Source organism: Bradyrhizobium sp. 18BD (assembly GCF_054185225.1).
Window position 1 is genome coordinate 338,834 of sequence record NZ_JAVAYL010000005.1, and the last position, 57,671, is coordinate 396,504.

Annotated in this window: 52 protein-coding genes (2 of these 52 running past the window's edge); 36 read left to right on the forward strand and 16 right to left on the reverse strand. The window is 65.6% G+C overall.

Going from position 1 to position 57,671, the window contains the following annotated elements; translation table 11 throughout:
- Positions 1-154, reverse strand: the start of a protein-coding gene (locus RAD16_RS12225) for a substrate-binding domain-containing protein (protein WP_458158113.1). 656 nt of this gene lie to the left of the window's left edge; 154 of the gene's 810 nt are visible here — the first part of the coding sequence; it begins with the start codon at positions 152-154; its stop codon lies beyond the left edge, outside the window.
- Positions 155-293: 139 nt separating this feature from the next.
- Complete coding sequence (locus tag RAD16_RS12230) at positions 294-953, reverse strand: hypothetical protein (protein WP_458158114.1); 660 nt, start codon at positions 951-953, stop codon at positions 294-296.
- Positions 954-1,234: 281 nt separating this feature from the next.
- On the opposite strand from RAD16_RS12230, the gene RAD16_RS12235 reads away from it, so the two are divergent.
- The 3 genes from RAD16_RS12235 (at position 1,235) to RAD16_RS12245 (ending at position 3,508) form a co-directional block, all read left to right on the forward strand.
- The gene (locus RAD16_RS12235) at positions 1,235-1,462 is read left to right on the forward strand and encodes a hypothetical protein (RefSeq protein ID WP_458158115.1); all 228 of its coding nucleotides are present in this window, start codon (positions 1,235-1,237) and stop codon (positions 1,460-1,462) included.
- 204 nt (positions 1,463-1,666) lie between these two features.
- The gene (locus RAD16_RS12240) at positions 1,667-3,163 is read left to right on the forward strand and encodes a hypothetical protein (protein WP_458158116.1); all 1,497 of its coding nucleotides are present in this window, start codon (positions 1,667-1,669) and stop codon (positions 3,161-3,163) included.
- 63 nt (positions 3,164-3,226) lie between these two features.
- Positions 3,227-3,508, forward strand: coding sequence for a TonB-dependent receptor plug domain-containing protein (locus tag RAD16_RS12245; protein ID WP_458158117.1), 282 nt, complete (start codon positions 3,227-3,229; stop codon positions 3,506-3,508).
- Between the two features lie 3 nt (positions 3,509-3,511).
- Here the strand turns inward: RAD16_RS12245 and RAD16_RS12250 are convergent, their stop codons facing one another.
- Entirely contained in the window at positions 3,512-4,828 is a 1,317-nt protein-coding gene (locus RAD16_RS12250; protein ID WP_458158118.1) for an alpha/beta hydrolase, read from the reverse strand.
- Positions 4,829-5,093: 265 nt separating this feature from the next.
- Between RAD16_RS12250 and blaBJP the strand changes: the two genes are divergently transcribed.
- The 24 genes from blaBJP (at position 5,094) to RAD16_RS12370 (ending at position 34,208) form a co-directional block, all read left to right on the forward strand.
- Entirely contained in the window at positions 5,094-5,978 is an 885-nt protein-coding gene (gene blaBJP / locus RAD16_RS12255) for a BJP family subclass B3 metallo-beta-lactamase (protein WP_458158119.1), read from the forward strand.
- 285 nt (positions 5,979-6,263) lie between these two features.
- Positions 6,264-8,273, forward strand: coding sequence for a putative bifunctional diguanylate cyclase/phosphodiesterase (locus RAD16_RS12260; RefSeq protein ID WP_458158120.1), 2,010 nt, complete (start codon positions 6,264-6,266; stop codon positions 8,271-8,273).
- A 243-nt stretch (positions 8,274-8,516) separates the two neighbouring features.
- Positions 8,517-9,293 (forward strand): LuxR C-terminal-related transcriptional regulator, encoded by a 777-nt coding sequence (locus tag RAD16_RS12265; RefSeq protein WP_458158121.1) that lies wholly within the window; start codon positions 8,517-8,519, stop codon positions 9,291-9,293.
- A 244-nt stretch (positions 9,294-9,537) separates the two neighbouring features.
- Positions 9,538-9,906, forward strand: coding sequence for a hypothetical protein (locus RAD16_RS12270; RefSeq protein ID WP_458158122.1), 369 nt, complete (start codon positions 9,538-9,540; stop codon positions 9,904-9,906).
- Between the two features lie 36 nt (positions 9,907-9,942).
- On the forward strand, positions 9,943-11,463 hold the full coding sequence (locus RAD16_RS12275; protein WP_458158123.1) for a phage tail sheath family protein: 1,521 nt from the start codon (positions 9,943-9,945) through the stop codon (positions 11,461-11,463).
- Between the two features lie 9 nt (positions 11,464-11,472).
- Positions 11,473-11,997 carry a phage tail protein gene (locus tag RAD16_RS12280; RefSeq protein WP_458158124.1) on the forward strand — a complete coding sequence of 175 codons (525 nt, stop codon included), beginning with the start codon at positions 11,473-11,475 and terminating at the stop codon, positions 11,995-11,997.
- Between the two features lie 8 nt (positions 11,998-12,005).
- Positions 12,006-12,713, forward strand: a complete 708-nt coding sequence (locus tag RAD16_RS12285; RefSeq protein WP_458158125.1) for a hypothetical protein — start codon at positions 12,006-12,008, stop codon at positions 12,711-12,713.
- Positions 12,710-13,351 (forward strand): hypothetical protein, encoded by a 642-nt coding sequence (locus tag RAD16_RS12290; RefSeq protein ID WP_458158126.1) that lies wholly within the window; start codon positions 12,710-12,712, stop codon positions 13,349-13,351. Before RAD16_RS12285 ends, RAD16_RS12290 begins: the two co-directional genes overlap by 4 nt.
- Positions 13,348-14,697, forward strand: coding sequence for a DUF4255 domain-containing protein (locus tag RAD16_RS12295; RefSeq protein WP_458158127.1), 1,350 nt, complete (start codon positions 13,348-13,350; stop codon positions 14,695-14,697). The genes RAD16_RS12290 and RAD16_RS12295 overlap by 4 nt, the downstream gene beginning before the upstream one ends.
- Positions 14,694-16,667: an ATP-binding protein gene (locus tag RAD16_RS12300; RefSeq protein WP_458158128.1), complete on the forward strand. Its 1,974-nt coding sequence runs from the start codon at positions 14,694-14,696 to the stop codon at positions 16,665-16,667. The genes RAD16_RS12295 and RAD16_RS12300 overlap by 4 nt, the downstream gene beginning before the upstream one ends.
- Complete coding sequence (locus RAD16_RS12305; RefSeq protein WP_458158129.1) at positions 16,664-16,897, forward strand: hypothetical protein; 234 nt, start codon at positions 16,664-16,666, stop codon at positions 16,895-16,897. Before RAD16_RS12300 ends, RAD16_RS12305 begins: the two co-directional genes overlap by 4 nt.
- The gene (locus tag RAD16_RS12310) at positions 16,894-19,248 is read left to right on the forward strand and encodes an eCIS core domain-containing protein (protein ID WP_458158130.1); all 2,355 of its coding nucleotides are present in this window, start codon (positions 16,894-16,896) and stop codon (positions 19,246-19,248) included. Before RAD16_RS12305 ends, RAD16_RS12310 begins: the two co-directional genes overlap by 4 nt.
- A 3-nt stretch (positions 19,249-19,251) precedes the next feature.
- Positions 19,252-19,776, forward strand: coding sequence for a hypothetical protein (locus RAD16_RS12315; protein ID WP_458158131.1), 525 nt, complete (start codon positions 19,252-19,254; stop codon positions 19,774-19,776).
- Positions 19,773-20,438, forward strand: a complete 666-nt coding sequence (locus RAD16_RS12320; protein WP_458158132.1) for a hypothetical protein — start codon at positions 19,773-19,775, stop codon at positions 20,436-20,438. Before RAD16_RS12315 ends, RAD16_RS12320 begins: the two co-directional genes overlap by 4 nt.
- Before the next feature lie 11 nt (positions 20,439-20,449).
- Positions 20,450-20,800 carry a Base plate wedge protein 53 gene (locus RAD16_RS12325; RefSeq protein ID WP_458158133.1) on the forward strand — a complete coding sequence of 117 codons (351 nt, stop codon included), beginning with the start codon at positions 20,450-20,452 and terminating at the stop codon, positions 20,798-20,800.
- A 14-nt stretch (positions 20,801-20,814) separates the two neighbouring features.
- Positions 20,815-21,945 (forward strand): hypothetical protein, encoded by a 1,131-nt coding sequence (locus RAD16_RS12330; RefSeq protein WP_458158134.1) that lies wholly within the window; start codon positions 20,815-20,817, stop codon positions 21,943-21,945.
- On the forward strand, positions 21,942-22,454 hold the full coding sequence (locus RAD16_RS12335; RefSeq protein WP_458158135.1) for a phage baseplate assembly protein V: 513 nt from the start codon (positions 21,942-21,944) through the stop codon (positions 22,452-22,454). The genes RAD16_RS12330 and RAD16_RS12335 overlap by 4 nt, the downstream gene beginning before the upstream one ends.
- A gap of 9 nt (positions 22,455-22,463) precedes the next feature.
- Positions 22,464-22,778 (forward strand): hypothetical protein, encoded by a 315-nt coding sequence (locus RAD16_RS12340; protein ID WP_458158136.1) that lies wholly within the window; start codon positions 22,464-22,466, stop codon positions 22,776-22,778.
- 12 nt (positions 22,779-22,790) lie between these two features.
- Positions 22,791-23,162 carry a GPW/gp25 family protein gene (locus tag RAD16_RS12345; protein WP_458158137.1) on the forward strand — a complete coding sequence of 124 codons (372 nt, stop codon included), beginning with the start codon at positions 22,791-22,793 and terminating at the stop codon, positions 23,160-23,162.
- Positions 23,159-25,705, forward strand: a complete 2,547-nt coding sequence (locus RAD16_RS12350) for a putative baseplate assembly protein (protein WP_458158139.1) — start codon at positions 23,159-23,161, stop codon at positions 25,703-25,705. Before RAD16_RS12345 ends, RAD16_RS12350 begins: the two co-directional genes overlap by 4 nt.
- On the forward strand, positions 25,702-28,338 hold the full coding sequence (locus tag RAD16_RS12355; protein WP_458158140.1) for a putative baseplate assembly protein: 2,637 nt from the start codon (positions 25,702-25,704) through the stop codon (positions 28,336-28,338). Before RAD16_RS12350 ends, RAD16_RS12355 begins: the two co-directional genes overlap by 4 nt.
- Complete coding sequence (locus RAD16_RS12360; protein WP_458158141.1) at positions 28,335-30,464, forward strand: hypothetical protein; 2,130 nt, start codon at positions 28,335-28,337, stop codon at positions 30,462-30,464. The genes RAD16_RS12355 and RAD16_RS12360 overlap by 4 nt, the downstream gene beginning before the upstream one ends.
- Before the next feature lie 21 nt (positions 30,465-30,485).
- The gene (locus RAD16_RS12365) at positions 30,486-33,668 is read left to right on the forward strand and encodes a DUF6519 domain-containing protein (protein WP_458158142.1); all 3,183 of its coding nucleotides are present in this window, start codon (positions 30,486-30,488) and stop codon (positions 33,666-33,668) included.
- An 18-nt stretch (positions 33,669-33,686) separates the two neighbouring features.
- Entirely contained in the window at positions 33,687-34,208 is a 522-nt protein-coding gene (locus RAD16_RS12370; RefSeq protein WP_458158143.1) for a hypothetical protein, read from the forward strand.
- A gap of 32 nt (positions 34,209-34,240) precedes the next feature.
- Here RAD16_RS12370 and RAD16_RS12375 read toward each other — a convergent pair whose 3' ends face one another.
- The 8 genes from RAD16_RS12375 to RAD16_RS12410 are packed head-to-tail and all read right to left on the reverse strand — an operon-like array spanning position 34,241 to position 42,604.
- Positions 34,241-34,960, reverse strand: a complete 720-nt coding sequence (locus RAD16_RS12375; protein ID WP_458158144.1) for an ABC transporter ATP-binding protein — start codon at positions 34,958-34,960, stop codon at positions 34,241-34,243.
- On the reverse strand, positions 34,953-35,708 hold the full coding sequence (locus RAD16_RS12380; protein WP_458158145.1) for an ABC transporter ATP-binding protein: 756 nt from the start codon (positions 35,706-35,708) through the stop codon (positions 34,953-34,955). The genes RAD16_RS12375 and RAD16_RS12380 overlap by 8 nt, the downstream gene beginning before the upstream one ends.
- Complete coding sequence (locus RAD16_RS12385) at positions 35,705-36,703, reverse strand: branched-chain amino acid ABC transporter permease (RefSeq protein WP_458158146.1); 999 nt, start codon at positions 36,701-36,703, stop codon at positions 35,705-35,707. Before RAD16_RS12385 ends, RAD16_RS12380 begins: the two co-directional genes overlap by 4 nt.
- On the reverse strand, positions 36,700-37,575 hold the full coding sequence (locus tag RAD16_RS12390) for a branched-chain amino acid ABC transporter permease (RefSeq protein WP_458158147.1): 876 nt from the start codon (positions 37,573-37,575) through the stop codon (positions 36,700-36,702). The genes RAD16_RS12385 and RAD16_RS12390 overlap by 4 nt, the downstream gene beginning before the upstream one ends.
- Positions 37,576-37,586: 11 nt before the next feature.
- Positions 37,587-38,828 (reverse strand): ABC transporter substrate-binding protein, encoded by a 1,242-nt coding sequence (locus tag RAD16_RS12395; RefSeq protein ID WP_458158148.1) that lies wholly within the window; start codon positions 38,826-38,828, stop codon positions 37,587-37,589.
- 22 nt (positions 38,829-38,850) lie between these two features.
- Positions 38,851-41,226, reverse strand: coding sequence for a xanthine dehydrogenase family protein molybdopterin-binding subunit (locus RAD16_RS12400; RefSeq protein ID WP_458158149.1), 2,376 nt, complete (start codon positions 41,224-41,226; stop codon positions 38,851-38,853).
- The gene (locus RAD16_RS12405) at positions 41,223-41,747 is read right to left on the reverse strand and encodes a (2Fe-2S)-binding protein (RefSeq protein ID WP_458158150.1); all 525 of its coding nucleotides are present in this window, start codon (positions 41,745-41,747) and stop codon (positions 41,223-41,225) included. The genes RAD16_RS12400 and RAD16_RS12405 overlap by 4 nt, the downstream gene beginning before the upstream one ends.
- Positions 41,744-42,604, reverse strand: a complete 861-nt coding sequence (locus tag RAD16_RS12410; RefSeq protein ID WP_458158151.1) for an FAD binding domain-containing protein — start codon at positions 42,602-42,604, stop codon at positions 41,744-41,746. The genes RAD16_RS12405 and RAD16_RS12410 overlap by 4 nt, the downstream gene beginning before the upstream one ends.
- A gap of 229 nt (positions 42,605-42,833) precedes the next feature.
- Between RAD16_RS12410 and RAD16_RS12415 the strand changes: the two genes are divergently transcribed.
- Entirely contained in the window at positions 42,834-43,454 is a 621-nt protein-coding gene (locus RAD16_RS12415) for a TetR/AcrR family transcriptional regulator (protein WP_458158196.1), read from the forward strand.
- Here RAD16_RS12415 and hutU read toward each other — a convergent pair whose 3' ends face one another.
- Genes hutU through hutI form a run of 3 tightly spaced genes read right to left on the reverse strand, consistent with a single transcriptional unit; the run spans position 43,455 to position 47,906 of the window.
- Entirely contained in the window at positions 43,455-45,125 is a 1,671-nt protein-coding gene (hutU, locus tag RAD16_RS12420; protein ID WP_458158152.1) for a urocanate hydratase, read from the reverse strand. It abuts the gene before it with no gap.
- A 10-nt stretch (positions 45,126-45,135) separates the two neighbouring features.
- Complete coding sequence (hutH, locus tag RAD16_RS12425; protein ID WP_458158153.1) at positions 45,136-46,695, reverse strand: histidine ammonia-lyase; 1,560 nt, start codon at positions 46,693-46,695, stop codon at positions 45,136-45,138.
- Positions 46,692-47,906 carry an imidazolonepropionase gene (gene hutI / locus RAD16_RS12430; RefSeq protein WP_458158154.1) on the reverse strand — a complete coding sequence of 405 codons (1,215 nt, stop codon included), beginning with the start codon at positions 47,904-47,906 and terminating at the stop codon, positions 46,692-46,694. Before hutI ends, hutH begins: the two co-directional genes overlap by 4 nt.
- A gap of 98 nt (positions 47,907-48,004) precedes the next feature.
- Between hutI and RAD16_RS12435 the strand changes: the two genes are divergently transcribed.
- From RAD16_RS12435 to RAD16_RS12470, 8 genes are all read left to right on the forward strand, one after another.
- A complete protein-coding gene (locus RAD16_RS12435) occupies positions 48,005-49,363 on the forward strand; it encodes a formimidoylglutamate deiminase (RefSeq protein WP_458158155.1) in 1,359 nt (452 codons plus the stop codon).
- The gene (hutC, locus tag RAD16_RS12440) at positions 49,360-50,088 is read left to right on the forward strand and encodes a histidine utilization repressor (RefSeq protein ID WP_458158156.1); all 729 of its coding nucleotides are present in this window, start codon (positions 49,360-49,362) and stop codon (positions 50,086-50,088) included. Before RAD16_RS12435 ends, hutC begins: the two co-directional genes overlap by 4 nt.
- 106 nt (positions 50,089-50,194) lie before the next feature.
- Entirely contained in the window at positions 50,195-51,139 is a 945-nt protein-coding gene (locus RAD16_RS12445; RefSeq protein WP_458158157.1) for an ABC transporter substrate-binding protein, read from the forward strand.
- Between the two features lie 70 nt (positions 51,140-51,209).
- A complete protein-coding gene (locus RAD16_RS12450) occupies positions 51,210-51,983 on the forward strand; it encodes an ABC transporter permease (RefSeq protein WP_458158197.1) in 774 nt (257 codons plus the stop codon).
- The gene (locus tag RAD16_RS12455) at positions 51,980-52,765 is read left to right on the forward strand and encodes an ABC transporter ATP-binding protein (RefSeq protein WP_458158158.1); all 786 of its coding nucleotides are present in this window, start codon (positions 51,980-51,982) and stop codon (positions 52,763-52,765) included. Before RAD16_RS12450 ends, RAD16_RS12455 begins: the two co-directional genes overlap by 4 nt.
- Positions 52,758-53,990 (forward strand): hydantoinase/carbamoylase family amidase, encoded by a 1,233-nt coding sequence (locus tag RAD16_RS12460; RefSeq protein ID WP_458158159.1) that lies wholly within the window; start codon positions 52,758-52,760, stop codon positions 53,988-53,990. The genes RAD16_RS12455 and RAD16_RS12460 overlap by 8 nt, the downstream gene beginning before the upstream one ends.
- An 18-nt stretch (positions 53,991-54,008) precedes the next feature.
- The gene (locus RAD16_RS12465) at positions 54,009-54,722 is read left to right on the forward strand and encodes a phosphoribosyltransferase (RefSeq protein WP_458158160.1); all 714 of its coding nucleotides are present in this window, start codon (positions 54,009-54,011) and stop codon (positions 54,720-54,722) included.
- Between the two features lie 115 nt (positions 54,723-54,837).
- Positions 54,838-55,764 carry a catalase family peroxidase gene (locus RAD16_RS12470; RefSeq protein ID WP_458158161.1) on the forward strand — a complete coding sequence of 309 codons (927 nt, stop codon included), beginning with the start codon at positions 54,838-54,840 and terminating at the stop codon, positions 55,762-55,764.
- Between the two features lie 10 nt (positions 55,765-55,774).
- Here the strand turns inward: RAD16_RS12470 and RAD16_RS12475 are convergent, their stop codons facing one another.
- Complete coding sequence (locus RAD16_RS12475) at positions 55,775-56,707, reverse strand: helix-turn-helix domain-containing protein (protein WP_458158162.1); 933 nt, start codon at positions 56,705-56,707, stop codon at positions 55,775-55,777.
- Positions 56,708-56,876: 169 nt separating this feature from the next.
- A protein-coding gene (bamA, locus tag RAD16_RS12480; protein WP_458158163.1) for an outer membrane protein assembly factor BamA crosses the window boundary here: on the reverse strand, positions 56,877-57,671 show its final stretch. 1,719 nt of this gene lie beyond the right edge of the window; the window shows 795 of its 2,514 coding nt (coding positions 1,720-2,514); its start codon lies off the right edge, out of view; its stop codon occupies positions 56,877-56,879.

Genomic DNA, 57,671 nt, shown 5'->3' on the forward strand with positions numbered 1-57,671 from the left:
CGATACCCTCGGCCTTCGAGAACAGCGGCAGCAGATAGCCAAACAGGCCCGACTGTTCCGTCGACGTCGTCGAGGCCACAGTGATGGCGCGATCCTGCGCGAATGCGCATGTCGACCAGACCAGAACCGCTGCAATGGCGGCAAGCTTCCTCATATGCGTCGTCTCCACACCGGATATCGGCCGGCTCTTCACTACCCTCGGGAGCAAGCACAGGGAACCCCAACGTTCGACCCAGCGCTCCCTTGATGCGATGCGACACTGGCCGGCCGCCGCCGAGGAACGTCGTTTGCCCCTACAGGTTGTCCAACGACAAACCCAGGGAGATTCTGATGAAGAAGATCATCTTGGCATCGGCCTGCATCCTGGCATTGACGACCGGTGGCGCCTTCGCACAGTCACAGCCTGCTCCGGGCGCCTCTGGCCAGGGCGATGTCGGCCCCTCATCGCGAGGCCCCGCGACCAAGGGAATGACGACCGGCCGCTCGTCAAACATGCAGAACGAGGCCGCCGACAGCAAGGGCACGCAGCCACCTTCGGCCGGTGGCAGCAACACCAACAACATGGGCAGCCAGGCCGGCGGTGGCGCGGGCTCCGGAAAATAGTTGGAAGATCGAAAATCCGGGAAGGGACGACTGTCCCTTCCCGTCCGCGCCAGGCGCATCAACGGCCGGCAGTACCGCATCACGGCGCGGATCGCCTGAGGCTCCGGCTCGCCGATGACATAGGCAAACGTCACGGTATCAAAGCCTCTGGGATTGCGAACCGTGACCTCGCCGCAGGCCACCTCGATCGGCCGACCCTGCGGGTCGGACGCGGAGCTGGTCCAGGAGATCTGAATCTCCGCATTCGGCGGAACGAGGTGAGCGGCGATCTTCGGTGTGAGATCGTCGGCCAACGCAGGTGCACAGACGAATGCGGCCAGCGTCGCTGCCAGATATGTCTTGCCGATCACGTTCTTTCTCCTTCGCTTTTCGAAGGAAGCCTATCCGGGCTTGGCAGGGCAACTCTGTGGGCGCCGTCACGTTGACGGGTAGACGCTCCGCAGGTTCACGACGACCGCAGCTTCTCGATGATGACGGTCACCTCGTCCAGCTCGGCCCTGGCCTTGGCCAGAAGATCGAGCGCCCTACACGCCCGTCTCACGCCTTTTGAACCCCTCGTGATGTCGCACGCTGTCCGGAAATATCCGGCGTACCGGGGCAATCCTGTCACTGGATTGCACTGGAGCCTCCCATGACAAAGACAACGATCTTCACGGCTTTGCGGCTCGCCCTCTCACTCGCCATGGCGGGCCCGGCACACGCCGGCGGCACCGTCCTCGCGCCGCCGAACGCAATAGTCCTCGTTCACAGGGCGCATCCGCATCTCCGCGCCAACGAGCACGCCACCATCCAGCGTCCTCCGGCGACGCGCTTGCCCGATCGCGAGGAGGACCCGCTCGCAATAATGCATTTCGAATGAGGGATGCAGGACCGCTCGTGTCGCTATCATTGAGCGGTCCAACGCCGAGACGGCGATAATCCCGCATTTCCCGTGCGTAGTCGATGTCGATGTTCTGCAATTGGTCCCGCCTACATTGACATCGATGTGACGGCCGGGGCAGTTTTTCACATTGCTGACGAATCAGCGATTGCCTCACGCCGAGTACCTCTTGGACAACTCCCAGTGCTTTCGAGACTGATATCGTTGCTGCGCCGCATCCCCGCGGTGAGATGGGCGTTCAACCGGCTCCGTCCCGTGCCGCAGAGCGGCAGCATCGAGGTCACACCGATCGCGGCGGATGAGCCACAGGCTCCCGTTGCAGACATCACCGAGACTTCTCCAGTCGCAAAGATCGCGGCTGCCTCGCTGCACGAGGACGCGGCTGTCGCAGCAGCGGTTCCCGTCGCGGTCGATGACACCATTGTTCCCGACGTTGAGAACGGTCCTTCCGCCGCGCCGTCCAATATCAGCACCACTGAGGATTTGTCGCGCGAGGCTCCTGCCGACATCGATCCGGTCGCCGCTGCGGAGCCTGCCGTCCTTTCCGCGGAGGTGGAGAGCGAACTGGTTGACGTCGCCGATCACGTCGTCAGTGAGGATGTTTGCGCAGGCGAAACCGCGGAGGTTGAGCCTGACGTCGCAGAGGACGTCTCCGCTTCGCTTGCTGACGCCTTGATGCCTGTGGCGGACTCTTCCGATCTAACCATCAGCGAGCCAGTCACTGAAGTTCTCGCAGACGCCGAACCCGCCGACGCAGAGGTCGCTTTCGAGCCGCTCGTCGAAGCCGAAAGTCCAGCGGCTGAGATTGCAGACCTCGTTTCCTGCGAGCAGCCCGCTGAAATTGCGGCGGACGCTGAGCCCACCTGCGCAGAGGCCGCTTCCCTACCGCTCGTCGAAGCCGAAAGTCCGGTGGCTGAGATTCCAGAGCTCGTTGCCCGCGAGCAGCTGGCTGAGATTGTGGCGGATGCCGAGCTCGTCAACACGGAAGCCGCGACCACCCCTCTCCCTGAAGTCGAAAGCCTCCTAGTCGACATCCCCGATCTCGTTGTCGCCAGCGAACCAACTTCGGTTGTTGCTGACGCCGAGATCGCCGAGCCTGACGACATGCCCGTAGCACTCGTCGAAGCTGAAAGCGCCGTGGCTGATGTTCCCGACCTCGCCATTGCCAGCGATCCATCTCCCGGCGTCGCCGCGGATGTCGCGCCTGTCGCGGCCGAGGTTCCTTCGCCTGCGATGCCCGTTGCTGCGGACGAAGTTCCTGCAACCGCTTCAGACTCAGATACGAGCAGCGCGCCCGCTTTGGTCGCACTATCGCCTCCGTCAAAGCGCAGCCGCGCGCCGCGAACGCCGACGCGAGCGGCTGATCCCACCGATCGCGCCATATTGATCCGGCAGCGCTGGACGGAAACCGGGGTCAAGATGTGGAATCCGCGGATTCACGGCACCGGCGACTCCGCGTTGAACATCCAGGGCCGAAGCGAGCTGCTGCCGCCAGCGCCCGGCGAGACGATGCCGCGGTACGACAGGCTCGAATTCAAATTGCTGAGCGGGCAGATCGTCTGCGAAGGCGTCATCGTCGAGGCGCCCGCGCACGCGGGCCAGCGCAGCTTCACCCGGCTCGCCGAGCCCGCGAACGCCACCCGCGAGCCGATGCGGGAACGCCGGGCCGCCCTCGCCTGATCCTTTTCCCTGTGGCGGCCCCTCCCCATATGCTAGGCTGATACCCTGGATGTGGGAGATCGCATGCCCGCAAAATCATTGTCATTGATCGTGATCGCCGCCCTCTGCGTCTCGCAAGGCGCGCTTGCCGCGTCCAGCAAGCGGCCGCGCCACACGGTCGGGGCGCCTACCGCCGATCCTGCCGCGCCCTACAAGGCCGACCGGCTCTCGTCCTCGCGCGGCGAGACGATCCTCAACACGCCCGGCCAGACCACGGTCCTGACGCGACAGGTTCTCGACGACAAGAACGCGACGAGCCTTCGGGACGCCATGCGCTCGACCGCGGGCGTGACGATCGGGCGCTAACACTCAGGGGATCGGATAGCCCTTCCAGATCCACTCCAGCGCCGACGGGAGCGTCTGCGCGATCGTCGGCCGGTCGACGTGCTTGGCGTTGCGAACGAACAGAAACTGATAGTGATATCCTTTCTCGGCCAGCACCTTCGCCATCAGCGCGTTGGACAGGGTCCAGTCGTGCATGCCGTCGGGAATGGTGGGGTTCGGATAGAACAGATCCTGGTCGCCGCCGAAGAACCAGAAGCGGATCGGCTTCGCCGGCGCGGCGACAATCAGCGGCACGCCCGGCGGATCGGCGGGCGTGAGCACGCCGGCCCTCGAGATGAGGTTGGGACCGGCCGGCCCCGTCCACGCGCTGTGATATTCCCACGCGCCGCCGCGCAGCGATGGATCATGCGGCCATTGCTGGTTGACCATCGTCGGCGAGAAGGCCAGCACACGGTGATAGAGGTCGGGATAGAACCAGGCCATGGTGAAGGCGGCAGCCCCGCTCGAGCTCAGCCCCATCGTCGCGCGCCCATCGGGATTTTTGGTGAGCTTGACGTCGGCGTTCTTTTCCACCAGCGGCAGCACCTCGCGCTCGACGAACTGCGCGTACGCACCTGACACCGCGTCGTATTCGCGGCCGCGTTGGCTGCCTTGCGCGTCCTGCCCGCCATTGCCGATCTGGATCGCGATCATCGGCGGCACGCGACGCTGCGCGATCAGATTGTCCAGCGTCGTGGCAAGATCCTTGTAGGCGTTCGAGCCGCCGTCGCCGACCACGATGAAGGGGGCCTCGGTGCCGCGCACATATTGCGCCGGCACGTAGACGTCGATGGTGCGTGACCAGATGCCGGGATGGCTGGTGGTGACGATCATGTGCGACTTGTCGTCCGGCGCGGTCACGGTCGTCATGATCGAGGAGTTGGTGCAGCCGGCGACATCGTCGCGGATCAGGCCGGGATTATAGATCGTGCTCTCCTTCGACGTCAGCGTGAAGGATTTCGTCGCACCGCGCGGCACGCCCTCTTTCGCGATGGTCTCCGGTGCAGGGTTGTGGGTGGGGCCGATGATGAAATTCCCCTCGGCGCCAGGCGGCGGAAGCGTTCCATCGGGCAGCTCGGTCGCGCGTGGATAGTTGGCGCTCGAGGGATCGCGCGTCGGCGGCGCGGTCTTGAAGTCGAGACCCGTCGTGTCGATGAAGAACGGCGCGGTCTTGTCGGTGGTGTTCGCACCTGGCGGCACGGCCATGTTCTGGGTCACGCAGACCGGCTGCGACAGCGCCATTGAAGTCAAGGAGACGATGGAAATCAGCGCCCCCGCAAGGACGGACAATGAATTGGTCATTTCAGCTCCCGTTGCTGACGAGTCTTGCCGGCTCGTCTTGCGACGAAGTATGCCGACCGGCCTGCGCGTGGTCAAACGCCAACCGCGTTGCAGCAATGGCCGCCATGCCCAAACCGGATGGGGTTCATTATTCCACGCATGCCACGGGATATTTGAGGACGTGAGGCGGTTGCTGCCGCACCTGGCACGACGTAACTTGCACGCCGGTCGAACGTGCGAAAGTCGCGTCCGGTCAAAACGACAAGAGCAATTCGGGAGGAAGACGATGAGAAAGCTCGCGGCCGCGCTATGCGCGTTGACACTGTTCACGACGGCAGCGCAGGCGCAGACCATCAAGGATTTCCTGGCGACGGTCATGCAGAAATGGACCGCGCCGTTCGAGCCGTTCCAGCTCATCGGCAACATCTATTATGTCGGCACCGACGGCATTGCCGTCTATGTCATCAAGACATCGCAGGGCCTGATCCTGATGGACACGGCGATGCCCCAGTCGACCGGCATGATCAAGGACAACATCGCCAAGCTCGGCCTCAAGGTCGCCGACATCAAGCTCATTCTCAACTCGCACGCCCATCTCGACCACACCGGCGGTTTTGCCGAGATCAAGAAAGAGACCGGTGCGCAGCTCATTGCCGGCGAGCGCGACAAGCCGCTGCTCGAGGGCGGCTACTATCCGGGTGACGAGAAGAACGAGGACCTCAGCTTCCCCGCGGTGAAGGTCGATCGCACCGTCAAGGAAGGCGACAAGGTCACGCTCGGCGACACCACGCTGACGGCGCATGCGACGCCCGGCCATTCGCCGGGCTGCACGAGCTGGGAGATGACAGTCAAGGACGGCAACGACGACCGCGAGGTGCTGTTCTTCTGCAGCGGCACGGTGGCGCTGAACCGGCTGGTCGGACAGCCGACCTATCCCGGCATCATCGACGACTATCGTACGACCTACACCAAGGTGAAGGCGATGAAGATCGACGTGCTGCTCGGACCGCATCCGGAAGTCTATGGCATGCAGGCCAAGCGCGCGGAGATGAAGGACGGCGCACCGAACCCGTTCGTCAAGCCGGGCGAGCTCGTCACTTACGCAACCAGTCTCTCCGAGGATTTCGACAAGCAGCTTGCCAAGCAAACCGCGGCGCTGGAGAAGAAGTAGCGGCGAGCAGGCATTGTCGCGCGTCGACCCGCGCTGTCGACGAGCGACAATGCAGCGACCAGCATGGTTAGCAGAACCTGACCACCAAAAGCCCGACATGAGCCGAAGCGCCCTTCGCGGGCGGTTCATAGGCTTAACGGGGTCTCACCAGTGCACGCGGCCGGAAAATCCTGCGGCAGCGTGCAACCTGCGCTGGCCTTTCCACATGGAACCCGTCTAACGCGCTCTTTACCCCCGGCATGCAAGATCGTCCTCGTTTTGAAGGGATCCGGGGCGCGTATTGCAATGCCTGTCGCCAATTTGAAGTCTCAGCTCGCCGCCGTGATGCAGCTGTTTCGCGTGCCGGATGACCCGGACCTGACGCGCGCGCAGTTCGACGCCTTCTCCAAGCAGATCCCGCTGCTCTACTTCATCCTGATGAGCAACACGATCGCCGTCGCCTACACCTATGTGAACGTGGCGCCAGACTGGCTGACGATGGTCGTGCCTGGTGTGCTCACCGTGCTCGCGGCCCTTCGCACCTTCTGGTGGCTGCGCCAGCGTCATCTCGTGCGCAGCGACGCCGACATCCTGCGCAATCTGCGCGCCACCAACTGGATGACACTGCCGATCGGCGCAGGCTTCGCCGCCTGGTCCTTCGCCCTCTATCCTTACGGCGATCCCTTCGCCAAGAGCCAGGTCGCCTTCTACATGGCCGTGACCGTGATCGGCTGCATCTTCTCGCTGATGCATCTGCGCTCCGCGGCGCTAATCGTGACGCTGGTCGTCGACGTGCCCTATGTGTTGTTCTTCTGGGCCACGGGCGAGCCGACGCTGAAGGCGATCGCCGTCAACAATTTGCTGGTCTCCGGCGCGATGGTGACGGTGCTGTTCATCTACTATCGCGACTTCGCCGATCTCGTCGCCAGCCGCAAGTCGCTGCTGGCGCAGCAGGCGGCGACCCAGGCACTTTCGGACGAGAACTTCCGCCTCGCCAACCTGGATTCCCTCACCGAGCTGCCGAACCGCCGCCGCTTCTTCGCCGAACTGTCGAGCGCCTTCGCCGACGCCGAGCGCCGGAGCGTTCGCGTTGCGGTCGGGATCATCGACCTCGACGGCTTCAAGCCGATCAACGACAATTACGGGCACACGGTCGGCGACCGCGTCCTGATCGAGGCGGGCCGACGCATCCGCGAGATCTGCGAGGGCTTTGGTCCGCAACGAGTGGAATTCGCCCGACTCGGCGGCGACGAGTTCGGCCTCGTGGTCTGCGGCGATCCCGACGATGCCGATCTGCTGCGGCTGGGAGAACGCATCGGCGACCAGGTCAAGCTTCCCTACCAGATCGACACCGCCCATACCGGGCTGTCCTGCTCGATCGGCTTCGCATCGTTTCCGCAATCGGCAACGACGGCGGAAGCGCTCTATGAATGCGCGGACTATTCGCTCTACCACGCCAAGCGCCATCTGCGCGGCCGCACCGTGATCTTCTCGAGCGAGCTCGAGGCCGAGATCCGCAGCCGCGGCGTCATCGAGAATCTGCTCCGCACCGCCGATTTCAGCACCGAGATGAACCTGGTGTTTCAGCCGATCGTCGATGCCATGAGCGAGCACACCGCCGGCTTCGAGGTTCTGGCACGCTGGCGCAGCTCCCGCCTCGGCGTGGTTTCGCCGGCCGACTTCATTCCGGCCGCAGAGCGCATCGGCCTGATCCGGCCGCTGACGCAGGCGTTGCTGGTTCGCGCGCTCGCGACGGCGAAGACCTGGCCCGACCACATCCGCCTGTCGTTCAACCTCTCCGCCCACGACGTCTGCTCGGCCGAGGGCATCCTGCCGCTGATCAGCATCGTCGAAAAGAGCGGGGTGCAGCCGCACCGGATCGATTTCGAGATCACCGAGACCGCCGTCACTTTCGACTTCGTGCGCGCGCAGCAGTCGATCGCGGCATTGAAGGCGATGGGCTGCGGCATTTCGCTGGACGATTTCGGCACCGGCTATTCCTCGCTGAGCCACGTGCACCGGCTGCCGCTCGACAAGATCAAGGTCGACCGCAGCTTCGTCGCCGACATCAATGACAATCCGGTCAGCCACAAGATCATCAAGTCGCTCACGGGCCTCTGCGACGACATGGAGATCGCCTGCGTCGTCGAGGGCGTCGAGACCCGCGCCCAGCTCGACACCCTGCGCCGCCTGGGATGCGACTACATCCAGGGCTATTATTTCGCCAAGCCGATGCCGGGCGATGCGATTGACGACTATCTCGCAACAGAGCAGCAGCGTCTCGACAGCGCCGCGACGGCCAAGGTCGTAGCCTAAGGCGAGCCGCCTCGGGCCATGCCGAGAGAGCTGACCCAGCTGTCAACTCGACCACTTCACATGCGTCGAAATGCCCCCGGCGACTCCGCCTGTGATGTGGATGCTTGTCAGCATCGCCGAAAAGCGCGATACTCAATTTCAAGGGGAAAGCTACTAAAGATACAATTCATTTTACTGATCTTGGTGACTTTCAATTGGGCGCGGCGGCAAACACGGTTGTGAGTCGGCAATCGGGAGGCAGGCATGTCGTCCAATGCGTCATTCCCGGCTGGGCGCCACGCCCGGCTGCAATCTCAATTCGCCATTTCGCATCCATCACAGCCGCCGGCCGCGCCAGATGGCGTCCTCCCCATCCGCCTCTTCATCCTGAGTGACGTGCGCCTGCTCTGCGAGGGTCTCAGCTCGTGCCTGGCACGGCAGGAATGCTTACGCATCACCGGGCACGGCGATCTCGCGACCCCGCCTGAAAAGATCATCGACAGCGGTGCACAACTGTTGCTGGTCGACATCGCGACGCCGCCAGGCCTGGCGCAATCGGCAGCCTGTCGCGCGCTGTCACCTGGCCTCAAGGTCGTCGCCATTGCCGTCGCGGAGGTCGAGCAGGACATCCTCGCCTGTGCGGAAGCAGGTGTCTCCGGCTTCGTGTTGCGCGACGGCTCGATCGGCGACGTCGTTGCCGCCGTCAATAATGCGATGCGCGATGAGCTCGTCTGCTCACCCAAGGTCGCCGCGGCCCTGTTCGGCCGGCTCGCGACGCTCTCGTCCCGGGCGGCGGTACGAGAGCCCGCGGCCGGCGTCGAGACGTTGACGCCGCGTGAACACGAGATCATCCGCTTCGTCGGCGAGGGCCTGTCGAACAAGGAGATCGCGCGCGCCTTGCAAATCCGCAATTCGACCGTCAAGAACCACATGCACAACGTGCTCAGCAAGCTGCAGATTCGCCGCCGTGGCGAGATCAGCAAGCATCTGCACGCAAACGGCGGACTGGCGTCCGCAACCTTGCGGGTCCAGACCCGCTAGACTTTTCGGCCTAGATCCTTTGATCCGGCATTGGCCCGCATGGCGGGTCTGAGCGGCACGCTGCGACGCGTCGCGCAGCCGTGCGCGGCATCGACAGCGTCGCGCCGCGCGCATGGTCTGGACCATCAGCTGCATCCTCGCTGAACCCTTTGGCTCAATCGCGCCGCCGCGCCTTGTGCAAGGCTCGCCGCAAAGGTGGCCATTGCGACAGAGACGCATCCTCATTGCAGGGTTTCCGAGGCTGATGACCGGTATTCTGGAGCATGTCGTCGCGAACGATCCGGCCCTGTCCGTGGTCGGCACCAGCTACGACGCCAATCTGGCGACGGAAGCTCGCCGCACCCGTGCCGATGTCATCGTGGTCGCGCAGAAGGCCCCGGACGAGCGCGACAGTCTTGCAAGCCTGCTGCACAGCCGGCCGCGACTGAAGGTCGTGACCATCGTCGCAAGCGGCGAGAGCGGCGCGCTCTACGAGCTGCGCCCGCACCGCACCGTCATCGGCGAGATCACGCCGCAGTCCCTGTCCGAAGCCATTCGCGATCCGCCCGGCCCGAGGCGCAAGCCGCGCCCAGGGCGCACGCGCAGGCCAGGAAAGACCATCGCTGCGATCTGACCGAGCGAGACAGACCGCCAAATCACAGGAGCCGACATGCCCTCAGCCCTTCTGCAACCCGGCGTCTATATCGAGGAAATCCCCAGCGGCGTGCGTTCGATCTCGGGCGTGGCGACGTCGATCGCGCTGTTCATCGGCTGGGCGCCGCGCGGCCCCGTCGACCATGCGGTGCGCATCTCGAGCTTTGCCGATTACGAGCGGGCCTTTGGCGGGCTCGACCGCCGCGCCTATCTCGGCTACGCCGTGCGCCAGTTCTTCGACAATGGCGGCAGCGACGCCTATATCGTGCGGATCGCGCTGTTCAATTCGGGAACGCCGGCCAACGACGCAAAGACCGCGGCCTGCGCATTCAACGATCTCGGCATCCAGGCGAGCTCGCCGGGCCAGTGGGCCAATTCCTACAGCGTCACGCTGACGCTGCGCGCCGACGACAACACCCGCTTCCGGCTCGACGTCATCGGCCCGTCGCCGAGCACCAACATCGTTGAGACGTTCCAGGATCTGTCGATGAACAAGGCCGATCCACGTTACGCGCCCAGCGTCGTCAACGGCCGCTCCGCGTTCATGGACAAGCTGACCACGGCATCGGCGACTGTGCCGACCGCGACCACGAAGCCATTTACGGGCGGCGCCGACGGCACGGTCCTGCTCGCCAATGACGGCTCGTTCGTGAGCGCGATCGATCCGCTGTTCGCGACCGGCGGGATCGTCGACCGCATCGACCTGTTCAACCTGGTCTGCGTTCCCGGCCTCACCAACACCAATGCGGCGACCCAGGCCGCCCTCGCCAAGCTGCAACAGCGTTGCCACGCCCGGCGCGCCTTCCTGATCGTGGACAGTCTCCAGAACGAGACGGTCGCAAACATGAGCGGCGCTACCGGCGAGGCCGGCCTGACCGGCAGCGACGGTAATTTCTCCGCGCTGTATTATCCCTGGGTGATGCAGGCCGATCCGCTGCAGTCCGGCGTCGTGCGGGACTTCCCGCCCTGCGGCTTCGCGGCCGGCGTCTATGCCCGGACGGACGCCACGCGCGGGGTCTGGAAGGCGCCGGCGGGCACCGACGCCAGCGTCAACGGCGGCGTCGGCTTCGCGCTGACCTTGAGCGATGCCGAGAACGGCCAGCTCAATCCCATCGGCGTCAATTGCCTGCGCACACTGCCGGTCTACGGCAATGTGGTCTGGGGCGCGCGCACGCTGCACGGCCAGAACGATCGCGGCTCGGAATGGAAATACGTGCCGGTGCGGCGCATGGCGCTGTTCCTGGAGGAGAGCCTCTACCGCGGCACGCAATGGGTGGTGTTCGAACCCAATGACGAGCCGCTGTGGGCGCAGATCAGGCTTAACATCGGCGCCTTCATGCAGGGACTGTTCCGCCAGGGCGCGTTCCAGGGCCGCACGCCGCGCGAGGCCTATTTCGTCAAATGCGACCGCGAGACCACGACGCAGGCCGACATCAATCTCGGCATCGTCAACATCATCGTCGGCTTCGCGCCGCTGAAGCCCGCCGAGTTCGTCGTCATCAAGATCCAGCAGATCGCCGGCGACATCCCAACCTGAGGCAAGCAAATGGCACAATTCTCGGTCAATCCGCAGCGCTTCGATCCCTACAAGAACTTCAAGTTCCGCGTGAAATGGGACGGGCGTTACGTCGCCGGCATCAGCAAGGTCTCGGCGTTGAAGCGCACCACCGAAGTGGTCGAGCACCGCGAAGGCGGCGATCCCTCCACCGGGCGCAAGTCGCCCGGCCGCAGCAAGTTCGAAGCGATCACACTTGATCGCGGCGTCACCCACGACACCGAGTTCGAGAAATGGGCCAACAAGGTCTGGCATTTCGGGGCGGGCCTCGGCGCCGAGGTCTCGCTGAAGGATTTCCGCAAGGACATCCTCCTCGAGGTCTACAACGAAGCCGGGCAGCTCGCGCTCGCCTACAAGATCTTCCGCTGCTGGGTCTCGGAATACCAGTCGCTGCCCGATCTCGACGCCAACGCCAATGCGGTCGCGATCCAGCACATCAAGCTGGAGAACGAGGGCTGGGAGCGCGACCAGGCCGTCGCCGAACCGTCCGAATCAACTTTCTCTGATCCGGCCTGAGGCAACTCATGCGCTCCGCCGCTGCACGACGCGAGCAGGACATTCTGGCGCTGTGGGACCAGGCCGCCGGTCGCGCGCGGCGCCAGCGCGACGATGCCCTGTTCGCCGCGGCCGGCGCCGTGCCGACAGATACGATCGGCGCCGGCAATGCGGCATTGCTGGCGTTGCGCACAAAACTGTTCGGCGCGCCTTGGCGTTTGCGCGCCGCCTGCCCTGCTTGTCTCAGCGACTGCGAATTCACGGCCGACAGTGGAGCGCTTGCGGACGGGCTCGCAGCACAGGCTGACGCCGCACCGCCGCGCATCACGATCGGCGGCCATGAGCTGACGCTGCGCCTGCCGGCGCTTTCCGATCTCGCCCGTCTCGCCGCGGCGCCCGACTCGCCGGCCGCGGCTCAGTCATTGCTCGCACGCTGCCTCGGCGACGCGCCACTGGCGCTCGATCAGGACACGCGCGACAGGATCGAGGCCGAGCTCGAACGTTGCGATCCCGGCGCCGTCATTGCCTTTGCCCTCGACTGCCCCGATTGCGGCCGCGGCTGGCAGGCCGTGATCGATATCGCGCCCGCGCTCTGGGCCGAGATCCAGGCCGCGGCGGAGCGTAGCCTGCTCGAGGTCGATGCGCTCGCGCGCGAATATGGCTGGAGCGAAGCCGAGGTGCTGGCGCTGCCGCATGCCCGCCGCGCCGCCTATCTGCAACTGGTGGGCGCCTCATGACGAGCCTCCTGCAAAATCTCGTGCGCCTCGGACGCGGCGAACCGATCGCAGGCGCAGCACGCATCGCGCTGCCGCCGCGCTTCGCCGCTCCGGTCCGGACCGACAATGCACCGATGTTCGAAACGGGGCAGGCCGAAGGAAAATCGCCGCCGCATCAGACGGAGACAAGCCGCGCCGCCGAGGGTCATCCGCGCATGGCAGCGCAGGTACCGCAGCCCCTGGAGGTGGAGCTCGACAACACGGAAGCTCCTCTGCGCCCGGTGGCCAAGGCCGCAGCAATGATCCAGCCCGTTCAATCAAACACAGTACCGCCAGGACCGCTCGCCGACCGCACTCCTCCCGTTGCGCCGCGCGACCCGCCCGCCATGACGCCGGCGCACGAGCCGGCCATACGCGAAACGCTCTGGACTCGAAGGGAGACAGCAACACTGCCAGCGCCGCCGCTCGGCGAGGCCGTGCTCGCCGGCCAGGCGCAGCGCCGGCGCGAGACGCCGCCCGTGATCAAGGTGACGATCGATCGCATCGACATCCGCTCGCCGGAGCCGCCGCGCGCGGCACGCGGCGTCAAGCCCGCATCAAAGCCGTCGGTGTCACTGTCCGACTATCTGCGTCGCCCGGGACCCGGAGGCCGCGCATGAGCTCACCGCTCGCAATCGGCGCGGTCAGCGCGGTGCTGCGCAACCTGCTCGACAACGGGTTGATCGAGGCCGGCCCCGCGGTCGGCGGCACGGTCAATGTCAGCGCCGTTGCGCCCGACACGATCGACCTCACCAGTCCCGAGGAGCAGCCGCGGCTCAATCTGTTCCTGCATCAGGTGACGCCGAATCCGGGTTGGCGCAACCAGGCCCTGCCGTCGCGCTCCTCGAGCAGCGGCGAGCGCCTGACCAATGCACCGCTCGCGCTCGACCTTCACTATCTGCTCACGGCCTATGCCCGGGTCGATTGTCAGGCCGAGATCCTGCTCGGCTACGGCATGCATCTGCTGCATGAGCGTCCGATGCTCGACCGCGCCGCCGTGCAGCGGGCGCTCAATCCCAACCCGATCAACCTCCCGATGCTGCCCCCGGCGTTCCAGGCGCTTGCCGCCGCCGACCTCGCCGACCAGGCCGAGCTGATCAAGATCACGCCGGCCGTGATGGGACCGGAGGAGATGTCGCGACTCTGGGCCGCGATCCAGTCGCATTACCGGCCGACTGCCGCCTATGTCGTGTCGGTGGTGCTGATCGAGGCGACCAAGCCCGCGGTCTCGCCGCTACCGGTGCTGTCGCGCGGGATCGTCGATCCCGTGACCAAGCGCGACCGTGGGGTCGTCGTCAATCCCGACATGCTGCCGCCGTTGCCGACCCTGTTTGCCGCGACACCACAGTTGAAGCAGGCCGGCGCGCGGCTCGGCGAGCCCGTGGTTCTCACCGGCATCCGCCTGAGCGGCAGCAATTATCGTGTCCGGCTGGCGCATCCGCTGTTTCCCGTTCCCGTCGAGCTGATCCCGGGCGCGCCCAATACCGAGGGCACCGAGATTACAGTGACGCTGCCGAACGATGCCGCCGCGCAAGCCGCGCTGGCGCCGGGGCAATGGAGCCTGACGCTTCGCTTCCTGCCGGCAGGTGAAGCCAATCAGCGCGAGACCAACGCGATCGCGCTGATCATCGCGCCTGCCCTGGTGATTGCGGCCTATGCGCCACTGTCGCTGCCCGCGGCGACCGTGCTGCGCAAGACCGCGCCGCTGCGTGTCACCGCCACCCTGTTCTCCCGCCCGCAGGTGCAGCCGCGCCAGCGTGCGAGCCTCGTGCTTGGCACGGTGGAGGCCATCGCCAATCCGCGCAGCGCGGCCACCGATCCGCTGGTGTTCGACTTCGCGCCAACGCTTCCTGCCGGCGCCTATCCGGCACGGCTGCGGGTCGACGGCGTCGACAGCCTTCTGCTCGATCTCAGCGGCGATGCGCCCGCTTACGACGCCTCGCAAACTCTGACTGTGCCGCCATGAACATGCACGACAGACCACAAGCGCAGTCCGGGCACGATTGGGCCAGCCGCAACCAGCAATGGCTGACGGCTCAGCTCGCGGGGTTACGCTTGCGCCTCGCGCCGCAATTGGGCGGTACATCGGCGAATGACGAGCCAACGTCTCCCAAATGCGACGATGATTTCGAGCCGGCGCTCGATGCGCTGACAAAGCTGTTCGGCCTGTCGCCGTTCGAGCGCGACGTCGTGTTGCTGGCGGCTGGTGTCGAGCTCGACAGCGCGCTGCGCCGCCTCGTCGGCGAGGCGATGGCCGAGCAGTCCAACGCAACATCGAGCCCTCAGCTAAACCTCAATTTCGCCATGCAGGTGCTGGCCGAGCCGCATTGGGATGCGCTTTCGCCGCTGCGGCCGTTGCGGCGCTGGCGCCTGATCGCCTGCGACGGTCGCGAGGCGCCACCGCGCCGGCCGATCCAGATCAACGAGCGCGTGCTGCATTATCTGACCGGCGTCGCCGCGATGGACGTCCGGCTGATCACCCTCGCCCGCTGTGAGCCGGCCGGACCGGACGAGCCCGATACGCCACTCGCAGGCACGATCGCACAGGCTCTCGGCACCGGTGCGGCCGCGCTGGTCGCGCTGGGTCATGCCCGTGGCGAGATCGAGCCTCAGCGCGATCTTGCGCGCGGAGCCCTCGCCGGGCTCGGCGCGAGCGGCCTCTGGCTGCATGCCCGCGACCTGCCGCATGACCCGCGCGATATCGCCGAGATGGCTTGCCTGCTCGACCGCGAGGCAGCGCTCTCGGATGCCATCATCGTGCTCGAGCACGACCGCGCGATGGACGCCACCGATGCCGACGCGCGCGCAGTAGCACTGCTCGCTCATCTGGTCGGACCTGCGATCGTGCTGAACGCGCCGGAACCCGCTCGTCTGTCGCGGCTGCGGCAGCGGCGCATGCTGCGTCTCGCGGTGCCCGATGCGCCCCTCGCCGCACAGCAAGCCGCAGCCCTGCAGGGCCTGCCCCGCGAACAGGCCACCGCACTCGCAGCCGCACTGCGACCGGCACTGCGGCAATTCAATGTACCTGCGGCCGAGCTGCGCCTCGTGGTCACCGAAGCCCTGGCCGAGACGCGAGGTCAGCCGGCCCTGCTCGGCCCCGCCGTATGGCGGCTCTGCCGCGCCGCGGTACGCGGCGGGCTCGATGTGCTGGCGCAGCGGATCGACAGCCGCGTCGGCTTCGACGATCTGGTCGCGCCGCCGGTCGTGATTGCGCAGCTCCGGGCCATCGCCGGCGAATTGCAGCACCGGCCGCGCGTCCATGGCGACTGGGGCTTTGCCGCACATAACGGCCGGGGCCTCGGTGCCGCCGCACTGTTCGCTGGCGAATCCGGCACCGGCAAGACCTACGCCGCCGAAGCAATCGCCAATGCCGCGGGACTCGATCTCTATCGCATCGACCTCGCCAGCGTCGTCAGCAAATATATCGGCGAGACCGAGAAGAATTTGAGCCGCCTGTTCGAGGCCGCCGAGACTAGCGGCGCGATCCTGCTGTTCGACGAGGCCGATGCGCTGTTCGGCAAGCGCAGCGAGGTGCGCGACAGCCACGACCGCTTTGCCAATATCGAGATCGCCTATCTATTGCAGCGAATCGAGACCTATCGCGGGCTCGTCATTCTCACCACCAACATGAAAAGTGCGATCGACCGCGCCTTCCTCCGCCGCATCCGCCATGTGGTCCAGTTCCCCTACCCCGATGTTATTGCGCGCGAAAAGCTGTGGCGGATGCAGTTCCCCACCGATGCGCCGCTCGGCGAGGTCGATTTCGCGGCTCTCGCGAGACTGCAACTGACTGGAGGCAACATCCGCGCGATCGCGCTCAACGCCGCCTTCCATGCCGCAGCCGAGGGCGGACCGATCGGGCAGGACGCGATCAATGCCGCGGTCCGCGCCGAATTCTCCAAGCTGGAACGGCCGTGGGCGGGAGCCGCACCATGAAACATGCGGGCATCGAGATCCGGATCGGGCGGCTCATCGTCGATGCGTCGCAACGCGCTGAAGCCACTGGGCTCGCCGACGCCATCCGCCAGGCGCTGCAACATCGGCTCGCCGGGTCGGCCGACCAGGCTGGCGCGGCGCGCGGTGACGCGCCAAGCTTAGTGGCCGATCGCATTGCGACACGATTGACCACGACACCCGGTGCCGGACGTTCGCGAGGTCAGCCATGAACGCACGGGCTGCTCCGACGGTGCTCCCGAAACAACCCTCGCCTGCGCGGGGACCTTCGCTCGAGCTTCGTCCGGCTCGCGATCGTTTCGAGACCGAAGCCGAGCACGCGGCCGAAAACGCCATGCGGCCGAAGACCGCGGACCCTGCTCCTGCACTGTCACCACTTCCCCGCGCTGCGCATCCGGGAAAACAGGTTGCGCCAGCAGCAGTCTCCGAGGTGGTCGGATCGGCCGGCACCCCGCTCGGCGCTCCGACGCGGCAGGCGATGGAGCGACAGTTCCGCTCCGACTTCAGCCGGGTGCGTATCCACACCGGCGCGGAGGCCGCAGCGTCGGCCCGCGCCATCCGCGCGACCGCCTATACCGCCGGCTCCCACATCGTGTTCGGCGAGGGCGCATACGATCCGCAAACCCCGCGCGGCCGGCACATCCTGGTGCACGAGCTTGCGCACGTCGTGCAGCAGCGCGGCACGACCACGCCCCCCGCCGCTGTGCAGCGGCTCGCCTGGTACGAAACGATCGCCGTCTTCTTCGGCGCCGAGGGCAATTTCGGCGACAAGGAGCTGCTCAGCTATCTCGACAAGATCACCACGGCCAACGAACACGAAGGCAGTTTCGACAGCGACAACAAGGCCCGCGCGATCGTTCGCCGATGGAAGGCGGGCCAGGCCGAATTCAAGCTCAATCCATTCCAGAAGGCGCTGTTGATCCGGGAGATGCAGGACGGCCCAACGCTTGGCGGCGACGAGGAAGCGATCCTCGACCTGCTCGAGTTGAGCGACATCGCCGCACTGCGGATCATGTTCGGTGCCGGCAAGCTCAGCGTCACCGATCTCGAATCCGACATCGACGGCGACAATTACAAGAAGCTGAAGCGCTTTTTTGCAGCGCGATTCCGCGGTGGCCGCGACGCGGTCGCCAAGGGCGACGTCGAACCGCAGGGGGAGCCCAGCAAGAACGCTCCGATTTTCAAGTACGACGCTGCGGACGTCAAATTGCGGCTCGACACGGCCTCAAGCAAAGATCAGGTCGACGGTATCGCCGCGGAGATATTCGCGCTCGAACCCGCCATGCGGGAAAAGGCGACGCAACAGCTTGGCCGCGAACGCACCGAGCTTGGACGCAAGGTCGACGGGCTGAACGAGCAGTTGGCCGCCGAGACCGATCTGGACAAGCAGATCGATCTGAAACTTCAGATCGAGAGCACGAAGAACGCGTTGACCAACTATGACCGCCTGCTTCAACTAGTATCGCGGGACGTCGCACTGACCACCAGCGGCAAGGACCTATCAAAGACCGTGGCGCCAGATGCCGCGCAGAAAGCCGAAATCGCAAAGGCGCTGAAACCTGACGTCAACGTCGGTTCCGGCGGCGCGGCGCTGACGTTCGACAATTCGGCCACCGGCAAGAAGAAATACGAGGATGCACTGCGCGACTGGCTCCCCAAGATGATCAAGGGCTATTGGGACCTCACGGTCAAAGGGCGCGGCACGACCGAGCACGGCGAGAAAGCCAAGACGCACGAACTCACCGAATTTCAACGGATAGCCAAGGCGAGCAAGACGGAAACCGACAAGGTCTTCGGCGACTACTACGACAGGCCGCATCCGGAGCTGAAGGCCGACACCGCCGCCACCCGCGGCAGTATCCACGACCTGTTCGCCGACACCGAGGCCGAGCTCGCAAAGATGGACGACAAGCAGAAGCGCGCCAAAGCGCGGCGCATGATGCTCTATTTCTTCCAGGCCAACCGGCAAATTCGTGCGCTCAACCGCAAATTCAATGCATCGCCCACATTCGACGCCAGCAAGGCGCCCGTCAACGATGAGGCGAAGATCATCGACAAGCTCGCAGACGAGTTCACGACAACCGACAAGCAGGTCGAGACCGTGAACCATATCGAACGCGGCTGGGTCGCCTCGGCCGGCGGCGGCGAGGTTAACATCCAGATTTTCAAGAAGGGCACCCCGGACGAGGATCGTGACTTCCTGTGGGACATGTTCCAGACGCTGATCCACGAATACATCCACACACTGCGCGCCAAGGCATATGGCGATTTCGCTAAGACTTTCGGCAGCAATTCCAACGAGTACAATACCCTGATCGAGGGCGTCGATTCGTTTCTCGACGAGGTCGTGTGGGAGAACGTCGCGCCACGGGTCAACGACCCCGATTTGCGCGTGGCCGTCGAGGGACCCGAGAATGCGAAGCTCGATCCGATCATCGTACAACCGGCGTCACGCCGACGCTACGCCTCCTATGCCGAGGCCGTGAAGCTCGTCAACGTCGTCGGCATCCGCAATCTCTACGCCGCCTATTTCCAGGGCGACGTCAAGAAGATCGGAGGATGAAAGATGCTAGCCGCCGTCACCTTGCCGCCGCTGCAAGCCTTCGCCAACCGGACGTTACGAGCCTTCACCGGGCTCGCAAGCCCGACCTCACTCGACGATGTCGCAAGCGTGTTCGATCTGGATCGCTCTTGGCATGGCGAGGGTGTCCTCGGCAGCGCGGGACATCGCACGGACTGGTTCAGCGCCACCGCCAACGGCTTTGCGCGCGGAATTCGGGTGTGGGTCGCGGACGATGCGGTGGTACTGATCGATGCAACCGACGTCAGCCTCCCTGAACCGCTCCCGTCGCTGCTCAATGCCCTCGGCGAGCCGGACGCCAAGCTCGACTCGTTCCTCGGTACTTTCGAGATCAAGGGCAGCGAATATGTCTATGCCCGGCGAGGCCTCACCCTCTACGTCAATCCCGCAACCACGGTGCTGCTGCGGATCGCGGGATTCGCACCCGCGAGCCTCGACGACTATCAGAGCAACTTGCGGCTCGATCTGGAAATGAAGCTGCTGCCGCCGTCGCAGGATGATTTGCCATGACCGGCCTCACCGAGTCTCCGAAACTCATCAAGGGCGGGCTTGTCGTGCTGGCGCCGGGCGGCGGCACGGTACGCAGACAGATCGCGCTCCAGTACAATCCTGATACGCTGAGCCGCAGCTACCAGGTTCAGGGCACGGGCGGCGATGGCGCGGCCGGCGGGCGCGCACAGCCATTCCGGCTGAAGGGTCCGGCGATCGAGACCATCAAGCTCGACGCCGAGATCGACGCCACGGACCAGCTTGCCGATCCCGACGCACATGCCAATGCGGTGGCCTTCGGCATCGCGCCGCAGCTCGCCGTCCTCGAGGCCCTGGTCAATCCAAGCGTCGACGATCTGCTCGGCGTCGCAAACCAGGCCGACGGCGGCACGCTCGAGATCCTGCCGCCGGAAGCGCCGCTCACTTTGTTCGTCTGGAGCAAGAACCGCGTCGCGCCGGTGCGCGTCGCCGAATTCTCCATCGTCGAGGAAGCCTTCGACCCTGCGCTCAACCCGATCCGCGCAAAGGTCTCGCTCGGCCTTCACGTGATGAGCACCGACGATCTCGGCTTCTCGCATCGCGGCGGCACGATCTTCCTCAGTTACCTGCGAACCCGCGAAGCGCTCGCCGGCCTCACCGGGGGCGCCTCGCTGGCCTCGCTCGGCCTTACCAGCCTGCCCTGACGGAGCACATGATGTCCTCGGATCCCGTCCAGATGCTGATCGATGCCGGAGCGTTTCCGGACAACACATTTGCGTCCAACAGCCGCTATCACGGCGTGGCGATCGGCCGGTTGAAGCGCAGTGCCGACGATCCCGGCGTCGCCTATGTGCTGCGCCGCTTCATCCCGCAAGGCCGCGACATCGGCATCGTCGGCGAGCACATCGTCAATGCCGGCGAACGGCCAGACACGCTGGCGTCCAACACCCTTGGCGATCCCGAGCTGTGTTGGCGCATCGCCGACGCCAATGTCGTGACCGATCCGTTCGAGCTCACCGAAACACCCGGCGAGCGCGTGCAGATCCCGCGTCCGAACGGACTGTAAGGAGGCGATTCCAGATGATGCAAGGCGGCGTCCAGCTCTCGCTCCAGATCGGCCCGGCGCCCGTGCCGGCGCCGCGCGAGGTTCTGGAGACGCTGACCCATGCCAAGATCGAGATCGGATCGGGCGATGCGCAGAGCGGCTTCGAGCTGACCTTCGACCTGCCGGTCCGCTCGCCGCTGCGCACGATCTTCCTGCTCGCCGGCGGCGGCGCACTACCGCCGCTGCTCCGCGTGGTGCTGATCGTCACCATCAACGGCACAGCGGAGTCCGTCATCGACGGCATGGTCACCAATGTCGAGACCCAGCCCGGCACCGGCGGGGTCGGCAAGCTCGTGATCAAGGGCAAGGACATGTCGGCGCTGATGGACATCATCGAGCTGCCCGGCCTGCCTTTCCCGGCGATGCCGCCGTCGGTGCGGGTGCTCGCGATCCTCGCCAAATATGCGGCCCTCGGCGTGATCCCGATGGTGATCCCGAGCGTGCTCGACATCCCGCCGATCCCGATCCAGCAGATCCCGCAGCAGAAGGGCAGCGACTACGCCTACGTCAAGAAGCTCGCGGGCGAAGCCGGCTACGTCTTCTATCTCGAAGCCGGTCCCGCGCCCGGTGCCTCCAAAGCCTATTGGGGACCGGAGATCCGCTTCGGCGCGCCACAGCCGGCGCTCACCACCAACATGGATGCGCTCACCAATGTCGAGGAGATCTCGTTCAACTTCGACAAGGAACGCAAGATCATGCCGATCGTGTTCTTCCAGGAGAGCAACAGCAAAGCGCCGATTCCGGTTCCGATCCCCGACATCACGCCGATGAGCCCGCCGCTCGGCGCGGTGCCGCCGCTGCCGCCGAAGATCGAGAAGCTCGCCAACACCGCGCATCTGTCTGCGCCGCAGGCGCTGATGGCGGGGCTCGCTTATGCCAGCCAGCACAGCGACAGCGTGTTCGGCAACGGCAAGCTGGATGTCGCCCGATATGGCCGCGTGCTGAAATCGCGGCAATTGGTCGGCGTGCGCGGTGCGGGCCTGCCCTATGACGGGCTCTATTACGTCAAGAACGTCACCCACGAGATCGAGCGCGGCTCCTACAAGCAGTCGTTCTCGCTGGCACGCAATGCGCTGATCTCGACCGTCCCGCAGGTGCCGACATGAGCGATGCGCCCCTTTACGGAAAATATCGCGCGGTGGTGGTCAACAATGTCGATCCGCTGCAGATCGGCCGGATCCAGGTGATGGTGCCCGACGTCGGCGCCGTCATCCCGACCAGTTGGGCGATGCCGTGCGTGCCGACCGCGGGCATCAATGCCGGCTTCTTCACGGTGCCGATCATCGGTGCCGGCGTCTGGGTCGAGTTCGAGCGCGGCGATCCGGACTATCCGATCTGGGTCGGATGCTACTGGGGCAGTGCTGCCGAAGTGCCGGTGCTGGCGCATGCGGTGCCGCCCGGCGTGCCCGGCATCACCCTGCAAACCCCGCTGAAGAACGGCCTCACCATCAGCGACGTGCCGGGTCCGACCGGCGGCATCCTGATGCAGACCACCACCGGCGCGATGATCTCGGTCAGCGATGTCGGCATCACCATTTCCAACGGCAAGGGCGCGGTCATCACTATGACGGGCCCGACCGTCGATGTGAATCTCGGCGCACTCACGGTGATCTAGGAGGAACACATGCCCGCTCCCGTGCTGCATCTAGGCGCCACCGTACTCTGCAGCCATGCCGGACAGGCGATGCCGATGTCGCCGTTCCCGCGCGTGACGCTGTCGGGCCAGCCCGCGGTCAATCTCACCAGCCCCTATGCGATCGCAGGCTGTTCGCTGACCGGTTCGGCGCCGCCCTGTGTGACCGGCCAGATGGTGGTGGGCGCAGCGCGCGTGATGATCGGAGGCGCACCGGCCGCGACCATGATGGGGCAATCGGTCTGCACGCCCACGGGCACGCCGATGCTGCCGGTGGTGTCGCAGATGCGCGTCATGGCAACGTGAGGGGAGGACGATGTGAGCAACGGGCTCGATTTCCCCTACCATTTCGACGACCAGGGCCGCACCGCCACGACCGACCGTCTCGATCACATCCGCGACCTGATCGAGCAGGTGCTGTTCACCATGCAGGGCGAACGGGTGATGCGGCCGGATTTCGGCGCCGGGCTGCTCTCGCTGGTGTTCGAGCCAAATTCGGTGACGCTCGCCGCAACCACGCAGATGTTGGCCCAGGCCGCGCTGCATCAGCATCTGTCGCATCTGATCGCCGTCACCTCGGTCGAGGTGATCAATGACGATGCCGTTCTGCGCGCCGAGATTCGTTACGTCGTGCTGGCCGACCGCACCAGCCACCTCGCCAGCATCGCTCTTCCAGGAGGCGTGGCATGAAGCAACATTGCTGCGATCCGCGCCGGCTCGAGGTGCTCAAGGCCAAGGGCAGCGCCAACGCCATCGAATCCATCGAAGTACTCGACCTCGCCTCCCCGCCCGGCGCGCCGCGGCAACAGACCTTGCTGGTGCGGCTGCTGCATTCCGGCTTCACGCTGTCGCCGGACAATCTCCGGATCACCGGCGGTGAGCGGATCGCGACCGTCGGCGTGGTCTGGTGCGCCCCGGCCGATGCGCTGCCTGCCGAAGCTGAGCCCGGTCTGGTCGACACCGCCGGCGATCTCCCCCGCACGCTTGTGGTCCGCACCGACAGCAGCGGCGATTATTCGATCTACAGTTTCGGCATCTTCGCCAATTCCGGCTCGACCCTGCCGCCGGCGGGTTTCGATCCAAAGCTGTCGCTGATCGATTTCACCTTCAAGATCGAATGCCCCTCGGACTATGACTGCGCGGACACCGCGCCATGCCCGCCGGTGCCGCGCGCGCGGCCCGATATCGACTATCTCGCGCGCGACTATCAGGGATTTCGCCGGCTGATGCTGGATCGGCTGAGCCTGCTCGTGCCCGGCTGGCAGGAGCGCTCAGCAGCTGATCTCGGCGTCACCCTGGTCGAGCTACTCGCCTATGCCGCCGACAATCTCGCCTACCGCCAGGATGCGATCGCGAACGAGGCCTATCTCGCCACCGCGCGGCAACGCATCTCAGTACGGCGCCACACGAGGCTGGTCGACTATCACCTGCATGAAGGCTGCAACGCGCGCGCCTTCGTGCATTTCGACGTGAACGGGCAGGACATCGCGCTGGACAAGGCCACGCAATTGCTGACCCGCGTCCCCGGGCTCGACGTGGTGCTGACGCCTGGCTCGCGCGCCTTGAGCGATGCGATCGATGGCGGCGCCGAGATGTTCGAGACCGTCGCGCCCGCCGTGCTCGACGAACAGCAGAACAGCCTCGCCTTCTATGCCTGGGGCAACAACGGTTGCTGCCTGCCGCGCGGCACCACGCGCGCAACGCTACGCGGCCATATCGACACGCTCGCTGTCGGCGACATCCTGATCTTCGAGGAGGTCATCAGCCCGACAACCTTGTCTCCGGACGATGCGGATCCCGGGCATCGCTGGGCGGTGCGGCTGACTGAGGTTTCGCTGACGAACGATCCATCCGGCGGGCTGTTCGACGAGCCGCCGGTCGACGGTCCCGTCGACGTCACCGAGATAGCCTGGAGCGACGCGGACGCATTGCCCTTCCCGCTCTGCCTGACGGTGGAGGATCGCCCCGAGCTTGCGATCAGCGTCGCCCGCGGCAACATCGTGCTGGTCGATCACGGCCGCACCCTGGCGCCCGAGCAGCTCGGCACGATGCCGCGCTCCAGGCTGAAGCAGGCATCATCTGCGCCAGGCAATTGCTGCACATCGCCCCCCGAGGTGATGCTGCCGCCGCGCTTCCGTCCGGTGCTGGCGAACAGCCCCTTGACGCAATCGTTCGATCTCGGCGCGCTGCTCGCCGTTCCCGTCAGCAAGGACAAGCCGTGGTGGGCGGCAAGCGCGTTCGGCCTGTTGTCGCCGCGCGATGCCACCCCTGCCATCGTCGACCTCACGGGACAGGTTGCCGGCATCACCGAGCACTGGCTGCCGCGCCGCGATCTCACCGCGAGCTCGGGCAACGCCCCGCATGTCGTGGTCGAGATCGACAATCACAGCCGCGCTTTGCTGCGGTTCGGCGACGGCCTGCTCGGCAAGCGCCCAGCCGAGGACACCGCCTTCACCGCGACCTACCGGATCGGCAACGGCACGGCGGGCAATGTCGGCGCTGACTCCATCTCGCATGTCGTCAGCACGACGAACGACGTGTTCACCAACGTTCACAATCCGCTTCCAGCATCCGGCGGCACCGAGCCCGAGGACATCGAGGCGGCGCGGCGCGATGCGCCGCAGGCGTTCCGCACCCAGGAGCGCGCGGTGACCGCGGCCGATTATGCGGCCGCCGCCGAGCGGCGCGTGGACGTGCAACGCGCCGCCGCGACGTTCCGCTGGACCGGAAGCTGGTACTCCGTGTTCGTGACGCCCGACCGCTTCGGCGGCGGCGCGGTCGATGCCCCCTTCGCCGCTCAGTTGCGGAATCATCTCGAGCGGTTCCGAATGGCCGGCTACGATCTCGACGTGCGGCCGCCACGCTACGTGCCGCTCGACGTCACGCTGCATGTCTGCGTCAAGCCGGATTATTTCCGCGCCGAGGTCGCGCAGGCGGTTCGCGCGGTGCTGTCGGGCTCGGTGCTGCCCAACGGTACGCTCGGACTGTTCCATCCCGACAATTTCTCGTTCGGCGATCCCGTCTATCTCAGCCGCATCATCGCAGCCGCGCAGGCGGTCGAAGGCGTCGAGGCAGTGCAGGCGGAGAAATTCCAGAGGTTCATTTCGCCGCTCGCGACATCGCTGGATGACGAGGTGATTCCGATCAGCAGCCTCGAGATCGCGCAGCTAGCCAACAATCCGAGTTTCCGCGAACGCGGCCGGCTCATCATCGAAGCGGGAGGCGGCAAATGACGCTACCAGTTCCGGTGATCAAGCCCTCCGCCCTGCCCGCCGGCAGCGAGACCTGCGGCTGCTGCGCGGGTATCGAAACCGAGACGCCGCAAGGCACTTTCAACCGCTACGGCCTCTCCGCCATCGCCTATCGGATCGGCGACTACGCCCAGTTCCGCGACAGCCTGCATGCCGCGCTGTCCTCGGCGGCATTCGCCCCGCTCGGCAAGCTGCAAAGCCGGAGCGACGACGATTTCACCATCGGCCTCGTCGACGCCTTCGCCTGCGCCGCCGACGTGCTCACTTTCTACCAGGAGCGCATCGCCAACGAATCCTACCTTCGCACGGCACTGGAGCGCGTCTCGCTCCAGGAGATGGGCCGGCTGATCGGTTATCGCTTGCGGCCGGGCGTCGCCGCCGAGACCTGGCTCGCCTTCACGCTGGAAACGCCCCCTACACCGCCGCCAAAGCTGTCGCCCGAACCGGGCAGCTTCGTCACCGGCGTACCCGCGCAGGTATCGATCGAGATCGGCACCAAAGTGCAGAGCGTGCCGGGGCCGGACGAGAAGCCGCAGACTTTCGAGACGGTCGAGCGGCTGGACGCCGCGCGGCCGGCCTGGAATGCGCTCCGCCCCTGGATGGCGGAGGCGCGGCGGCCCGGCAAGGACGACACCGTCATGTACCTCGCCGGCCAGCGCAACAATCTGAAGCCGGGCGATGCGCTGCTGATCGTCGGCGATGCCTTCAATCCCGGTACGAACGACAGCAATTGCGATTTCCGCTTCATCGACAGCGTCGAGCTGCAATCGGATTTCGACCGCACCAAAATCACCTGGCAGCTCGGCCTGTCCGGCGTCTCGTCCGCCCAGGCATCGAGAGTCTTTGCCTTGCGCAAGCGCGCAGCCCCGTTCGGCCACAACGCACCGATGTGGGCATCGATGTCGAGCGACTTCAAGAATAACTATCCCGGCAGCTCCAATGCGAAGGACTGGCCTGCCTACGCGATTTCACCGATGGGCGCGACTCTGGACGGCGGTTTCATCGATCTCGATACGGTCTATTCCGAGGTCCGCGCCGGCGGTTACGCCGTGCTTTCGATGGCGGCGAAGGGATCTATCAAGATCATCGAGGCCTTCGAAAAATCGATTGTCATCCTCGACCTGGGCGCCCACCTCGACGTCTTCAAAGTCACTGACGTGAATGAGACGTCGCGGGCGGAGTTCGCGCTGGCCGGCAAAGTCACCCGCCTGCAATTGCGCGGTTCTAATTACGACCGCTACCAGGACGAGGTTCGTCGCTGCACGGCCTTCGTGCAGTCGGAAGAGCTCACGCTCGCCCCCTACGCCGTCGACGATGCCGTGGTCGGCGACAGCATTCCGGCTAGCATCAGCGCCGACGGACTCGTCGCAGGACGGCGATTGATCGTGCGCGGCAATCGCGTCTCCGACGGCCAGGCCGTCACCGTCCAGGCCAGGCTTGTCTCCGCCCAGTCTGTCGACTCCAATCGCTGCCTGCTTCAGATCGATCCGCCGCTCGCCGGTAGTCTCGACCGCGGCAGCATGGTCGTTCACGCCAACATCGTGCGGGCCTCGCACGGCGAGACGGTGACACAGATTCTCGGCTCGGGCGACGCGGCCCAGCCATTCCAACAATTCGAGCTGAAACAGGTGCCGCTGACCTATCGGGCCGCCGCCAATGAGAGCGGCGCCGCCAGCGAGTTGACGTTGCGGATCGGCGAGATCGCATGGCACGAGCGCGCGACGCTATATGGTGCAGCCGCAACAGAGCACGCCTTCACGCTCGACGTCGACGAGCAGGGCCGCAATATCGCAAAATTCGGCGATGGCGCGAGCGGCGCACGGCTGCCGAGCGGGCTCAACAATGTTCGCGCCACCTACCGCAAGGGCATCGGCATCGCCGGCAACGTCCGCGCTGAGACGCTGAGCCAGCTCCTGTCGCGCCCACTCGGTCTCAAGGGCGTAAGCAACCCGCTTGCCGCCGAAGGCGGCAACGACCCGGAACCGGCCGACGCCGCACGGCGCAGCATTCCGCTGGGCGCCCGTACGCTCGGACGCGTCGTATCCGTTCTCGACTACGAGGATTTTGCCCGCGCCTTCTCCGGGATTGCCAAAGCGCAGGCGCAGGTGCTGCAACTGCCGCGGGGGAAGACTGTCGCGATCACGATCGCGGGGCCGCCCGAAGCTCCCGTCAATTCCGCAAGCCCCGTGTGGACCAATCTGCTCGCGGCGCTCAAGGCCGGCGGCGATCCGCATGTCGCAGTGACGCTGCTGCCCTACCAGCCCTCCACGTTCCGGATCGGATTGAGGGTCAAGCGCGATCCCGACTTCGACGCGAAGACCGTGCTCGCTGCGGTCGAGGCAGCGTTGCGCGCGCACTTCGCCTTCGACGCGCGCGAGCTCGGCCAGCCGGTGCAGCAATCCGACGTGACCGCGGCCGCACAACCGGCGCCCGGTGTCGTCGCCGTCGATCTTGTCCAGCTCTATGGCGGCACGACGCCTTATGCCCAGACCATTCCCTCGCGTCAGGTCCGGCTGCTGGCGTCGCGAATGCATGTCGACCAGGGCGTGGCGATGCCGAGCGAGCTCTTGACCCTAGACCCGGCGCCGTTCGCCTTGCTGGAGGAGATGGCATGAACAGCCTCACCCCGGAACGGCTCTACGGCTTGATGCCGGCGCTGCACCGCCTTCGCGACGCCGCGCTCGCGGGCGATCCTGCAAAGGCCGGCCCGCTTCAGGCCCTGCTCGCAGCCTTCGCCCGCGAGCTCGCCACGCTGGAAGAGTCGATCGACCAGCTCTATGACGACCAGTTCATCGAGACCTGCGCCGAATGGGTCACGCCTTATATCGGCGATCTCATCGGCTACCGGCCACTGCGCGGGCTTGGAGGCGAGCTGACCTCGCCGCGGGCCGAAGTCGCCGACACCATCGCCTTCCGCCGCCGCAAGGGCACCGCGCTGATGCTGGAGGAGCTCGCGCATGATGTGACAGGCTGGCCGGCACATGCGGTCGAGTATTTCGAGCAGCTCACCACCACCCAATACATGAAGCACATCCGGCTGCATGCCCCGGCGACTTGCAATCTGCGCGACACGGCGGCGCTGTTCCGGCGCGACGGCGCCTTCAACAGCATCGCGCACACCGCCGAGATGCGGCGGCCGGAACTCGGTGCCGGACGCTACAACATTCCCAACATCGGAATTTTCCTGTGGCGGCTATTATCACTGTCGCTCACCGCCGTGCCGCTGACGCCTGATACAGGTGACGCAAGCGGCCGGAAGTTCCGCCTCAATCCGCTCGGCGCGGACATGCAGCTGTTCCGCTTTGCGCAGTCCGAGACCGACATTTCGCATCTCGCCGAACCCATCAATGTGCCTGAGCCGCTGTCGGTACGATTGATGGCGATGGCCGTCCGCGCGGCGCAGGTAACTGCGCAGCCCGACGCGCAGCGCGAGGACGATTACGGCGATGGCGAGAGCCTGGTGTTCCTCACCCCGGGCAATCCGCCTGTTCCGGTGCCCACGGCCAAGGTGCGCGTCTGCGATCTCCGCGACATTCTCGACGGCGGCGGCAACGTCATCGGCTGGGCACATGAGGCGCAGGTGATTGCGGGCACGATCGGCTTCGATCCCGAGCGCGGCCGCGTGCTGCTCGGCTCAGCCGCCGACGGGCCGCTGCTGGCAACCTTTCACTACGGCACGGCGCGCCAGATCGGCGGCGGCGAATATCCGCGCGTGCCGGCCGAAGGCGATATCGGCAACGAGCAAGCCGTCGACGCCGGTGGTGTGTTGCAGGGCAAACTTGATCTGATCAGAACCGGCGGTCGTCTCACGATCGGCGACAGCCTGACCTACGCGGAGACGCCAACGTTCAAAGTCGACGACGTCCTCGGCAATGCCACGCCGCACCATGTCGTCGTTGCCGCGCATGACCAGACCCGCCCGCTGCTGGCGGCGAGCGGCGAGATCACGCTCGATATCGGCGCGCGCGGCCGGCTCACGCTCGACGGGCTCGTGATATCAGGCGGCGCGCTCCGGCTCGCAGCCTTTGCCGATGTCGAGCCGCGGGAGCTGGTGCTGCGTGACTGCACGCTGGTGCCAGGCCTCACCTTGAACGGCGACGGCAGTCCGGTCTCGCCGGGCGTGCCGAGCCTGATCGTCCAGCATCCCTTCGCCAAGGTGACTCTGGAACGCTGCATCACCGGGCCGATCCATGCCGTCACGGACGCCGAGATGACGCTGACCGACTGCATCATTGACGCCGGCGCGCCGGAGAGCGTCGCCTTTGCTGCCGACGACGCGGGCGGTCCCGGCGCCGACTTGACCCTCGCCCAATGCACTGTAATCGGCAAGGTCCACACAAAACTGTTGAAGCTCGCCTCCAACACCATCTTCTTCGCCGGGCTCGGCGCAAAGCCCGCCGAAAAGTGGATCGCGCCCCTGCTGGTCCAGCGCCGCCAGGAAGGCTGCGTCCGCTTCTGCTACGTGCCGCCTGGTTCGATCACGCCGCGCAAATTCCATTGCGTGCCAAACGATACTGCGCCCACGGCGCTGCCGCTGTTCACATCGCTGCGTTACGGCGATCCCGGCTATGCGCAACTGCGCCGCACCACCAGCCTCGCGATCCGCGCCGGCGGCGACAATGACAGCGAGATCGGCGTGCTCAACGCATTATTCCAGCCGCAGCGCGAAGCCAATCTCAAGCTGCGTCTCGACGAATATCTACGTTTCGGGCTGCACGCGGGCCTGTTCTTCGCGAGTTGACCGAGTGCATCGGAGGCTATCATGGGTGCCGACTTCTCACGCGTTCGTCTCGACCCGCTGCTCGATTTCGCCGGCCTGGAGCTGAAACAAGGTGCAGTTCTGCTCGACGGCGACGCCAACGAGCTGATGGCGATCCTCGATCGCAGGCTGCGGGCGCTCGCCGGCGACGTTCTCGGCCGTGCCACGGTGTCCGCGACCACGCCGGATGCATTCAAGCTCGGCGTTGGCGGCAATACGCTGGAGATCGGCAAGGGGCGGCTCTATGTGGACGGCCTGCTCGCGGAAAATCACGGCCTTGCCGATCCCGACAAACGCCTGTTCGACGAACTGATGGCCGAGACCGTCTTCACCAACAAGCTCACCTATGAGACCCAACCCTACCTTCCGGCCAAGGTGCGGCCGGCGTTGCCGACCGCCGGCCGCCATCTCGTCTATCTCGACGTCTGGAATCGCGAGCTGACCTATTTGGAACGTCCTGAGCTGGTCGAGATCGCCGTCGGCGTCGAAACCAGCTCGCGGCTGCAGACGGTGTGGCAGGTGCGCGTGCTCGACACCGATGCCGGCGACAACACCGATTGCGCGACTCCCGATGGGGACATGCCGGGCTGGAATGCGGTGATCGCACCATCGACCGGCGTACTCACGACGGGCACGTTCGACGCAGCGCCGACCACCGATCCTTGCGAGCTGCCGCCGACCGGCGGCTTTCGCGGCCTCGAGAACCAGCTCTACCGCGTCGAGATCCAGGACCCCGGCCAGCCCGGCGGCACCGCGACCTTCAAATGGTCGCGCGAGAATGCCAGCATCGGCTCGCGCGTTGCCAGCATGATCTCGGCGACCGAGCTCGAGCTCGACAACCTCGGGCGCGACGACGTGCTCCGCTTCAACAGCGGCGACTGGGTCGAGATCATCGACGACGCCAGGGAGTTTTCGCAAGCAGCCGGCGAGATGCGCCGCATCACCGTCACCGAGGCGACCCGGCGCATCACCTTCACCCCGGCCCTCCCGGCCCTGATGCTGCCGCCGGGCTTTCCCAACAGCGATTGGCCGAAGCAGACCAATTTGCGGGTGCGCCGCTGGGACCAGAAGGGAAAGGTGTTTCGAACCGATGCCAGTGGCACGCCGGTGCAGATCGGCGATCTCGACGCCGCCGGATCAACCGGTGTGATCAAGGTGCCCGCCGCGGGCACGACCATCCTGCTCGAGGACGGCGTCACCGTGAGCTTCGATTCGACGGGAACTGCGGGCTTTCGCGCCGGCGACTGGTGGGCTTTCGCCGCGCGTACGGCGGATGCCAGCGTCGAGCTGCTCGACCGCGCCCCGCCGCGCGGCATCCACCACCATTATGCACGGCTCGGTATCTGGGATGTCGACGCCAAAAGCGTCACCGACTGCCGTCACCAATGGCCGCCGGAAGGCGGAGGCCACGATTGCGCCTGCACGGCCTGCGTCACGGTCGAGCAGCACGAGAGCGGCAGCTTCACCATCCAGGACGCCGCCAACAAGCTGCGCGAGACCGGCGGGACGATCTGCCTCGGACCGGGCCAATATGTGCTGCCGGCAGCCGTCACGGTCAACCAGGCGAAATCGATCCGTATCGTCGGCAAGGGCCCGGCGACGCTGCTGGTGGCGCCGGCCGGCGCCTTCGCGATCCAGGACTCCTTTGCGATCGCGATCGAAGACCTCGCGATCATCTCGCTCGCGCGCGATCCGACCATCGACGTCTCGACCTGCATCGGCCTCGGCCTGACCCGTCTCGCCATCGCGGCCCTGGGCACCGAGAACGCGCAGCTCCCGGCGGTGGTGCTGCGTGGCGTGGTTGCCGGCGCAAAGCTCTCCGAGAACGCGATCTTTGCGCCGGTTGCGATTGCCGGCGGCGGGATCAAGGGGGTGGAAGGCGGAGCCGAATTCCTGCTGAGCGCAGCCGTGACCATCGAGGAGAACATCCTGCTGTGCCAGCGCGGCGCCATCGCCTTCGCCGACGAGGTGCTGCATCTGCTCGCCACGCGGATCGCGCACAACGAGATCATCGGCTGCAGCGATACGGCCGTCGCCGCCCAGGGACTGGCGCTTCCCGGTGCCTCGCTCGCGATCGACGGCAACAGTTTCAACATCAACGCCAACGGCATCGCCTGTGCTGCGGCGGGTCTCTGGATCGAACGCAACCAGCTGCGCAACTGGTCGCCCGGCGACCATGTCGGAATCCAGCTGATCCCGGGGCTCGACCGCCGCAGCACGGCCGTCGCGCATATCCTCGCCAACCAGATCCACGGCTTCGGCACCGCCGGCATCAAGGTGATCGCGGCCTCGCAGGACCTGATCATCAAGCTCAATGCCATCGACACCTGCGGTGCCGGGATCATGCTCGGCGGCGCGACGGACGCAGCCGCGGTCTCGATCGAGAACAACCATATCCGCAACATCGGACCCGCGACCGAGAGCGACAACGGCACCGTGATCGGGATCGAGGTGATCCGCGCCGAAAGCGCGACGATCGCCGGCAATCTGGTTCGCGCCATCGGTCTTGCGGCGGTGAAATCGGCGTTACGCGCGGGCGTCCTCACCTTCGGCGTCAGCCGCCCGCGCGTGAGCGGCAACGAGATCGTCGAGATCGCGCCCGCCAAGGGCTTTGTCGGCACCAGCGCAGGCATCATGCTCCGTTCGCCGCAGACCCAGATCGAGGTCAACCATAATACGGTGCAGCGCGACCTCGCGCCCGTCGTCGACGACTCCACCGGCAACTGGCTCGCGCTGACGACGGTCGAGGTCAATCCGAGAACGCCATTCGGGCAGGCCGGCGAGAAGGTCGCCATCCGGCTCGGTGACGGACGCATCCTGGCGGTCGGCGCCGACTATGCGTTCGTCAGGGCCAGCCTCGCCGCCAACGACACCGAGGGCGCGCGGGCCGGCATCATCGGCAACACGCTCTCCGCGCGCGGGCCAGCTCCCGCCGTGCTGGTCGTCGCCGGCCAGGAATGCCTGTTCAACGACAACCGGGTCGAAGCCAGCAACAAGAGCATCGCCGTAGCGCTGGAGAGCGCAATCGCCATCATCAGCACGAACCGCGTGCGCGGCGGCGAAAGCTCGATTCGCCTCGCCAATGCGCGAGCCATGACCGTGCTCGGCAACATCACCACCGGCAACATCATCATCCCCGGCGGCATCGCCAACACGCCGTGGGCGCCGCTCAACGTGATAGGCTGACCTTAGGGAGATAATGCGATGCGCACCTTCATCGTCGGCGAAGAGACCAAGCTCAAGGCGGTCAGCGAGAAGCTGCTGCATGCCAATCTCAGCCATGTTCGCAGCGAGGCTGCGCTCAAGGCCTTGCAGGAGGCCAATCCGCACGCCGACCTCAACAAGCTCGCGCGTGGCACCGTGCTGTTCGTGCCGGATACGCCGGGCTTCAAGGTCAGCACGACCAGCTCCGCCACCGAAGGCCCGCTCGCAGCCTTGAAGGAATTGTTGGACCAGGCGCTCAGTCAGGCGTTTGATGAGACCTCAGCCGGCAACAGCGCGCGCCTCGCGGATCAGGAGCAGACCGTGAAAGCGTTCGACGACAGCACCGTGAAGAAGTCGATCGGCGATCCCACGATCGGCGGCCAGATCCGCGACAGCGTCAATGCCGTGAGGAAGGGCTTTGAGGCCGACCGCGAACTGGCCGCACGCGCGGAGAAGAACATCACCGAAGTCGGCAAGGCCGCGCTTGCCAAGCTCAACGAGCTCGGCAAGATCCTTGGGTGACCTGCCTGCGCACGTCCCCTCGTAGACGGCCATCACACCGCGCAGTAGCGCTCCTGGATGTCCTTGTCGGCGAGCAGCGCCGCAGCACTGCTCTCGTACACGACCTCGCCCTGGTCGATGATCACGGCGCGGTCGGCGAGCCGTAGTGCCCATTCGACATTCTGCTCGACCAAAAGCAGCGTCTTGCCTTCGTCGCGGAGACGGCGGAACAGCACACCCATCTCCTCGACCAGCACCGGCATGATGCCCTCCGAGGGCTCGTCCAGGAGGATCATCCTGGGATCGGCGATCAGCGCCCGCGCAATTGCGAGCATCTGCTGCTCGCCGCCGGAGAGCGTCACGCCCTCCTGGTCGAGACGCTCCTTCAGGCGCGGGAAGGTTTCGGCGATCTCGTCGATCGCGGCGCGCTCCTCGATCTCGCGGCCGGCTGCGACGAGACCGAGGCGAAGGTTCTCGCGCACGGAGAGGCCGGGAACGATACGGCGCTCCTCGGGCACATAGGCAAGGCCAAGATGGAAGCGCTGATGGGCGCGCAGCGGCAACAGCTCCTTGCCCGCAAAACGCACGCGGCCGGTCGCCTTCGGCATCAGCCCCATCATCGCCCGCAAGGTCGTCGTCTTGCCGGCGCCGTTACGGCCGACGAGCGCGACCACCTCCCCCTGTTTCACGTGCAGGGAGATGCCGTGCAGGATGTGGCTCGCGCCATACCAGGCGTGGAGATCGTTGATTTCGAGCAGCGCGGTCTCAGCCATAGCCTTCACTCTGTCCGAGATAGACCCGTCGGACTTCCAGATTGCTCCTGATCTCGTCTGGCGCGCCGTCCGCCAGCAGACGGCCGTGATGCAGCACCACGACGCGCTTGGACAGGCCCAGCACCATCTTCATCTTGTGCTCGACCAGAAGCACGGTGCGCTTATCGGCGAGCCGTTCGAGCAGCGCGACCATGTCCTTGGTCTCTTCCGGCCCCATGCCGGCGGTTGGCTCGTCCAGCAGCAGCAACTCCGGTTCCGAGACCACCGCGATCGCGATCTCCAGCGCCCGCTGCTGGCCATGCGACAGGAATTTTGCCAGCTCGCCGCGCTTGCCGAGCAAGCCGACCGCGTCAAGCGCGGCGTCGGCCTTCGCGTTGAGCTCCGGCAGCCGCGTCCGGTTACGCCAGATGTCGTAGCTGACGGTGAGCGCCTGCGCCGCCACGCGGACGTTCTCGTGCACGGTGAGGTCCGGAAAGATATTGGTGATCTGGTAGGAGCGCGAGATGCCCTGATGCACGAAGCGGTGCTGTGGCAGGCCGTTCAGCTCGCGTCCCCGGAAGTGCAATCTTCCAGACGTCGGCGTCAGCGCGCCGGAGAGGATGTTGAAGAAGGTGCTCTTGCCGGCGCCGTTCGGCCCGATGATCGAGGTGAGCTGTCCCGCGGCAAAGGATACGGTGATGCCCTCGAGCGCGACGAAGCCGCCAAAATGCTTGCCGAGGCCTTCGGCGCGAAGGAGTTCGCCGCTCATGGCCGCGCCTTTCCGACACCGAGCGCGTCCAGCAGCGTGCCCCAGATGCCCTTGGGCAGGAACAGCACGAACAGCACGAAGATCGCGCCGACGAAGATCTGCCAATGCGGCGTCCACACCGAGATGACGTCCTCCAGGATCAGGAATGTTGCCGCGCCGACGAACGGCCCGAAGAAGCTGCGCGCGCCGCCGAGCAGCACCATCATCACGATCATGCCCGAGGTCTGGTAATGCAGAATATCGAGCGGCACGATCGATAGATGCAGCGCCAGCATGCAGCCGCCGAGCGAGGAGATCGCCCCCGACAGCATGAACACGATCAGCTTGCTGCGCTCGACATTGTAGCCGCAGGCCCGCGCCCGTTGCTCGTTCTCGCGGATCGCCTCGATGACGGCGCCGAACGGCGAGTTCAGGATGCGTGACTGGAACCACATGGCGAGCGCGGCCAACGCCATCAGCACGTAATATTTGTTGACGGGGTCGAGGAAATTGACCGAGAGGCCGAACAGGCTGATGCGGTCGACGGTGAAGCCGCGCAGGCCGTTCTCGCCGCCGGTGAAGGACGAGGCCTGCAGCGCGACGTAATAGACGAGCTGCGCCAGCGCGAGCGTCACCATGGAGAAGTAGATGCCGCGGGTGCGCGTCGAGACGATGCCGATCGCGGCGGCAAGGCAGGTGCTGAGCAGCACCGCGATCGCAACCGCCAGGAACCAGGGCACTCCGTAGCGGCCAATCGCGATCCCCGTAAAATAAGCGCCGGCGCCGAAGAAGGCCGCCTGGCCGAACGACAGCAGCCCGGTGTAGCCGAACAGCAGATTGTAGCCCATCACCACGACGCCGTAGATCAGGACGTTGACGGCGAGTGCCTGCGACGGCAGCAGCCACGGCAGCACGGCCAGCACCGCGATCGACAGCAGCACGCGCTGCTCGAGAAGCCAGCCGAGCCCGCTCGATGCAGGCTTGGCAACCGCTTCGCCACGCGATGGCGACATCACGCGGTCCTCCCTCTCACGCCGAACAGGCCTTGCGGGCGGATCAGCAGCACCACCGCCATCAGCGCGAACATGACGATGGTCGCCATCTCAGGCGCGAACAGCGCCACCAGGCTGATGGAAACGCCGACCATGAGGCCCGCCACGACTGCGCCGACGATCGAGCCGAGACCACCGATTACCGTCACCACAAAGGCTTCCGCCAGCACCAGCGAGCCCATCTCAGGATTGACGCTGCGCATCGGGCCGGCAAGCACGCCGCCGAGCGCGGCGAGCCCGACGCCGAGGCCGAAAATCGCAAGCCAGACCCGGCCGATGTCGACGCCGAGCACCTGCATGATCATGGGATCGCGCGCTCCGGCACGGACGATCAGGCCGATGCGCGTCTTCTCCAACGTCAGCCAAAGCACCAGCAGCACCACCGCCACCAGCGCGATCACGAACAGACGATAGCGCGGGAAGAAGCCGATGCCGAGGTCGAGCACACCGATCAACTGTGGCGGGGTCGGAAACGGAATGCCGTCGCTGCCGAACACGATGCGTACACCCTCGACCAGGATGTAGCTGAGGCCGAAGGTGAGCAGCAGCGGATCGTCGATCGAGCGTCCATAAAGCCTGCGGATCAGGACAAACTCGATCAGCATGCCGAAGGCGCCGATCAGGATGGGCGCGAGCAGTAATCCCCACCAAAAACTTCCGGTGAGCGATGCCAGATACAGCCCCGCATAAGCCCCGATCATGAACAGCGCGCCGTGGGCGAAATTGACCACCCCGAGCATGCCGAACACGATCGTCAGTCCAAGCGCGGTAATCACCAGGACCGCCCCAAGGGCGATCCCGGAGAGAAGCTGCATGACGATCAGCGACAGGTCCATCGTCACAAGTCTTAGGTCGCGTGGCCGAGCTCGCTGCAGCTGCGCAGCATGTCGTCGGAGCCGGCGTCGTTGGCGAGGATCGCGAACAGATCGTTCTCGTTGGCCATGGCCGACTTCTTCTTGGACTCCAGCACCAGCACCGGCTGCACCGACTGGTGATCGCATTTGCGGTAGTGCTGCGGACCCTTGGTCAGATCGTATTGGAGCTTCTCCAGGGCGTCGACGACCTTGTTGGTGTCGGTGCCGCCGGCCGCCTGCATCGCTGCCAGCAGCGATCCGACGCCGGAATAGCCATAGGCGCCGTAATCGGTCGGGATCGCACCAGCATTGGCGGCCTTGAACGCCGTATTGAACGCGGCGGCCGACTTGCTCTGTGTCTCCAGGCCCCAGTAATAGTTGGCGCCGCCGACCACGCCCTCGAACACGTCGGGGCCGACCGCGAGCCGCTGGTTGTGCAGGATCACGGGCACGACGATCTTCATCTGCTGCTTGACGCCGAAATCCACGGCCTGCTTGATCGCATTGGCCTGGTCGCGGCCGAAATTGGAGATGCAGATCACGTCCGGCCGCATCGACATCAGACGCGGCATGAAGGTGGAGTAATCGGCCGCGCCGAACGGATGCAGGATCTCGCCGACATTGTCGGCGCCGATCGCCGCCTGCGCGCGCTTGAAGCCGCGCAGCATCTCATGGCCATAGGCGTAGTCCGCAACGAGGTGCGCGACCTTCATACCCTTCTTCAGTGTCTGCCGCGCCACGGCAGCGGTCGTCATGTGCGGGTTCAGCGCCTCGTGGAAGGTGAACTTGCTGAAATCCTTGGCCTCGTTGATCGTGTCGGACTGGCTGATCGAGACGTAGATCACGCCGCGGGCGCGGGTGACCTCGTTGACCGCAAGCTGCACGGCGCTGGAGAGCGCGCCGACCACGGCGTGAACCTTGTCCTTCTCGATCAGCTCGAGCGTACGGGTTGCGGCTTCACCGGCATTGAGCTTGTCGTCGCGCACCAAGAGCTCGACCTTGCGGCCGCCGATGCCGCCCCTGTCGTTGACGAGTTTTACCGCGAGCTCGGCGCATTTGACCTGATCGCGTGCTTCGGCGGCGAACGGGCCGGTCAACGGGGTCGGGAAGCCGATGCGGATGGTCTCATCCGCGGCGCGGCCGAGCCCGGGCATGGCGAGCAGTGCCGCACTGGCCGAGAGGCCGGCGAGCGCGGTGCGACGGGATATTTTCGGGGTCGAACCGGATTTGGGCATGATTTCCTCCAAGGTCTTTTTTCTAGAATCGCTTCAGGGCTTTGAGCACTTTGGTCGGCGTGATCGGGATCGAATTAATGGTGGCATCGAACGGCGTGAGCGCGTCGTTGACGGCGTTGAGCACGCAAGCCGACGCGGCCGCCGTGCCGGCCTCGCCGACCCCCTTGGCGCCGAGCTCGGTATCGGCGGTCGGCGTCTCGACATGGGCGATGACGATATCAGGCATTTCCATCGGCATCGGCACAAGGTAGTCCACGAGCGAGCCGTTCATGAGCTGGCCGGTGTCGCTGTAGCGGCACTCCTCGAACAGGGCCGCACCCAGCCCCTGCACGATGCCGCCGCGGAGTTGCTCATCCACCAGCATCGGATTGATCACACGGCCGCAATCCTCGACGATGAAATGCTTCAACACCTTGATGAAGCCGGTCTCGACATCGACCTCCAGCGAGCAACCCTGGATGCCGTTGGTGAAGGCGAAGGGATAACCCTGCGGCGCGAAATGGTGGCTGACGGTGAGCTGCGCCTGCGTACCGGGCGGCAGGGTATCCGAACGGAAATAGGCGATACGCGCGATCTCTGAGATCGGCATCCGCTGGTTCCGCGACGCCGCATCGACCACCTGACCGTCGATGATGTCGAGCGCTGACGGCTGCTCCTGAAGGATGAGCGCCGCGATTTCCAGAATGTTGCGCTTGAGCACGCGCGTGGCCTGCAGCGCGGTCTCACCGCCAATGCCGGCGCCGCGGCAGGCCCAGGTGGCGCCGCCGTGCGGCGTCACTTCCGTATCGCCGGTGATGACCTTGACGTGCTCCTGCGCGAGGCCAAGCTGATCGGCGACGATCTGGCTGATGATGGCCTCGGTGCCCTGCCCCTGCTCGGTGACGGAGATCAGACAGCGCACCTCGCCCGATGGCGTCAGGCTGAGAATGGCACCGTCCTGCGAGGAGATGCGCGCGCCGCCGACGCCATAAAAGGCCGGGCTCGGGTTGGTGATTTCGATGAAAGTCGCAATTCCGATGCCGCGATAGATGCCGCGCTTGCGCAAGTCGGCCTGCTCGGCGCGCAAGCGGTCGTAGTCCATCATCTCGTGCAGGCGCTTCAGACAGGCCTGATGCGACAGCGCCTCGAAGCGATAGCCGGTCGGCGAGGTCTGCGGATAGGCATCGTCGGCGATCACGTTCTGCGCGCGGATTGCGAAGGGATCGAGGCCGACCTTCGCCGCTGCCATGTCGACCAGCCGCTCGGTGACGGCGCAGGCGATGGGATGGCCGACGGCACGATACTGGCTGGTCTGCACCTTGTTCTGGAACAGAACCTCCAGCATGGCGCGGTAATTCCTAAAGCGATATGGACCGCCCATCAGGCGGATCACCTGATTGCCCTCGACCACGCTGGTGCGCGGATAGGTCGAGAAGGCTCCGATCGCGGTCAGATCGAGCGCGTCCATCGCAAGAATCTCGCCCTTGGCATCGAGCGCCATGCGGGCGCGGACGCGGTGGTCGCGGGCGTGGATGTCGGAGACAAAGGATTCGATGCGGTCAGCGACGTATTTGACGGGACGGCCGAGCAGGATCGAGAGGCCGACCACCGCCATGTCCTCGTGATAGACATGCAGCTTCATGCCGAAGGAGCCGCCGATGTCCGTCGCGATGACGCGAACGCGGGCCTCGGGAATGCCGTAGTGGCGCGAATAGAGGTCCTGGAACTGATACGGCGTCTGCGTCGCGTGATGCACGGTGAGCATGCCGGCGGACGGATCATAGTCGGCGACGATGGCGCGCGGCTCCAGAGTCACCGCGGTGTGGCGACCGAAAGAAAATTCCTCTTCCACCACATGCGCGGCATTCGCGAAAGCGTCGTCGACGGTTCCGTTGTCGAGCTGGCTGCGAAAGCAGACATTGTTGGTGCTGCCGGGATTGATCAGGGCACCGCCGACCTCTCGCGCTGCATCGATATCCACGACCAGAGGAAGGTCCTCGTAGTCGACCTCGATCAGCTCCAGCGCGTCCTCGGCGATCGCCCGGCTCTCGGCGACCACGGCCACCACCGCTTGCCCAGCCCAGACCACGCGGTCGAGCGGTAGCGGCAATTGCGCCGAAGAGGTCATGCCCTTGAAGTGATCGAGCGTGCCCGTCCAGGGCGTGCAGATTTTTGCGAGATCGGCGCCCGTTGCGACAAGATGCACGCCTTCGAGCCTGCGGGCTTCATCGGCGTTGATCGCAACGATCTTCGCGTGCGCATGCGGGCTGCGCAGGAACGCAGCGTAGAGCATGCGCGGCAGCTTGAGATCGCTGATATAGCGCCCGCGCCCGGCCAGCAGCCGCTTGGCGTTGGGCCGCGGCACGGAGCGGCCGATATAGGAATTCGGGCGATCGAGCGAGGTCAGCGGTGCACTCATGCTGCGCCTCCGCCCTCGCTGCGCGCCTTGGCAACAGCGTCGATGGCATCGACGATCGCTTCATAGCCGGTGCAGCGGCAGTAGTTGCCCGACAGCGCGTCGCGAATTTCCTCGCGGCTTGGCTGCGCCACCTGCGACAGCAGCTCGTGCGCATTTACCAGCATGCCCGGCGTACAGAAGCCGCATTGCAGCGCGTTGCGGCGATGGAATTCGGCCTGAAGATCGGCGATGACGCCGCTCTCGGAGAGGCCCTCGATCGTGTTGATGGTCGCGCCGTCGGCCTGCACGGCGAACATCAGGCAGGAATGCACCGCGCGGCCGTCGAGCTGGACGAGGCAGGCGCCACAAGCACCCATCTCGCAGCCGGCGTGGGTGCCGGTCAGCTCCAGCACGTTGCGGAGGCAATCGACCAGCGTCTCGCGCGCCGCGACCTCGCAGGTGATCTTGCGGCCGTTGACGATGAAGCGGACCCGGACGGTCTCGCCGGCTTCGTCCAGCAAGGTTTCGTCGAAGTCACTCATGCGCCGTCCCTCAGACGTCCGAGCAGGCGCCCGAGCAGGACGCGGGCGAGATGCAGCCGCATCGCCGGCGGCACCTCGTCACTGTCGGGCGGCGCAAGGTCGCCTTCGAGTGCGGCTTGGGCTGCGGCGATACGCTCCGCGTCGAGATTCGAGCCGATCAGGGTGGCTTCCGTGCCCTTCACCCGCGTCGGCGTGTTGCCGACCGAGAAGAAGGAGATGCGGATGTCGTCGATGCGGTCGCCGGTGAAGGTCGCGAGCAGGCCGCAACCGACCAGCGCGTAGTCGCCGCGCCGGCGCGCCAGTTCGTCGAACGCAAAGCGCTGGTCGGCCTTGAACAGCGGGACGTAGACTGCGGTGATCAGCTCGCCCGGCTGCAACGCGGTTTCGAACAGGTCGAGGAAGAAATCGTCGGCCTTGACGCGCCGGGTAGCCGTAGCGCCCGCGATCTCGATCTCCGCGTCGAGCGCCAGCGTCATCGCCGGGAACTCAGAAGCCGGATCGGCGAGCGCGACGCTGCCGCCAAAAGTGCCGCGATTCCGGATCGCCGGATGGGCGACGAAGGGCGCCGCGGCATGCAAGAGCGGCGCGAACTCCGCGATCAGCGGCTCGCTCAGCATCTCGCAATGGCGCGTCAGCGCGCCGATGCGCAGATATCCGCCTTCGCGCCTGATGCCGCGCAGCTCGTCGATATGGGTGATGTCGATCAAAAGCCGCGGCGCCTGCAGCCGCAGCGACAGCGCCGGCACGAGGCTCTGCCCCCCGGCAATGAAGCGCGCGTCATCGCCGGCGCGCGCGTGGGCATCCAGCGCTTGGTCGATCGTCGCAGCACGAAAATAGCTGAAAGCCCTCGCCTTCACCGCCGTTTCCTCGAGATCCGTCGGCTCATCAGCCGGGACGCCAGATTTGTAACCATCTGGTCTCAAAATCCTGACACGCCACCAGGGAGCGGTCAACAGAAAATGACCATTTGGTCACAAATGTACCTTTAGGCTAAGAAGGCGGATGGCGAAAAAGACGCAGAAGATTGCGAAGCGACCGCGGCGGCGGACCGAGACGCGTGAGGCAGCTGCGCCAAAGCGCCGCAACATGCGCGCCGCCGACCGCGAGCGCGCGATCGTGGACGAAGCGATCCGCTTCTTTGCCGAGCGCGGCTTCGAGGGCCAGACCCGCGAACTGGCAAAACGCGTGGGCATCACCCATTCAGCGATCTATCGCCACTTCCCGAGCAAGGAAGCGCTGATCGAGCGGGTCTACCAGGAGGTCTATCTCAGCCGTTGGTCGCCGGATTGGGGCCCGATGATCCGCGACCGCTCACTATCGCTGGAGGCACGGCTGACGCGCTTCTACCTCGACTACGTCGAGCGCGTGTTCGAGTACAATTGGGTGCGGATCTTCGTCTTCTCCGGGATGAAGTCGTTCGGCATCACCGGCCGCTATCTCGACATCGTCCGCCGCGAGATCATCGAGCCGGCAGCAGCCGAGCTACGGCACGATCTGAAATTGCCCGATGCGAAAGCCCATCCGCTGAGCGAACGCGAGACAGAGCTATTCTGGGGCCTGCACGGTCGCATCTTCTATCTCGCGATCCGCAAATTCATCTACGAGACGCCGATCCCTGCCGATCTCGATGCCATCGTCCGGGACGCCGTCCAGACTTTCATGGACGGCGCGAAGACGACGATGCCGAAGCTCCTGGTGCGCGGCTAGCTATTTCGCCAGGCTCGGCAGATCGAGCCCCTTGTCACGGGCGCAGTCGATCGCGATCTCGTAACCCGCGTCCGCATGGCGCATGACGCCGCTGGCGGGATCGTTCCACAGCACACGCTCGATCCGCTTGGCCGCTTCGGGCGTGCCGTCGGCGACGATCACCATGCCGGCGTGCTGGGAATAGCCGATGCCGACGCCGCCGCCATGATGCAGCGAGACCCAGGTCGCACCGCTGGCGCAATTCAGCAGCGCGTTGAGCAGCGGCCAGTCCGAGACCGCGTCCGAGCCGTCCTTCATCGCCTCGGTCTCGCGGTTGGGGCTCGCCACCGAGCCGCTGTCGAGATGATCGCGACCGATCACGATCGGCGCTTTCAATTCGCCGCGCGCCACCATCTCGTTGAAGGCGAGGCCGAGGCGATGGCGATCGCCGAGCCCGACCCAGCAGATCCGCGCCGGCAGGCCCTGGAACTTGATGCGCTCCTTGGCCATGTCGAGCCAGTTGTGCAGATGCTTGTCATCGGGCATCAACTCCTTGACCTTGGCGTCGGTCTTGAAGATGTCGTCGGGATCGCCCGACAGCGCAGCCCAACGGAACGGCCCCACGCCGCGGCAGAACAACGGACGGATATAGGCGGGCACGAAGCCGGGGAAATCGAAGGCGTTCTTCAGGCCCATGTCCTGCGCCATCTGGCGGATGTTGTTGCCGTAGTCGAGCGTCGGAATGCCCTGCGCATGGAAATCGAGCATGGCTTGGACGTGCTCGACCATCGAGGTCTTCGAGGCGCGCTCGACCGCTTTCGGATCGGACGCGCGCTTCGCCTCCCAATCGGCGAGCGTCCAGCCCTTCGGCAAGTACCCGTTGATCGGATCATGCGCGCTGGTCTGGTCGGTGACGATGTCGGGCTTGACGCCGCGGCGCACCAGTTCTGGAAAGATCTCCGCGGCATTACCGAGCAGGCCGACCGAGACTGCCTTCTTCGTCTTCGCGGCATCCGCCATGATCGCCAGCGCTTCGTCGAGTGTTCCGGCCTGTCGATCGAGATAGCCGGTCCGCAGCCGCATCTCGATGCGGCTCGGCTGACATTCGACCGCAAGCATCGAAGCGCCTGCCATGGTCGCGGCCAGTGGCTGCGCGCCGCCCATGCCGCCAAGGCCAGCGGTGAGAATCCATTTTCCCGCGAGGCTGCCGCCGTAATGGCGACGGCCGACTTCGACGAAGGTCTCGTACGTCCCCTGCACGATGCCCTGGCTGCCGATATAGATCCAGGAGCCCGCGGTCATCTGACCGTACATCATCAGGCCCTGCCGATCGAGCTCGTTGAAATGATCGAGCGTTGCCCAGTGCGGGACGATGTTGGAATTCGCGATCAGCACGCGCGGCGCGTCGGCATGGGTGCGGAACACGCCGACCGGCTTGCCGGACTGGACCAGCAGCGTCTGGTCGTTCTCGAGCTTGCGCAGGGCGGCCGTGATCCGGTCAAAGCTCTCCCAGTCGCGCGCGGCGCGGCCGATGCCGCCATAGACAACGAGCTCGCTCGGGCGCTCCGCGACATCAGGATCGAGGTTGTTCATGAGCATGCGCAGCGGCGCTTCCGTCAGCCAGCTCTTGGCGCTGATGTCGCTGCCGCGCGGGGCGCGGATGGTGCGGTCATTGTCCAGTCGGCGGTTCATGAGGACCTCTTCAGGCAAGTCTCGGAAACGGATCGATTGAAAGCTTGGCGAGCGCCGCGGCCGGCAGCGCATCGGCTTCGATCAGTGCTGCGGCCTTGGCGAGATCACCGGCCATGTAGCGGTCGGCGCCGAGCGCGGGCACCTGCTCGCGAAGCCTCGCGATGACGGCAACAAGCGGCGCGCTGGTCGCATGCGGCGCGCGCAGCGTGATGCCTTGCGCGGCGACCAGAAGCTCGATGCCAAGGATCGCGGCGAGATTGTCGGACATGTCGGAGAGGCGCCGCGCGGCATGCGCGGCCATGGAGACATGGTCTTCCTGATTGGCGCTGGTCGGCGTCGAGTCAATCGAGCAGGCCAACGCGCGCTGCTTGTTCTCGGCATAGAGCGCCGCGGCCGTCACCTCGGCGATCATGAAGCCGGAATTGATGCCGGGATCCGGCGTCAGGAACGGCGGCAGACCGAAATTGAGCGCTGGATCGACCAGCGTCGCGATGCGCCGCTCGCTGATCGCGCCGATCTCAGACAGCGCCAGTGCGATCGCATCGGCGGCAAAGGCAACGGGCTCGGCGTGGAAATTGCCTCCGGAGACGATCTCGCCGGTCTCGACCAGCACCAGCGGATTGTCGGTGACCGCATTGGCCTCGACGATCAGCGTGCGCGCAGCCTGCATGATCAGATCAAGCGCCGCGCCCGCAACCTGCGGCTGGCAGCGCAGGCAATAGGGATCCTGCACGCGCTCGTCGCCTTCGAGGTGTGACAGGCGGATATCGCTGCCGTCGAGCAGCGCGGTCAGCGTCGCGGCCGCGGCGATCTGCCCCGCATGACCGCGCAGCGCCTGGATCTCGGGGCGGAACGGCGCCGTCGACGCCATCGCCGCATCCACCGACAGCGCGCCGGTCACCAGCGCGGCGCGGGCGAGACGAAACGCGCGCAGCACGCCGGCGATGGCGTAAGCCGTCGAGAACTGCGTGCCGTTGATCAGCGCGAGCCCTTCCTTGGGACCGAGCGTCAGCGGCGCAAGGCCGGCTGCCGCGAGCGCCTCGGCACCGGGGACGGTCTTACCGTCGAGGATCGCCTGCCCCTCACCGATCATCACCGCGGTCATATGTGCGAGCGGCGCGAGATCGCCGGAGGCGCCGACTGAGCCCTGCTGCGGCACCAGCGGTGAGATGCCCCGCGCCAGCATGGCCTGCAACTGCTCGATCACCTCGCGGCGGACGCCGGAGGCGCCACGCCCGAGCGAGACGATCTTCAGCGCCATCATCAGCCGGACGATCGGCTCAGGCGTCGTAGGGCCTACGCCGCAACAATGCGAGACGATGAGATTGCGCTGGAGCAGCGCGGTCTGATCCGGCGGAATGCGCTTCGACGCCAACTTTCCGAAGCCGGTGTTGATGCCGTAGACGGGCGCCGCGGCGTGTGCCGCCTTTGCGACGATCTCCGCAGCCGCCTCGACGCGCGGCCAGAACGCGGGGTCGAGCACGACGGGCGCACCAGCCAGCACGCGCGCGAGATCGTCGAGGCTCACCGTTCCCGGCTTGACGACAATCGCTGCGCCCTGCTCCATCACTGGCCCCTCCAGACACGGCGGTGCAGCGGATTGAAGCCGATGCGATAGACCAGCTCAGCGGGACGCTCGATATCCCAGATCGCGAGATCGCACCATTTGCCGGCTTCCAGCGTACCGGTTTCATCGAGCACGCCGAGCGCCCGTGCGCCTTCGCGGGTAACACCGGCAAGGCATTCGGCGACGTTCATCCGGAACAACGTTGCACCCATGTTCATCGCGAGCAGCAGCGAAGTCAGCGGCGAGCTGCCGGGATTGCAGTCGGTCGCGAGCGCCATATGGACGCCGTGCTTGCGGAACGCCTCCACCGGCGGTTTTTGCGTTTCGCGGATGAAGTAGAAGGCACCGGGCAGCAGCACCGCGACCGTGCCTGCCTTGGCCATCGCGGCAGCGCCGGCTTCGTCGGTGTGCTCGAGGTGATCGGCGGAGAGCGCGGAGAATTTTGCGGCGAGCGCAGCACCGCCGAGATTCGAGAGTTGATCGGCATGCAGCTTGACCGGCAAAGCCAACCCTCTCGCAGTCTCGAACACCCGCGCCGTCTGCTCGGCCGAGAACGCGATGCCCTCCATGAAGGCATCGACGGCATCAGCCAGGCCTGCCTTTGCGACGGCAGGCAGCATCTCCTTGCAGACGAGATCGATGTAGCGGTCCTTGTCGCCATTCGCTTCCACCGGCAACGCATGCGCGCCGAGGAAAGAGGTGCGGATCGTAACCGGCCGCTGACGACCGAGGCTGCGCGCGGCAGAGAGCTGGCGCATCTCGGTCTCGGCATCGAGGCCGTAGCCCGACTTGATCTCGACCGTGGTAGCGCCCTCGCGGATCAACGCATCGAGCCGCGGCAGCGAGCTCGCGACGAGCTCGGCTTCGCTCGCCTTGCGCGTCGCGGCCACGGTCGAGACGATACCGCCGCCGGCACGCGCGATCTCCTCGTAGCTCGCGCCCTTCAGGCGCAGCTCGAATTCATGCGCGCGGTTGCCGCCATAGACGAGATGCGTGTGGCAGTCGACGAGGCCCGGCGTGATCCAGCGCCCCTCGCAATCGATCCGCTTGATGGCGTCGGCATCAACAGGAAAATCCGCCTCCGCGCCCGCATAGACGATATGTCCGCCGCGGATGGCGATCACGCCATGCTCGATCTCGCCGAGATCGGGACCGTCGGCCCGCATCGTGGCGAGCCGGGCGTTGTGCCAGATCCGGTCGAAGCGCTCTGCCATGCAACGGTCCCTTCGCGAAGTCCCTGCGCCCTGGGATGCTTGACTTATATGTCTAGACATATAATCGTAAGACGGTTCTGTCCAGCCGGCGTGTCATCATGTCCCGACTGCATTTTGCCTCCGCGCTCCTGCCTTCGGGCTGGGCCAATGACGTGCAGGTGGTAATCACCGCCGGCGCGATCGCGGAGGTGACGCCGGGCGTTGCGCCTGCCGCCGGCGACGAGCGCCACGCTATCGCGCTTCCGGGACTTGCGAGCCTGCACAGCCATGCGTTCCAGCGCGGCATGGCGGGGCTCGCGGAGCTGCGCGGCGACTCCACCGACACGTTCTGGACCTGGCGCGAGACGATGTACCGCTTCGCGCTGGCGATGACGCCGCATGACGTTACCGCTGTCGCGACGCTGCTTTATGTCGAGATGCTGGAGCAGGGTTTTACCCGCGTCGGCGAATTCCATTATCTGCATCACGACCGCGACGGCTCGCACTATTCCGACGTCGGCGAGATGGCGGCACGCATCGCGCAGGCTGCCGAAGCGTCAGGCATTGCGTTGACGCTGCTGCCGAGTTTTTATGCGCATGGCTCCTTCGGCGGCGCGGCGCCGCATGACGGCCAGCGCCGCTTCATCTGCTCGGTCGATCAGTTCGCCGCGTTGATGGCAGCGTCGCGCAAGGCGATCGCAACCTTGCCCGGCGCCAATATCGGCATCGCGCCGCACAGTCTGCGCGCGGTTGCGCCGGACGAGCTCGCGGCAATCATTCCGCTCGCGAACGGCGGGCCGGTGCACATTCATGCCGCCGAGCAAGTGAAGGAAGTCGACGATTGCCTCGCCTGGTCGGGGAAGCGCCCGGTACAATGGCTGCTGGAGCACGCGCCACTCGATCGGCGCTGGTGCCTCATCCACGCAACTCACATGACTGATACGGAAGTCAGCGCATTCGCGAAGACCGGCGCGGTGGCGGGCCTCTGCCCCATCACCGAAGCGAGCCTCGGCGATGGCATCTTTGCGGCACGCGAATTTCTCGCTGCCGGCGGCGCGTTCGGCGTGGGCACCGATTCCAACGTGCTGGTCGGCGTCGCCGACGAACTGCGTCAACTCGAATACGGTCAGCGACTGAAGCATCGCCAGCGCAACGTGCTCTCCAGCGGCGCGGGCCGCTCGACGGGACGCACACTGTTCGATCATGCGCTCGCGGGCGGAGCGCAGGCGCTCGCGCAAGCAACAGTTGGCCTCACCTCCGGTGCGCGCGCCGATATCGTGACGCTGGACAGCGCTCATCCGTCGCTGGCAGGGCGCACAGGCGACGCCGCCGTTGACGGCTGGATCTTTGCTGCAGGCAACGGCGCGATCGATTGCGTCTGGGCCGGCGGCGACAAGGTCGTAGAAGGCGGGCAGCATAAATTGCGTCAGGCTGCGCGCGAGCGCTTCAACGCGGCGGTGCGGAGGCTCGTCGCATGAGCCTTGCCACCGACGTGGCCGAAAAGCCGACGCTCTACAAGCGCATCCGCGCCGACATCGAAAAACGCATCCTGACGGGCGAGTGGCCACCGGGCCATCGCATTCCCTTCGAGCACGAGCTGGTCGCCCGCTACGGCTGCTCGCGCATGACCGTGAACAAGGCACTGTCGGAACTCGCACAGGCCGATCTCATTGAACGGCGGCGGCGGGCCGGCTCGTTCGTGCGGCGGCCGCAGCATCAATCGGCGGTTCTCAAGATCGCCGATATCCGCGCCGAGATCACCGCGCTCGGCCGCACCTACGGTTACGAGTTGATCGGCCGCAAGCTGCGCGCGGCGACCGCTGCCGACCGCGACCGTCTCGGCGTGAAGAAGGCCGGCAAGGTGGTCGCGATCGCCTGCCGGCATAGCGCCGACAACGTGCCCTTCGCTGTCGAGGACCGGCTGATCGATCTCGCCTCCGTGCCGGACGCAGCGAAGGCCGATTTTTCGCGTGAGCCGCCCGGTTCCTGGCTGCTTCATCATGTCCCATGGACAGAAGCCGAGCATACGATCAGCGCCATCGTAGCGGATGATCGCACGGCGGAAGCGCTCGACATCGCCATCGGCGCGCCCTGCCTCGTGATCGACCGCTATACCTGGCGCAGCGCGCGCACGATCACCGCGGTGCGCCTGCTCTATCCCGGTGACTCTCACCGCCTTGTCGCCCGATTCAAGGGAGGCTGAGATGACGATGTCGGCACAAATCGTGCAACGCTTCGGGCAACGGTCCATGAGGGCCGACAGAGATCAACAGGACGTCAATCCATCGATCGGCAAGAGGACGACAATCATGCGTAGTTCAAAGGTATTTGCGACAATCATTGCCCTCGCGGCTTCTACTCCGGTGCTCGCCGACGACGTCAAGGTCGGCGTCGGCATCTCGGGATGGACCGGCTTCGCGCCGCTGACGCTGGCGAAGGAGGCCGGCATCTTCAAGAAGAACGGCCTCGACGTCACCATCAAGAAGATCCCGCAGAAAGACCGCCATCTCGCCATTGCCTCCGGCGACATCCAGTGCGCGGCGACCACGGTCGAGACCTGGATCTCATGGAACGCCAACGGCGTTGCCACCAAGCAGATCTTCCAGCTCGACAAGAGCTATGGCGCCGACGGCATGGCTGTGCGCAACGACGTCGCCGCGATCAAGGATCTGAAGGGCAAGACGGTCGCAGCCTCCGCGCCGGGCACCTCGCCCTATTTCGCGCTGGCCTGGATGCTCAAGAAGAACGGCCTCACCACGAAGGACGTCACAGTCGTGAACCTCGAGCCCGCCGCTGCCGCGCAGGCCTTCGTCTCCGGCCAGAACGACGCCGCGATGACCTATGAGCCGTATCTGTCGACCGTGCGCGCTGCGCCCGACAAGGGCAAGATCATCGCGACCACGCTGGACTATCCGATCGTCATGGACACCTTCGGCTGCACGCCGAAATTCCTGAACGAGAACCCGAAGGCCGCCAAGGCGCTCGCCGACAGCTATTTCGAGTCGCTCGAGATGATCGCCAAGGATCAGGCCAAGGCCTATGAGATCATGGGCGCCGACGTGAAGCAGACCGGCGAGCAGTTCGGCAACTCGGCAAAGTACCTGCGCTGGCAGGACAAGGCCGCGAACCAGAAGTTCTTCGCGGGCGACTTCCTGACCTTCAACAAGGATGCTGCCGAGCTCCTGCTCGAGGTCGGCATCATCAAGGCCGCGCCGAAGGTCGAAGACCTCTACGACGCAAGCTTCATCAAGTAAGCTTCAACGAATTGCCGGTCCCGCCCGAAGCGGGACCGGCGCCTGATCGACCATTCGGATAGACAGTTTGATGCGTCCCCTGGATCCCGTGACATCGAAGCTGCGCGTGGCCTTCGGCCTTGCGTTCTTCGTGCTGTTCGTAGCCCTCTGGTCCTGGGCGACCTTCGGCGGCCACGTATCGAAGACCTTTCTCGCCAACCCGATGACCATGGTGCAGGAGGGTTATGACCTCCTGGCCAAGCAGGGCTTCGTCTACGACATCGGCATGACGATCTGGCGCGTCGTCGGCGGCTTTGCGCTCGCCGCGATCATCGCAGTGCCGCTCGGCGTGCTGATGGGCGCCTACAAGCCCGTCGAGGCCTTCCTCGAACCGTTCGTCTCCTTTGCACGCTATTTGCCCGCCTCCGCCTTCATTCCGCTGCTGATCCTCTGGGCCGGCATCGGCGAATTGCAGAAGCTGCTCGTGATCTTCATCGGCTCGGTGTTCCAGATCATCCTGATGGTCGCCGTGACCGTCGGCGCGACGCGGCGCGATCTGGTGGAAGCCGCCTATACGCTGGGTGCCAGCGACCGCGGCATCATCCGCCGCGTGCTGCTGCCCTCCTCCGCGCCCGAGATCGCAGAGATCCTGCGGCTGGTGCTGGGCTGGGCCTGGACCTACGTCATCGTCGCCGAGCTGATCGGTTCGTCCTCAGGCATCGGTCACATGATCACCGACAGCCAGGCGCTGCTCAACACCGGGCAGATCATCTTCGGCATCATCGTGATCGGATTGATCGGCCTTCTCTCGGACTTCATGTTCAAGGCATTCAACGCCTGGCTGTTTCCGTGGAGGCTCGCATGACCACGCTGAAGATCGAGCAGGTCTCGCGCACATTCCCCGCGCGGCACGGCAACGCACCCACCAGGGCGCTGGAGCCGACCGACCTCACCATCGGCAACAACGACTTCGTCACCATCCTCGGCCCTTCCGGCTGCGGCAAGTCCACGCTGCTGCGCATCGTCGCAGGCCTCGACCGTCCGAGCAGCGGCCGCGTCACGCTCGATGGCCGCGAGGTTACCGGCCCGGGTGCCGATCGCGGCATGGTGTTCCAATCCTACACGCTGTTCCCCTGGCTGACCGTGCGCGAGAACATCGCCTTCGGCCTGCGCGAGCGCGGCGTCTCCGAGGCGAAGCGCCACAAGATCGCCGATGCCTTGATCCGCCAGGTCGGATTGTCCGGCTTCGAGAACCACTGGCCGAAGCAGCTCTCCGGTGGCATGCAGCAGCGCACCGCGATTGCGCGTGCGCTCGCCAATGATCCCAAAATCCTGCTGCTCGACGAGCCCTTCGGCGCGCTCGACAACCAGACCCGCGCCCTGATGCAGGAGATGCTGCTGGGCATCTGGGAGCGCGACCAGAAGACCGTGCTGTTCGTGACCCACGACATCGAGGAAGCGATCTTCCTCGGCAGCCGCGTCATCGTCATGAGCGCGCGCCCCGGCCGCATCAAGGCCGAGATCAATGTGGACCTGCCGCATCCGCGCTCCTACAAGATCAAGACCACGCCCGAATTCGTCCAGCTCAAGGAGCGGCTGGTCGAGGAAATCCGCACCGAGGCGCTGAAGGTTGCCGAACATGCCTGACCATCGTCCTTCCGTTGACGGAGCGCGCGTCCTCGCCGACCTCAATGCGCTCCGCGCCATCGGCGCCTACAAGACCGGCGTGCACAAGCCGACCTTCTCCGAGCCGCACAAGCTTTCGCTCGAATGGCTCGTGCAAAAGCTGCCCGGGGCTGGCCTTGCCGCGGCGACGGACGGCATCGGCAACGTCTTCGGCACCAGCGCAACGCCGGGACCGAAACTTCTGGCTGGCTCACACCTGGAGAGCCAGAACTACGCCGGCTGGCTCGACGGCCCGCTCGGCGTGGTCTACGCGCTCGAAGCCGCGCGGGTTCTCAATATCGATCCCAGCGTGAAAGGCGCCGTCGAAGTTGCGGCGTGGTGCGATGAGGAAGGCCATTTCGGCAGCTTCCTCGGCTCGCGCTCCTATGTCGGACAGGTCACCGAGGCCGAGATCGACGCCGCGCGCGACCGCACCAGCGGCCGCACCATGCGCGATGCCCTCGCCGACATGGGCCTTGCGGGACGCGCACGCATCGCCGTCGAGCCGGGGCGGCACGTCGGATATCTGGAGGCGCATATCGAGCAGGGCGACACGCTCGAAAGCGGCAAGCTCGCGATCGGCGTCGTCACCTCCATCGTCGGTATCTGGCAATACAAGATCAATTTCACCGGCGAACAGAACCACGCCGGCACCACGCGCATGTCCGTGCGCAAGGATGCCGGGTTGGCACTGGCCAGATTCTGCGTCGCGATCGACGAACGTTTTCCGGCCGCGTGCGGTCCCCGTACGGTCTGGACCACCGGCCGCATCACCCTCGATCCCGGCGCACCGAGCATCATCCCCGGCGGCGCCGAGATGCTGTTCCAGATCCGCGACGACAACCCCGCTGTGATCGCACGGCTGGAAGAACTGCTGCGGACGATGGCGGCTGAGGCCAGCGCGAAGGGCCCCTGCACCGTCAACGTGGAGAAGATCCGCACCGGCGTGCCCGCCATGATGAACCCTGGCATTCAGGATGCGATCGAGGCCGCGAGCAAGACCTTTGCCGACGGACGGTCCATCCGTATGCCCAGCGGCGCCGGCCACGATGCGCAGATCCTGGCGACCGTCATGCCCGCAGGCATGCTGTTCGTGCCGTCGATCGGCGGCATCAGCCATCACTGGACCGAGAACACGACCGACGCCGACATCGTCACCGGCGCGCAAGTCTTCGTCGATGCCTGCCGGCGCATTCTCGGAGGCTAGGCGTCCGATGCCGGTATCATGAGCGCGAGCGACACCTATACGGAGGCTACGACCGGCTATTGGCAGGAGCTGACGTCGGACATCCCCACGCGTTTTTCGCCGACGCCGCCCTATCGCTTCGGCTATCCCGTCACCCTGCCCTGCGGCCGCATTCTCGTCCTGCCGCTGCGGCAGCTGCCTGATGGCGATCGCGCAGTCGCCTCACTCATCGCCAACCAGGCGTCACACCTCGTTATCGCGGCGCTGGCAGACCACATGGCGACGCAGGCGCGCGCGTTCGATGCCGAGATCATCGTGGGCCTGCCGACCCTCGGTCTTGCCTTCGCATCGGAGGTCGCCGAACGGCTCGGACAGCCGCGCTATGTCCCACTCGGCTATTCGCGCAAATTTTGGTACGACGACACGCTCTCCGAGCCCGTCAGTTCAATCACCAGCCCGGATGCCGGCAAGAGGCTGCGGCTGGACCCGAACCTGCTGCCCTTGATCGCAGGCCGCCGGGTGGTGCTGGTAGATGATGCGATCTCGACCGGCGCGACCGCGATCGCCGCCGTTCGCCTGTTGCAGACGATCGGCGCCGAGATCACCGGCATGGTCGTCGCGATGAAGCAGACCAACCGCTGGCAAGCCTCGACGGCGCCGCTTCCGGTGCGGGCTGTCTACGGCTGCCCGCTGTTTCAGCGTAGCGAGGGCGGCTGGGTGCCGCTGACGGAGACGTGGCCCGCCATCCCCTGATCGGCCGAGGCGGTTCTTGAGCCGGATTGGGCAAAACCCGATCGCTTTGGGAAAGACCGCTCGCGCTCAGCGTGGCTAGAATCTCGTTCGCGCACGCGAGAGATTCATTCCTGCCATGTCCGAAAGCCCGAAGGGTGCCGCAACGCCTGCCTCCATTGTCGACGCCCTCAAGGCCGTCGCCGGCAATCCGCCAAAGGTCCGCGCGAGCTTCGCCAAGGGCTGGTGCGTTCGCGGCACCTATACCCCGTCGGACCGGGCGGGAGAGGTCACGCGATCCCTGAGCTTCACAAAGCCATCGCGCGTGCTGGCGCGCTTCTCGGTCGGCGGTGGCAATCCCACTGTTGCCGACACCAACAATCTGGTGCTGCGCGGCTTCAGCTTCAAGCTCGGCGACGACGATCACCGTTCGGATATTCTCGCCGAGAGCGCGCCCGTGCATTTCGCGCGAACGCTCGACCAGATGCAGGCCTTCCTCGAGGCTCGCATTCCGGGGCCGGACGGCAAGCCGGACATAGCGAAGGTGAAGGCCTTCTCCGCGGCCAACCCGGAAACACTCAACCAGGCGAGCTACATCGCCGCGCGGCAACTGCCCGGAAGTCTTGCCGGCACGATTTATTGGGGCGTGCACGCCTTTCCCGCCACCAATGAGCAAGGCGAGACGCGTTTCATCAAGTTCAAGGTCGTCCCGGCCGGCGGCGAGATCACGCTCAGCGAGGACCAGGCGAAGGCAAAGCCGGCCGACTTCCTGCACGACGATCTGGGCAGACGGATTGCCGCCGGCCATGTCCGCTTCAACGTCATGGCCCTGCTCGACCGCCCCGGCGATCCCACCATGGACGTCACCATGCGCTGGCCGGACGAGGACAATCGCGAAGAGGTGCGCCTCGGCACCATCGTGATCACGGCCTTCGAGCCCGATCCGGCCTGCGATGCCTCGATCTTCAATCCGGCCAATCTGGCCGAGGGCATCGGTCACCCACCGGACGAGATCTTCGCAGCGCGGCGCGCCGCCTACACCATTTCGCTCGCCAAGCGCCGCTGAAGACGACGCTTCACGTCTCGCTGCTCGGCGCGCCCAACGCCTCGCGGCGCCATGCGGCCGGGCTGAGGCCGACGATCGCGGAAAACACCCGCGTGAAGTGGCTCTGGTTGGCGAAGCCGGCCGACATCGCGATCTCCGACAGCGGCAGGTCGCGAACGCTCATCAATTGCTTGGCGGCCTTCACGCGCTGATGCAGCAGCCATTGATGCGGCGGCAGGCCGACGGAGATCCGGAACGCCCGCGAGAAGTGACTGACCGACAGATCGAGCTCGGCCGCCACCTTCTGCAGCGAGAGCTTGCCGCCGAGGTCCGATTCGAGCCGCTCGCAGGCGCGCCTCGCCTGCCACGGCGCAAGACCGCCGCGCGCGGGTGCGGACGTGCGCTGAAGCCCGCCATAGGTCTGGGCGACATGGGCGGTGAGCCCGAGCATCATGTGGTCGATGAAGAGCTGGTTGGCCTCGTCCGGCCTGCGCAGGCCCTCCTGCAGCGACGTGCCAATGTTGCGGATAATGCCGTCGTCATGGCCGACGCCGACCCGACAGTCGAGCTCGTCGATGCGCGGCGCATTGCTCTGCTCGGCGATGCTGTCGAGCGCCGAGCGCGGAATGTAGAAGAACAGCGAGTGGAACGGCTTGTCGATCACGTAGCGGGGATCGCGCTTGAGGTCGTACAGATAGGTCGTGCCGGCATGAACGTCGGCCTTCATGACGGATTTGCCGCCCTCCCAGAGCTCGCAATCCGGGTAGTCGTGCAGCTTCAGGCTGACCAGAAATGCGTCTTCCGCAGCCAGCGAACCGGACAGGCCGGGTTCCGGCCGGTTATTCCGGGTTTCGGTGACCGCGAGCTCGGCGCTGCGCAGCGAGCGCGCGACCAGCGCGGGCGGCGCATCCTTCAAACGCAGGAACTGGCCAAGCCTCTGCCCGTAGGCGCCTGCCTGTGTCATCGGGATCGTCCTTCTGTGAAAGCTCAAGTGCAGGCCACAGGATCCTGCAGATTGCAGGAGCATTATCGGGCATCCGCCGATGGCTGTCCACGCGCGCGCACGCGGACCCCATCACGGATTTTCACAAATGCACGACGAATGCCGCGACGTCGCGCCGCGGCATCGTCTCCTAGAACGAGGTACCGCCTCCGAACCTGAACTCCTGGACGATATCGTATTTGCCCTTCGTGATCGGCACCGCGTAGTCAAAGCGCAGCGGCCCGAACGGCGAGGCCCAAATCAGGCCGACACCGACGGACGAGCGCACCGTGTTGCCGTCGTCATATTGCAGTCCACAGGTCGGGCAGGCCTTGGTGTTGACCTCGCCCGTGGCCGTCCACGATGTCGGACCCTGGTAACCCCAGAGCGAGCCGGCATCGGCATAGACCGCACCCTTGAGGCCGACCTCCTTCGGCAGGAACCAGAACGGCATCTGCAGCTCCATGGACGCGCCCCAGTATTTCGTGCCGCCGAGCGCATCGCCGGCGGCGCCGTAATTGTAATAGGAGATGTCGCGCGGACCGATGCCGTTGGAGGCGAAGCCGCGCACGAGGTTCGGTCCCATCTGGAAATGATCCAGCATGCGCAGATCGTTGTTGCCGATCTTGTTGAGGATGCCGCCCTGCAGGTGGATCACGTTGACGATCTCGGACACCAGCGGCGTGTAGTACTTGGTGTCCAGCGCGGTCTTCAGATAGGTGACGTCACCGCCGACGCCGGCGAAATCCTGGCGAAAATCGACCAGCAGTCCGTCGGTCGGGTTCTTGGTGTTGTCGAGCGTGTTGTAGTTCAGCGTGTAGCCGATCGCGGACGTCCAGGTCGCGCCATTCGCCAGTTCTTTGCGGACCGGCAGGCTCGATTCGCCGTCGCCATAGCAGCCATAGCCATAGACGCCCGAATCCGTAGCGTTGGTCGGATCCACGCC

Bases quoted from the DNA above. Each gene is read 5' to 3' on its own strand.
- RAD16_RS12470 (WP_458158161.1), top strand. From the start codon at position 54,838: ATGTCCGAAAGCCCGAAGGGTGCCGCAACGCCTGCCTCCATTGTCGAC.
- RAD16_RS12445 (WP_458158157.1), top strand. From the start codon at position 50,195: ATGCGTAGTTCAAAGGTATTTGCGACAATCATTGCCCTCGCGGCTTCT.
- hutI (WP_458158154.1), bottom strand. From the start codon at position 47,906: ATGGCAGAGCGCTTCGACCGGATCTGGCACAACGCCCGGCTCGCCACG.
- RAD16_RS12290 (WP_458158126.1), top strand. From the start codon at position 12,710: ATGACGAGCCTCCTGCAAAATCTCGTGCGCCTCGGACGCGGCGAACCG.
- blaBJP (WP_458158119.1), top strand. From the start codon at position 5,094: ATGAGAAAGCTCGCGGCCGCGCTATGCGCGTTGACACTGTTCACGACG.
- hutC (WP_458158156.1), top strand. From the start codon at position 49,360: ATGAGCCTTGCCACCGACGTGGCCGAAAAGCCGACGCTCTACAAGCGC.
- RAD16_RS12400 (WP_458158149.1), bottom strand. From the start codon at position 41,226: ATGAGTGCACCGCTGACCTCGCTCGATCGCCCGAATTCCTATATCGGC.
- RAD16_RS12475 (WP_458158162.1), bottom strand. From the start codon at position 56,707: ATGACACAGGCAGGCGCCTACGGGCAGAGGCTTGGCCAGTTCCTGCGT.
- RAD16_RS12305 (WP_458158129.1), top strand. From the start codon at position 16,664: ATGAAACATGCGGGCATCGAGATCCGGATCGGGCGGCTCATCGTCGAT.
- RAD16_RS12335 (WP_458158135.1), top strand. From the start codon at position 21,942: ATGAGCGATGCGCCCCTTTACGGAAAATATCGCGCGGTGGTGGTCAAC.
- RAD16_RS12250 (WP_458158118.1), bottom strand. From the start codon at position 4,828: ATGACCAATTCATTGTCCGTCCTTGCGGGGGCGCTGATTTCCATCGTC.
- RAD16_RS12360 (WP_458158141.1), top strand. From the start codon at position 28,335: ATGAACAGCCTCACCCCGGAACGGCTCTACGGCTTGATGCCGGCGCTG.
- RAD16_RS12460 (WP_458158159.1), top strand. From the start codon at position 52,758: ATGCCTGACCATCGTCCTTCCGTTGACGGAGCGCGCGTCCTCGCCGAC.
- RAD16_RS12295 (WP_458158127.1), top strand. From the start codon at position 13,348: ATGAGCTCACCGCTCGCAATCGGCGCGGTCAGCGCGGTGCTGCGCAAC.
- RAD16_RS12320 (WP_458158132.1), top strand. From the start codon at position 19,773: ATGACCGGCCTCACCGAGTCTCCGAAACTCATCAAGGGCGGGCTTGTC.
- RAD16_RS12375 (WP_458158144.1), bottom strand. From the start codon at position 34,960: ATGGCTGAGACCGCGCTGCTCGAAATCAACGATCTCCACGCCTGGTAT.
- RAD16_RS12350 (WP_458158139.1), top strand. From the start codon at position 23,159: ATGAAGCAACATTGCTGCGATCCGCGCCGGCTCGAGGTGCTCAAGGCC.
- RAD16_RS12380 (WP_458158145.1), bottom strand. From the start codon at position 35,708: ATGAGCGGCGAACTCCTTCGCGCCGAAGGCCTCGGCAAGCATTTTGGC.
- RAD16_RS12310 (WP_458158130.1), top strand. From the start codon at position 16,894: ATGAACGCACGGGCTGCTCCGACGGTGCTCCCGAAACAACCCTCGCCT.
- RAD16_RS12390 (WP_458158147.1), bottom strand. From the start codon at position 37,575: ATGGACCTGTCGCTGATCGTCATGCAGCTTCTCTCCGGGATCGCCCTT.
- RAD16_RS12280 (WP_458158124.1), top strand. From the start codon at position 11,473: ATGGCACAATTCTCGGTCAATCCGCAGCGCTTCGATCCCTACAAGAAC.
- RAD16_RS12275 (WP_458158123.1), top strand. From the start codon at position 9,943: ATGCCCTCAGCCCTTCTGCAACCCGGCGTCTATATCGAGGAAATCCCC.
- RAD16_RS12365 (WP_458158142.1), top strand. From the start codon at position 30,486: ATGGGTGCCGACTTCTCACGCGTTCGTCTCGACCCGCTGCTCGATTTC.
- RAD16_RS12405 (WP_458158150.1), bottom strand. From the start codon at position 41,747: ATGAGTGACTTCGACGAAACCTTGCTGGACGAAGCCGGCGAGACCGTC.
- RAD16_RS12340 (WP_458158136.1), top strand. From the start codon at position 22,464: ATGCCCGCTCCCGTGCTGCATCTAGGCGCCACCGTACTCTGCAGCCAT.
- RAD16_RS12330 (WP_458158134.1), top strand. From the start codon at position 20,815: ATGATGCAAGGCGGCGTCCAGCTCTCGCTCCAGATCGGCCCGGCGCCC.
- RAD16_RS12285 (WP_458158125.1), top strand. From the start codon at position 12,006: ATGCGCTCCGCCGCTGCACGACGCGAGCAGGACATTCTGGCGCTGTGG.
- RAD16_RS12395 (WP_458158148.1), bottom strand. From the start codon at position 38,828: ATGCCCAAATCCGGTTCGACCCCGAAAATATCCCGTCGCACCGCGCTC.
- hutU (WP_458158152.1), bottom strand. From the start codon at position 45,125: ATGAACCGCCGACTGGACAATGACCGCACCATCCGCGCCCCGCGCGGC.
- RAD16_RS12415 (WP_458158196.1), top strand. From the start codon at position 42,834: ATGCGCGCCGCCGACCGCGAGCGCGCGATCGTGGACGAAGCGATCCGC.
- RAD16_RS12300 (WP_458158128.1), top strand. From the start codon at position 14,694: ATGAACATGCACGACAGACCACAAGCGCAGTCCGGGCACGATTGGGCC.
- RAD16_RS12370 (WP_458158143.1), top strand. From the start codon at position 33,687: ATGCGCACCTTCATCGTCGGCGAAGAGACCAAGCTCAAGGCGGTCAGC.
- RAD16_RS12265 (WP_458158121.1), top strand. From the start codon at position 8,517: ATGTCGTCCAATGCGTCATTCCCGGCTGGGCGCCACGCCCGGCTGCAA.
- RAD16_RS12465 (WP_458158160.1), top strand. From the start codon at position 54,009: ATGAGCGCGAGCGACACCTATACGGAGGCTACGACCGGCTATTGGCAG.
- RAD16_RS12325 (WP_458158133.1), top strand. From the start codon at position 20,450: ATGTCCTCGGATCCCGTCCAGATGCTGATCGATGCCGGAGCGTTTCCG.
- RAD16_RS12455 (WP_458158158.1), top strand. From the start codon at position 51,980: ATGACCACGCTGAAGATCGAGCAGGTCTCGCGCACATTCCCCGCGCGG.
- RAD16_RS12450 (WP_458158197.1), top strand. From the start codon at position 51,210: ATGCGTCCCCTGGATCCCGTGACATCGAAGCTGCGCGTGGCCTTCGGC.
- RAD16_RS12355 (WP_458158140.1), top strand. From the start codon at position 25,702: ATGACGCTACCAGTTCCGGTGATCAAGCCCTCCGCCCTGCCCGCCGGC.
- RAD16_RS12260 (WP_458158120.1), top strand. From the start codon at position 6,264: ATGCCTGTCGCCAATTTGAAGTCTCAGCTCGCCGCCGTGATGCAGCTG.
- RAD16_RS12315 (WP_458158131.1), top strand. From the start codon at position 19,252: ATGCTAGCCGCCGTCACCTTGCCGCCGCTGCAAGCCTTCGCCAACCGG.
- RAD16_RS12270 (WP_458158122.1), top strand. From the start codon at position 9,538: ATGACCGGTATTCTGGAGCATGTCGTCGCGAACGATCCGGCCCTGTCC.
- RAD16_RS12435 (WP_458158155.1), top strand. From the start codon at position 48,005: ATGTCCCGACTGCATTTTGCCTCCGCGCTCCTGCCTTCGGGCTGGGCC.
- RAD16_RS12245 (WP_458158117.1), top strand. From the start codon at position 3,227: ATGCCCGCAAAATCATTGTCATTGATCGTGATCGCCGCCCTCTGCGTC.
- RAD16_RS12235 (WP_458158115.1), top strand. From the start codon at position 1,235: ATGACAAAGACAACGATCTTCACGGCTTTGCGGCTCGCCCTCTCACTC.